Here is a 57,671-nt window from a genome sequence, read left to right on the forward strand (position 1 = left end):
CCTGCCGCTGATCGTGCCGCAGATCACCTTCGTTTTCGGCCTGCAGCTGCTTTTCATCGGTAGTGGTGGCGGCGATTACAGGCTGACAGCCCTCGTGCTCGTGCACCTGGTCTTTGTGCTGCCTTATGTCTTTCTCTCGCTCGCCGATCCCTGGCGCGCGCTCGATCGTCGCTACGAGATCATTGCGACAGCACTCGGCCGGTCACGGCTGTCGGTGCTCGTGTCGATCCGCCTGCCCATGCTGGTCCGTCCGATCCTGACAGCACTTGCCCTTGGCTTTGCCGTCTCGGTTGGGCAGTATCTGCCAACCCTCCTGATCGGGGAGGGGCGGCTCTCGACCATCACCACGGAGGCCGTCGCTCTAGCCTCCGGCAACAACCGCCGTGTCATCGGAGTCTATGCCCTGCTGCAGACCATCCTGCCTTTCCTCGCCTTCGTGCTCTTCGCGCTGATCCCCGCAGCGCTCCACCGCAACCGCCGGGATATGAGGGTCTGATGATCGTCCAGCGACAGCCGACCAATGGCCTCTCCCTCTCGAATGTGTTGATCCGTCTGGGTGATGTCAGCCTGATTGCGCTGACCGCGGACGTTCCTCCCGGTTCAGTCGTCACCGTCATGGGACCTTCGGGATCGGGCAAATCCACCTTGCTGTCCTTCATCGGCGGGTTTCTCGATCCTGTATTCGACGCCAAAGGGACCGTCTTTGTCGATGGTGTCGATCTCCTGTCGCTGGAGCCGCAAGCCCGTCGCGCCGGGATCCTGTTCCAGGACCCGCTGCTCTTCCCGCATATGTCTGTTGGCGCCAATGTCGCCTTCGCCATTCCGGCAGATGTGCGAGATCGCCGCCAACGCCGGCAGATCGCGGCAGACATTCTCGCCGACATGAACCTTGCAGATTTTGCGGATCGGGACCCGGCCACGCTCTCCGGCGGGCAAAAGGGCAGGGTGGCGCTTGCTCGCGTTCTCGTCTCCCGGCCGAGATTGCTGCTTCTCGACGAGCCCTTCTCCAAGCTCGATATGGAGTTGCGCGCCCAGATGCGAACCCTCGTGTTCGAGCGTGCAAGAACCGCCGGCCTGCCGGTCATTCTTGTCACCCATGACGAAGCGGATGCCGAGGCCGCTGGCGGTCCCGTTCATCGTATTGGCATGAAGGGAGCAGCTCATGACTGAGGCGAACGCGAAAATCCCGGTCGTGCTTCTCGGTGGTGGCCACGCCCATGTCGAGGTGGTGCGCCTGTTGGGGCAGATGGGTCTCGGCGCGCAGATCACGCTGGTTTCGCCATCGCGCTATGCGCCTTATTCCGGCATGCTTCCGGGCCATATCTCGGGGGAATACGGTTTCGACGATTTCCACATCGATCTGGCGACCTTGTGCGCGCGCGCTGGCGGCGCCTTTGCCGAAACCACGGCGACCGCTATCGACCCGGAACGCCGGGTGGTCTCAGTCGCGAGCGGCCAAAACCTCGGCTACGGGCTGCTCTCGATCGATATCGGCTCCACCCCTATACTGCCCGACGGCATATCGGCCGGCATCTCCGTAAAGCCGATCGCAAGCTTTGCCGATCGCCTTGCCCGGCTCGATGCGCTGGCCCCAGAAGGACGGCTCTCAACGATCGCGGTCGTAGGGCAGGGGGTGGCAGGCGTGGAGGTCGCCTTTGCGCTCAGACGCCGGTTTTCCGGACGAGACATCCGCATAATACTCGTCGGACGGGCAGCGGAGCCGGTTCCGGAGCGCAGTCGGCGGGCGCGGCATTTGTTGGAGCGGGAATTGCGAAGGGCGGCCATCGCCCATCACCCCGCGTTCGATGTCGTCGCTTTCCACGACGCTGAACTCATCGCCCGTGATGGGCGGCGGCTCGCAGCAGATCAGGTCATCTGGACGACGTCGAGCGGCGCACCAGGCTTCTTGCGCGAGACCGGCCTTCTCCTCGACCAAAACGGTTTCATTCGCGTGGATGATACGCTGCGATCCCTTTCGCATCCGGATGTCTTCGCTGCCGGCGACGTCGCATCTCTGCCGAGCCCCCGTCCAAAGGCCGGCGTGTTTGCCGTGCGCCAAGGACCGGTCCTGGCCGAGAACATCCGCCGCAGCCTCTGCGGAGAAGCCCCGCTTTCTTATCAACCGCAACGGCAGTGGCTGGCACTGATCTCTCTCGCCGACGGGCGGGCCATTGCCGACAAGTGGAACATAGCCGTGGCCGGCCGCTGGGTGGCCAAATGGAAGCATCGCATCGACTGCCGCTTCATGCGGAAATATCGGGAGTGAAGCGGCCGCCTTGTCGCTATTTCTCGAAGCGAGCCCATTCTGGTTGATCGTTCAGTGCGCCTCGAGCGAGCTGTAACCGTTGCAACGCCGCATGAGGCACGCCGAGCTAATTCGGAGCGGTCTTGGCAACAGTTGCAAATCCGTGCTCGGCGGCTTCGAGAGCGTCGGCGATGTCAGCTTCCGTATGGGCCGCGCAAAGGAACATGTTGTGCCGGGGATGGAAGTACACCCCCTTGGCAAGGGTTGCGTTACAGAACGCATATCCTTTTGCGAAGTCGGCGTCGTCGTCAAACAGAACGGTCGGCATCTGCGCGGGGCCTGACTGACGGATCGATAGACCGAACTGGCGTGAACGTGTTTCCAGACCATCGCGCAGCATTTGACCAAGCCGTGCAATCTTGTCCGGGACGTTGTCGCGGCGGACCACCTTCAGCGTTGCAAGAGCGGCAGCCATCGACACGGCACCAGCCCAGAATGAGCCCGTGACGAACACCTGCGAGGCCGCCTTGCGCAGCCAGTCACTGCCGGTCACCGCCGAAAGGGCGTAACCGTTGGCGATTGCCTTGCTCCAGGCGGAAAGATCGGGACTGACGCCAAGCGGCTCCCAGCTGCCGGCCGTATGAAGACGGAAACCGGTGCGAACCTCGTCGAGGATAACGGCCGCACCTTTGGCGTCGGCGAGCCGTCTTACGGCTCTGGCAAAATCCTGAGTGGGCAGTTCCTGATCAAAACTCATGTCGTGGCGATAGGCCGAGACGACGATCGCGGCAATGTCGTCACCAGCTTCATTGACCGCATCTTCGAGCGATTCAATATCATTGAACGTGTAGTAGGCGAGGTGAGCACGATCTTCTGCCGTTACGCCGATGAGCGACGGAGAGCACCACGGAACTGCGCCGTGATAGGCGCCCTTGGCGACAAGGATTTTCCGCTTACCGGTCGCCGCGCGAGCAACAGTGACGCAGGTTGTAGTCGCGTCGGTGCCGTTCTTCTGGAACATTGTCCAGTCGGCGTGGGAAATAGTATCCACTACGAGTTCGGCCAGTTCGACCATGACTTCAGCTGGTCCGTTGAGGCAATCACCCATGCGCCTCTGGCGTTCGGCCGCCTCCTCGACTTCGGGATGCTTGTGACCCAGGAGATTGGGACCCCAACTGCACATGAAGTCAACATAGCGGTTGCCATCGACATCCCAAAGCAGGCCACCTTCGCCGTGGCTGAAAAACTGCGGATATCTGTCCGGCAGCTTTGCGGCATTCAGGTGTCCCCACATTCCACCAGGAACGACTTTTTGTGCACGTGCGCGCAACGCGGCGTCGTGCATCCTGACCAGCTCTAACATCGAAAACTCCATCTGATAATTTGATATATCATATATGTCGGTAGCAAACAATATTTAATAGAGAAATTCGAACCAGTACCCCTGTCTCGTGCAGCCGACGTATCATAACAAATGGTGAGAGAATCGTGGGAGGCAGGGCATCATCTGCACCCAAATCAACGCTCCGGCCGCCGAAGCTTGAAACAACCTGCGCCCTCCACGTATATTATATATAGTCCGTGGCTTGGTTGGCATGGTTCGGCTGTGATGGGGAATAAGATGAGTGAATCGGATCGGGCGACAGACGCGATTGGTGTTGGACCAGTCGCACGTGATAGCCTCACCGGACTGGTTTACAACAACCTTCGGCAGGCTTTGATGGAAGGGCGTTTCTGGCCGGGCCATCGCTTTAAGATCCGCGATCTGGCTGCAACGATGAATGTGTCCGAAACACCGATTCGCGAAGCCCTAATGCAGCTCGTTCGCGCCAGAGCTTTAGAAATGCAGGCGGGTCGTTCAATCGCCGTGTCCCACATGACCGCCAAGCAGTATATCGAGCTGCGGACGGTCAGGCTGTTCTTGGAGGGCCTTGCGGCGGAACACGCGACGACGCGTGTATCGGAAGCAGACATCGATCGTATGGAGGCCATCCACGCCGAACTGATTGCCGCGGAGCAGCAGCAGCGGTGGTCGGATGCCGTGCGCGCCAACTGGCAGTTCCATCGCGGCCTGTACGAGGGGTCCGAACTGCCGGAGGTCCTGGCCATACTAGACGATATCTGGATGCGCAACGGTCCGCTCTTGAACTTTCACTACCCGAGCGCTCCCCCGACCTACCCGAACGAGCATCAGCACCTCTCCGTCCTCAAGTACTTGCGGCAGCGTCGTGCGGACAAGGTACGCGAGGCCATTCAGGCAGACATGATGGAGGGTGGCCAAAACCTAGTGCGCCTGCTGGAGAAATCCGGCGGTACCCGCTACCTGCCGCCACCCACTCCATGACTCTGCAAAGTTTGTAGCGCCTGTCATCGCTCCTGCTGCGCCAGCGTCTGCCGCACCGTCGCGGCTAGGGCATTTGCGGATAGTCCATATTTCTCGAAGAGAAATGGCGTGGTGCCGCCTTCCGCAAACGTGTCGCGGACGCCGATGCGGCGGAATTTCGACGACACGTCGCTCTCCATCAGCATCTCCGCCACCGCGCTGCCAAGCCCGCCGATGATCGAGTGATTCTCCGCCGTAACCACGAGCGGCATTCGTCGGGCGAGGTCGATCAAGTCGGGATCGAGCGGCTTGATCGTCGACATGTCAACGATCGTCATTTCGACGCCCTCGCGGCTCAGTTCGTCAGCGGCCGACAGTGCGATGTCGACCATCATGCCGCAGGCGACAATCAGACCCTCTCTGCCCTCGCGCAGCACCCGCATCTTCCCGATGGTGAATTCAGACGCGGTTTCACCGGCTCTTTCCGTCCCGTCGGTGCGCTTTAGCCGAAGGTAGACGGGACCGTCATACTTGGCGATCGCGGCGACCGATGCACGTACTTGGTCCGGGCTGCTCGGTTCGATTACCGTCATGTTCGGCAAAGCGCGCATCAGGGCAATATCGTCGATCGCCTGATGGGATACACCAAGCAGTGTCGTCAACCCGGGAATGACGCCGACGATCTTCACGTTGGCGCGTGGATAGGCGACTTGCATTGCCACCTGGTCGTAGCAGCGACGGGTGACAAAGACGCAAAAGCTGTGAACGAATGGGATTTCGCCGGACCGGGCCAAGCCCCCGGCGATGCCGATCATATTGGCTTCGGCGATGCCGACCTGGTGAAAGCGCTCCGGCAACTGATCCCGAAACAGGTCCGTCTCCGTTGGAAGTGTCAGATCCGCCGTCAGGCATACAATCCGTTCGTCGTCGCGCGCGGCCTGCAATAGCGCTTCGCCGTAGTGTTTCCGTGCAGTTGCCGCAGACCCACCACGCGCGTTGAAGTCCAGGACTTCCAGCGATCCGCGATCTTTGCTCTTCATGTGCGTTCCTTTGCGTCAGCAAGTGCGACCAGCGCTTCCTCGGCGACGTCGGCTGGCAGTTTCAGATTGTGTGCGAGGATCCCTTCGAGCGAAGGCACGCCCTTGCCGGCAATCGTTGTGGCCACGAGGCAGGTCGGCCTGTCCCGACCACGGGCTTGATCGAGCGCCGTTAGCAATGCCGGAATATCGTGTCCGTCGATGTTCTCGGATGCCCATCCGAATGCCTTGAACTTCTCGGCAACGGGCTCAACCGATACTACCTTGTCGATGTGACCTTCGACCTGCATGCTATTGTAATCGATGATCAGACAGAGATTGGAGAGACCGGCGCTGCCAGCGTAGAGGGCAGCCTCCCAGAGCTGGCCCTCCTGTAATTCGCCGTCGCCAAGCACCACATAGATGCGGCTGTCCGACTTCCTGCGCCGTGCTGCCAGCGCCATGCCGATGCCAACCGAAAGGCCTTGTCCGAGCGAGCCAAGCGTTGCTTCGATCGCCGTGCCGACCCGCTCCGACGCGTTGACCTCGAATACGGAGCCGTCCTTGCAGTAGTCGCGCACCAGATTTCGGTCGACGAGCCCGCACGCAGCAAGCGTCGCGTAAAAGATCGCAGTGTTATGCGCCGTCGAGAGAAGAAAGCGGTCGCGATCCGGCCACCTCGGGTCGGTCGGATCGATCCGCATTTCGGCGAAATACAGGACGGCAAAGAGATCGGCTGCACCAAGTCCCTGCTGGACATAGCCCTGGCCGGTAGGCGCCACGAGATTGATCACGTCACGCCGGAGTAACCGGGCGATGCGCGCGAGTTCAGCTGCATCACGGATGCGGGCGGCGGGCTGTCGTTCACGGCTGATGGCACTGTTCATCGATAAGGCGCTCCTAAGCCATCGTTCATTTCTGACATTGTTCCGGCTCCCTCAGTGCGGTTCAGCGGGCCGTGAACCGGTCGAGGATGTTGCGCGTGATGCGCTGGGTAAAGGGATCGCCGCGTTTCAGGCCCATGACCCATTCGCAGGTGGCGGCCGTTAGAACCTCGCCCTTGCCGCGGGTCATGTGCACCATCATGCCGGAACCGTACTTGTATTTGGCGAGCCCCTCCGGCGTCACTTCGCCGGTCACGCATTCGACAAGGCCCTCATGGTCGCTGCCGCGCACATAGTAGCGGAAGCCTTCGCCTTCTGGCTCGTCTTCGGCGAGAACCGCCGGCGACATGGCAAGGATCTCGATCGTGTCGGGTTGACCCTCGACCTCGACGGGGTAGGGGAGGCCGTGGCGGAACGTGTAGTCCAGCCCGTCCACCTCGTAGGCGAAGATATGCTGCTTGTCGCCGAAGATGTCGGCATAGTGCAGTCCGGTCCCCGCAAATGCCCAGTGGGTCGGTCGGTAAACGGTCATGCCTTTTTGGCCGTTCGGGGCGAAACCACCCCAAGATGCGTACATCCCGTGCGCACCGTTGACGCCGACGGTGGAGGCGCCTGGCCACTTCACGGTGTGGTCTTCCCAGGCGCTGGTGAGCAGGTGCGCCTTGTCCGTGCCGGCGACCGGGTCCTTCTGGCTTGCTTTGAATTTGTGGCAGATCTGGCGTTTGCCATCCTCCTCGAGCCGGATTTGCCAGAGGAAGTTGGCGCCGAAGCGAGCGAGGTGTCCACCGCCTTCGACATAGCGCTCAATCGTCTCGCGCATCTCCCAGGTCCAGTATTCGTCATGACCGATGATTGTGACGCAAGGATAGGCGTCGAGCAGTTTCGGTCGGTAGTGCAGGTCGGTCTGGGTAATCATGTCCAGCTCGAACCCCTCCTTTTCGGCCCAAAGCACGAAGTGACGGTCGTATTGCGCCCATCCGGCAGCCGCATAATACTGGCCGAAACCGTTGGCGTAGGCCCATTCCTTCATTGCGTATCGCGGTGCATCACCCATCTCCGGCGCCGGATCGGCGCAGATGCGCGGGGCGCCCGCTGGCAGCCAGACGATCCCGCGCGTCCAGGGCCGTTCCAGCGAGAGGACGGGCGAGGGCTGGTCCTGATTTTCGCCCTCGACGCCGAAATAGTGGTTGGCGCCGCCGAAGTCATTGTAGGATGTCCAGGTGCCAGTCGGCAGGACCATCAGGATCTTGGCGCGGCGGGTTTTGTCCGTGGGGCGCACCACGAAAAAGTGGTGCTGCACGAACTTGATGCCGTTTGGCCTCTCGCAGGTCGAGACGACCCGGTAGAAACCAGACTTCAGGTCTGCCGGAAGCGTCCACTGATGACTGACCGGCCAGTTGCAGCCGTTACGGTAGGCATCCTTGGGTGTTGACGAAAATACGCCGTTGATTGCCTCGACCTCATGCACCGTCTCCGGGTGCAAACCGTCACGATAGATCTGCATGCGCCATGTCCTGGCGGTCGAGGTCGAGTGGAAGGTGACCTCGTCGCCCGGATCGTAGGAGATCGCATCTGTGTAGGTATAGACCTCGGGAATATCGGGATCTTCGCGCGGCGCTTCGTACCATGGCTGGCTGTTCCAGTGATCGTCGGCATACATTGGCCGCACCTTGCGGGGCGCAACATTCATGGTGCCGAGTTCAGGCGATTGGAATTCCGGTCTGTCTGCCATTGGTAAAGGTCTCTTGCGATATTTGCGGTCGATGCCGCCGGGTTCGAAAGGCCGCACTGGCATGTGCGACCTGGCATTTCCGCCTATGCCAAACTCGGCAGGACGAACGGTTCCGGGTCGAGGAACCGCTTCACGACGTTGAGCGTGATGGCACTGATATTGTTGTCGTAGTTGTTGTAGCCCAGCGACATGCCGAACGTGATCGAGCCCGAAGCGAAGACCGCCCCGCCATTGGCTGTCTCGAAGAACACCATGTCGGCGCGGACAAGTGCGTTCTGGGTGCCGTCGAGCCCGTCGACCATGGTTCGGAACTCCTCCGGTGTCGGAAGTGCGCCGGCGCCGAGACCTTCGGAGGTTGCAAGCAGCAGCGCGTGGCGCGGCGTCCCGAGCTCGTAGTCGAGACGGTCGATCTCGCTGCCGACGGCGCCGCCATAGCGGAAGCCGAAATCGCCGAATTTTTCGTGTCTGCCGGTGCCTTCGAAGATGAAGGCCGCTCGCGGATCCTCACTGTCGGGCATGCGCACATAGTAGGTGCAGGTGTCGTTGATCATGGCCGAGAAGCCCGCGCCGACCAGTTTTTGTGGCGCAAAGCCGCTGTGCCGCCAGAGTGCACCCGGTTCGCCGGTACCTGCCAGATGCACTTCGCCCGGCTCGGACTCCCAGGTGCGCGTGCCGGCCATACCGCGGCGCACTTCGAGCGCCGCCGGAGCCGCGGGATGAAAGCCGCAGCGCCAGTAGAAGGCATTGCCGCCCATCGAGACGTGGCGACCGCCGGCATTCTGGTACTCCATGATGCCGTTCATCATGTTGAAAGAGTAGTATTCGGCATGCGTCGGCGTCATCATCGCCCGGTACGGTTTGAGCGCCCGGGCACCCTCGCGGTCCAGCTCGACATCGGTGATGATGTCGTAGGCCACGCCCTTTTCCTCGAGCCAGTCGAGAATATGGGTGTCGTTGATCAGGTTGAACCAGTAGCCGCGCGGCCGCATGCTGAGCACCGGACGGAGCCAGGACGAATAGGCGCGGCCGGATCCATCGACATGGCTGTCATAGGTAGACTGGCCGATCTGAGGATGCTCCTGCATGTAGACATCGTCCAGCGGCAGCCACAGCACGTGCTCCATCAGCGTCTCGAAATGCACCTGATAGAGACGCAGCGCGCTGTTGGCATAGGCCAGATAGGTGGCAACCGAGAGCACGACCACGAGATCGGCCCGCTTTGTCTTCTTGCCGGGCGTGACGAAGAACGTCACGTAGCTCTCGCAGTCCGGCTCCGGTTCGTCGCCGGCGGGCGTCAGCCGCAGCGCATAGACGCCGGTGCGCCACTCCTCGGGCACATCGAGGGAGAAGGTCGTCTGCCACTGGCAGTCGTAGATGTCATCGCTGTGAAAATGGATGGCGGCGTATTCGCGCGGCGCAAGCCGGAAGTCATGAACCGCACCCGACCAGAAGAAGCCCGTGACGCCGCGGCGGGGCAACTGGTGCAGCTGGCCGTGCAGGCAGTTGGCGGAAAGATCCTTGACGCAGAGCGTGGTGATACCGTCGCCGAAATCCCAGGAGGCGACGAGACCGGAAGCGGCAGTGCCGGTACGCGGCTGGCAGTCGTAGACCCGCAGCGCTTCCGCATCCAGCGCCAGCGACACAACCCGCGGCGCCTCGATTTTGCCGTCGAAGTGGGCAGTGTAACGCTTCGCGCCGTCCAGATGATGCGCTGCGATCAGAAAATCCAGGCCGCTGTCGAATGCCGACATTATAGAAAGGTCGAAAGTTTCGGCATGGGCAACAGCCGGACGCGTGCCGTCGGCAGGCACGATCAGCGACAGCGTTGCAGTCTTCTTTGCGAAGTCGATTGTTGCGGAGATGAAGGACCAGACACGCTCGCGCGCCTTGACGTCGAGGGTCAGGCTAAGGCTTCCGATGCGCAGAACGGGATGGCCCTCGACATCGAGTTCGAGCGCATATCCCTCGGCGGTGCTTTCGCACCAGCTGCCCATGATACCGCGGGCGTTGTCGGCGATGCGGGTCGGATAAATGTAGCAGCCGAAAGACCATGCGTCGCCGCTCGGAACAAGTGCGCCACCGTGATGTATCACCGCGCAAGAGCCGGGGCGAATTTCTTGGTCGAGGCAGGTATGGACGCCATCGATGGTGCTGTTCATCAGGTCGTACTTGAAACCCGGTCCGTTGACGTCGACGTCACCGCAGCGAAGGCGCATGACTTCGACCTTAACGGCGTCTCGCTTGCTCGACAGCTGGAACTTGACGGTTTCTCCAGCCGGAACGCTGATGCGGTCGGGGTAGCCGAGATACTCGTTGGTCTTATAGATCACCTTGATACTCCGGGGGTAATGTTGCACCCGTCATGGCCTGCCAGCGGATCTTGAAGACATGCCATTCCGCCTCGGCCAGCGAGGTGAAGATGCGCTCGTCGACGAAAGGCATCGGATCGCCGCGCCGCTCGGGAATGCGCGACAGGCGCCAGGCCTTCCCGGCCTCCAGCACGACCAGCACGAGACGACCCTGGGCTTTGCCCCAGCGCATCTTGGCCAGCATCTTGCGAAGTTCGGCCCCATGCACGCCAAGCGGGCTGTCGCGGAACTCCTCCACCAGATCGAGCCGTTGCGGGTCGATGACATAGCGCAGCGCCTTCGGGTCACTGGTGTGATCCATGGAAATCGTCCTGTCGTTGCAGTCGTATGTATTTGCTTATCGGCATTTGGGCCTTCCCCCCACAGAACGGGGAGAAGGCGATGAGGAGCAGTTGTGACTGACCGTTTTAAAGCGATTAGCGGGTCAGCCAGGCTGTCCAGCGCTGACGCAGTTCGTCGCGATGGGCGCCGATCCATTCGAAGTCGGGTTTCACCAGCTTCTCGTAGTTCTCCGGCGACGTCGCGAAGAGCTTGGCTTCCTCCGGCTTCAGCTGGTCGTAGACGGTCTTGCTGCCGGTCGCGTAGTTCACGTCACGCATGAAAGGCACATGCGCTTCGGAATTGGCATAGAAGTAGTCGAGATAGGCGAGCGCGGCATTCTTGTCGGGCGCACCCTTGAGGATCGCCATATAGCCGGTGTCGCGGATGGCTCCGTCCCAGGACATGGCAACCGGCGCGCCTTCCTTGACCACTGCCAGCGCGCGGCCGGAGTAGCTCATGGTCATCACGACTTCCTTGTTGCGCATGATCTGCTGCACCTGGTCGCCGGTCTTCCACCAGACCGCGACATGCGGCCTGATTTCATCGAGCTTTTTATACGCGCGTTCAAGATCGAGCGGGAAGAGTTCGGTCTGTTTCACTCCGTCTGCCAGAAGTGCGGCGACCGGAACCCACCAGTCGCGATCGCCCGTGTCAGGCAGGCCGCGCGGGCCGGGGAAGTCCTTGACGTTCCAGAAGTCCGCCCAGGTCTTCGGCGCCTTGTCCTTGAACACGTCGGTATTGTAGTTGATCAGCATGCCACCGGTGGTCCGGGCGACGCCGTAGGGCGTGCAAGCATCCGCAACGCCGAATTTCTGCACGCTGGGAAGCTGGCTACAGTCAATCTTCTCGAGCATGTTAGTGCGCGCGACGAGATCGGGGCCGGTGGCAGTGACGATATCGAATTCGACGTTTCCTGTGCGCGTCATCGCTTCCGCACGCGCCCACTGGTCGGGAACCTCGATGGCGACGGGCACCACTTCAACGTCCTTGGCCTCGGCGAACGGTTCGTAGAAATACTTGGCAAGCGAATTGCCCATCAGGCCGCCTGTCGTGGCGATGACCAGCTGCTCCTCCAGTTCCTGCGCGACGGCGGGCGTCGTGGCGGCTATTCCTGCGGCGATTGTGATCGCTGCGGTGGTCCATTTCCAGTTCTGTATCGGCATGATGGTTCTCCTCTTGTTTTTCAGTTTTACGCGTGGTTCCCAGTCAGGTTTTGGCTCGCGACCTCATGAGGAAGGCGACGGCGAGTATTATTATGGAGAGGACGATCAGCAGCGTGGCGATCGCCGGAATGATGGGGGTCAGGTTTTGCTCGATGTCTTCGAACATCCGTCGCGGAAGGGTTTTGTAGCGGACACCGGACAGGAAGAAGGAAACGACCGGTTCATCGAAGGAGATGATGAAGGCAAACAGCGCGCCGCTCACCACGTTCGGCAGAATGAGGGGAAGCGTAATCAAACGGAAAGCGTTGAAACGGCTCGCACCGCAGCTCATCGCCGCCGCTTCCAGGTTCGCATCCACCTTCCCAAGTGCAGAGGCGGTTGTGAACACGACGAAGGGAAGCGCCAGGATGGTGTGGGCAAGCACAAAGCCTGGAACCGTCCCGGACAGCCCGATCGACTGGAAGAACAGGTAGAGACCGACCGCCAGCGCGATGTGCGGGACAATGATCGGGCCGATCAGCAGGATCTGGAAGAGCGTCGCGAGACTGCTCCTTCCGCGGACCATGGCGTACGTCGCCGCGGTGCCGATGACCGACGCCGAGATCGCGGTGAGGAAGGCAACCTGCACGCTGAGCCACATGGCGTTGCGCCATTGGCGGCTGGCGAAAAATTCCTCGTACCATTTCAGCGTAAAGCCGCGTGGAGGGAACTCCAGGTAGTCGCTTGTGCCAAAGGACATCGGGATGACAATGACCAGCGGAATGATGATGAAGGCGAGAACGGCGTAGACATATGCGCCGAGAGCCAGCGAGCCTTTGTCGACGGGTGGTTTCATGATTGCGCCCCCATCAAACGATCGAACCGGAGCGTCTTGCTGAAGATGATTGCGAGCAGGGTAACGAACAGCGTCAGGACGCCGACGAGTGCCGAGGCGAACGGCCAGTCCAGGACCTCGCGAATTTGCTGCGAGACAAGTGTGGCGATCATCAGTTCCTGCGGCGATCCGAGCAGTGCCGGTGTGATGAAGAAGCCAAGTGCGGTCAGGAATACCAGCAGCGAGCCGCTGGCGATGCCCGGCAGGCTGAGTGGCAGGATCACTTCTCGGAAGGTGGCGAACCGCGACGCGCCCAGAACTGCTGCGGCGCGTAGATAGTCGTTGGGAATGGCGCGCAGGGATCCGAAGATCGGCAGGATCATGAACGGCAGGAGCACGTGAGTCATCGCCACAACGACCGCTCCTTGCGTGTAGAGAAGCTTCAGCGGCTCTGATGTGATGCCGACAGCGATCAGGCCGGAATTCACTAAGCCTTCACGCTGGAAGAGGAACGACCACGCAGCAGTACGCACCAGCACGCTCGACCACAGGGGTAGAATGACGCAGGCGCCGACCAGGGCAGCCGTGGTGCCGCGGGCGCGGCTCATAAAGTAGGCGACCGGGAAGCCGAGCAAGATGGCAAGGCCGGTTACCAGCACAGCAGTCCACACGGTCCGCATCAGTACCCGCGCATAGACCGGATTTGTGACGACCCGTGCGTAGTTATCGAGTGTTGGGGCCGGTTCCATGAAGCTGATGTAAAGAAGCTGGGCGATTGGGTAGAGGAAGACGAATGCGATGATGGCGAAGAACGGCGCCAGCAGCAGCAGCGTTGCCAGTCCGCTGAGGCGTCGACCGTCAGAATGCCAGAACTGGGATCGGGTGCGACTGGTCACTTTGTCCCCTCGGCATAGAGCAGGATCGCTTCTTTCGGAACGCTGAAGGTCGCTGTCGCGCCGCGTGTCAGTGCGGCGAGATCGGAAGCGCCGGGAAGGCGAGCGCGGATTTCCGTTCCGTCGGGCAATGTGCCAATCAGCAGCAGGGCGGCCCCCGCATAGACGACGTCAGACAGGGTGACTTGCAGCGAGTAATCGGAAACACCGGTGCCGAGAGCCAAGCGCTCGGGCCTGAAGCCGAGAACGGCTTTCTGGCCAGTCTGCATTGTGTCGACGGCCGCAGCGGCCGGAACGGTCCAGCGTTCGCCCGACGGCAGCAGGACCGTCATCGTGTCGACGATGCTTTCCACCGTGACGTTGATGAAGTTCATCTCGCCGATAAATCCGGCGGTGAAGAGATTGGCTGGACGCTCATAAAGCTCGCGCGACGGTCCGATCTGCTGGATCTTGCCGTCCTTCAGCACCGCGACCCGGTCCGCCATGGTGAGCGCTTCGCTCTGGTCGTGGGTGACAAAGATCACGGTAATGCCGAGCTCGGCATGCAGGCGCTTGATTTCAAGCTGCATATCCTCGCGAAGGTTCTTGTCGAGAGCGCTTAAAGGCTCGTCCATCAGCAGGACACGGGGGCGATAGACGATTGCCCGAGCCAGCGCGATCCGCTGCTGCTGGCCGCCGGACAACTGGTTTGGAAAGCGCTCCCCGTAACCGGCGAGGCGTACGGTGGCGAGCGCTTCTTCAGCCTTGGCGTGTCGCTCGGCTTTCGCCATGCCACGCATCTTTAGGGGAAAGGCAACGTTGTCCAAAATGGACATGTGCGGAAACAGCGTGTAGTTCTGGAATACCATTCCCAGGTTGCGCTTGTTCGCGGGGAGATAGGTGAGGTCTTCCTCATCGACGACAATGTTTCCGCTCGTGGGAAACTCGAAACCCGCCACACTCATCAGGATCGTCGTCTTGCCGGAGCCGCTTGGTCCGAGCAGCGCCAAAAACTCTCCTGCAGCGATTTCGATGTCGACGCCGTTGACGGCGAAGACGCTCCCGAAGCGCTTCTCAAGACGACTTATGCGGATAGACGCGCCAGCCGCCGGTGCTCTGTTTGTTGCCATAGTCAATGAAGCCTGTTCCCACTTTTTTTGTTTGGCTTGGCTCAGGGCGCGAGACCCTTCAGAATGCGATTAGCATTGTACCTATACGTGGCGAACTCCGTTCGATATTTGATATATCGGAATGCTACTGCTTAATGAATGTTGCGACAAGGGCCATTTGCGCGTCGAGCATGGCTTTTCCGCCGATGGTGACAGCACCGCGCGCGCAGGCCGCATCCATCAGCCTGGTCACTGGCGGATTGACGATGATGTCGTAAACCACAGTAGAACTGGCGATGCCGCCGATCTCTGCCGGGACCGCATCCCCAGGCTTCATTCCGAGTGGCGTTGTATTGACGATCAGATCAAAGTCTTCCGGCGGAGCGGGTCCGGCCGATACCCTTGTTGCCGGGAACAGGGCCTGTACCGCGTCGGCGAGAGCGTGGCCGCGCGCTTCGTCACGATTGGAGATCCGCAGTTCCGCAGCGCCGGCTTCTGCAATTGCCATTGCCGTGGCGCGGCCGGCACCGCCCGCGCCGAGTTGCAGAACCCGTTTGCCTTCGACCGAGCATCCGTGGGCGTCGAGGCCGGCAAGAAAGCCTGGTGCATCGAGATTGTCGCCAACCAGCCAGCCGTCACGGCTTCGCCGGACGAAGTTCACGGCGCCAATCATCCGGGCCCGGTTGGTGACCTCATTTAGCAGCGGCATGATCGCCACCTTGTGCGGGATAGTGACGCCGAAGCCGACGACGTTGCCCATGCAGCGGATCGCGTCGACGACGGTGCCGAGGTCCCGCGGGCGAACGGCAAGCGGCGATGTCGCGAGGTCCTCACCGATCTCGGCGAAATAGGCATTCAGCACGGCGCTGGCGCGGACGTGGTCCACGGGATCGGCAAGTACGAACATGATCTTAGAGGTGCCGGTGATCTCCATGGTGCATCCTCCCCTTACGATCAGCCGGGCAACCGGCTGCGGCCGTAGCCCTTGTAGCGTTCCAGAACCCGTACGATCTCGTCGTCGGGAATGATTGCAGGCTCGCCGGCCTGACGGGCGAGAATGTACTGGCGGGCAAGCGTCTCGAGCTTCACCGTCAGGTCGAAGGCCTGCTGCAAGGAAGCGGCGGCAACGATCATGCCATGATTGGCGAGAAGGCACGCCTTCCGGTCCTTCAGCGCCGCGACGGCGCCATCCGCCAGCGCTTTCGTGCCGAAGGTGGCGTAGGGTGCGCATGGCACGTCCGTGCCGCCGAAGCTGGCGATCATGTAGTGAAATGCAGGGATTGGCCTGGCGAGGCAGGAGAGCGCCACGCAGCAGTCCGCATGGGTATGAATTATCGCCTGGACATGCGGATAGGCTTGTAGAATTGCCTGATGCATATGCCATTCGCTGGACGGGATGCCATTGCCGACGTTGTCGCCATTCCGGTCCAGCCGCACCAGTTGCTCCACGGCCATGTTGCTGCTGTTGCCACCGGTCGGTGTGACCAGCATGTCGTCGCCGATGCGGCAGCTAACATTGCCGCTCGAACCGTGATTGAAGCCCTTGACTTCCAGCTTCGCGACGAGGTCGAGCATCGTCTTTCGCAGGTCCATCTCGTTCATACGATTTACTCCGGGTTCTTCATGGACGCCAGCGCCCGGGTGAAAAGGTCGACAGGGCCGAGTTTGCCGGACTTCAGGCAGAAAGCGACGGGATCGTCACCGTTCGTGGTTGCCGTGCCGACGCCCGGGCCGCCATAGGGACCGACATTCAGGCCGCGGATGCCGAGGCGCTCGACGACGGACCCGGACGTTTCTCCACCGGCGACGACGAACCGCCGCACGCCGGCGCCATGGAAGGCGACGGCAAGGTCGCCGACGATCTTTTCGCCAAGCGCCGCAGCGCCATCCCTGCCGTACCGCGCCTGCGCAGCGGCAACGGCCTCTGGCGCGGCGGATGTCGACAGTCCGACTGGGCCGGTCTCGAGTTTTGGCAGCGCCCAACGGAGGGCTGCATCGACCGCGGACTCGGCGCTGTCGATGTCAGTTAGATCGATCCGCAGGACGGGATGCGACCGCTCGAAGTCGGCGAGCTGTTCGAGTGTCCGTTCGGCGCAACTGCCAGACAGCACGACACCCTTGCCTGACACAGGCTGAAGGCTGCGCGTATGCGGTTCGCCGGTCAGGAGACCTCTTTGTCGCCACAGCGCCGGATAGTGCTGGACGATTGTGGCATTGCCGGTCATTAGAGGCCAGTCGCAGGTCAGTTCGGCGATGGCGTCGAGATCACGATCGTAGATCGTATCGGTAATGAAATAGCGGATGCCCTCTGCTGCGTGGTCGGCGACGGCCTGCCGGAGCTTCGTGCCGCCCTCGCTGACGGCGGGGTGGGCAAGTAGCCCGACTCGGGTCTTCGTCTGCCGCTGCAGCACGCGGACGAGGTCCGGATCGGTCATTGGTGTCAGTGGATCGTGCCGCTTGGGGGATTCAGAAATCAGTTGGCTGCCGAGAAACAGGTGCCCGTTGTAGACTGTACGCTTCAGTGCCGGCGAGGCAGGACAGAAGGCGGCATAGGGCGCGCCGGTGGTCGCCATCAGGATGTCAGCCACGGGGCCGATATTGCCGTCATCGGTCGAGTCGAACGTTGCGCAATACTTGAAGAAGATTTGGCGTGTGGCGCGCGCAAGCAATGCTCGGGCCGCTCTCTCGGTTCTTGCCACGGCTTGTGCCGCCGGAATGACGCGGGTTTTCTGCGCAACGACGATAGCGTCGACATCGCCGATGGTATCCACAGCCTCAGGATCGGTCACAAATGCGCAGTCGACGCCGTGCGCGACAAGCATTGCGGCAGTTTCCATTCCACCTGTGAGATCGTCGGCCACGACCCCGAACACCGGCTTGCCCATCATTTCTGCACGACCATCCCTGTTGCGCCTCAGATAGACGATACATGATATATCAAATATTTTATTTGGGAATGGGTGGTGGATAATTTTCCGCGGCATCGTTCCCGAGGTCGGCGTTGTCAACGGTTGCAGCCTGACCTATCGGACCGCTCGTGCCACGCATTTTCTCGCGCAAGACCGTCAAGAGGCCAGCGAAAATTATGATCGAGATACCGACAAGCGCAACGGCATCGGGAAATTCGTCGAAGATCAATGCGCCGAAGACCACAGCCCACGCCAGCTGCGAGTAGTGCATTGGCGCGATCTGGGTAGCGTTCCCGTGGCGCGTGGCCGACACGAAGGCCCATTGACCAAGGCCGTAAGACATGCCGGCAAGCGCCAGCAGGGCGCATTCCTTCAATGTCGGCACGCTGGCGCCGTGGATGAGCATAACCCCCGCGTTGACTAGGAGAAGGTAGGCGATGAGTGTTCCCAGAACACTCGTTGTCTTAACCTTGCCGTTAACGCGCCGAAGAATGATGACCGCCGTGCCAGTGCCGAGGCCGGTGAATATCGCGGCAAGATGGCCGCCCTCGAATGCCTCGTGGCCCGGCTTCACGACAAGGAGAACGCCGATGAAGCCGATGATAACGGCTGACCAGCGCCACATCCCCACATGCTCCTTCAGCACCAGTGCCGACATGATGGTCACGAACAGGGGCGCCATGAACACCAGCGCGTAGGCCTGCGCCAGCGGGATCGCGGTGAAAGCGTAGACACCTGTAAGACTGGCGACAACGCCGCAGATCGCGCGGCCGTGCACGGCAAGAGGATGGGCGGTGCGCCAGAAGTCGCGCCATCGTTCGCCGGGATGGCGGGTGAAGAGAACGGCCAGAGCTGCGAAGACGTTGACGATGAATGCCATCTGGAAGACCGACAAATGGCCGCCGCCGGCGGCCTTTACACTAGCGTCAGTGATGGAGAAGGCCGCATAGGCAAGGAGTGCATGGATGTAGACACGTCTCAAGACAATTCGATCCCATGGCATAGAACATGGAAAATATATCATATTTCCACGTCTAGGGTCGCTAGTTTCTGAGGATCCTTTATCTCGAGCTGTTCGAGCTTCCCCAATGGTCATTCTTGATATGGTAAAATGTCACCGCGCGACTAACCGATCATTACGCCACTCGCCCTTGCTGAGCCGTACTATGACCCGGCTCCTCCTTGGCGAGAAACCAGCGATTTGAACGCCTCTTTCTCGTTCAGATACGCGCGATAGGCGATCAGCCCGGACAGATAGTGTTCCACATCGTCGATCCGGACGCGAAACGCGTGGTGGCGGATGTAGAACGAACCCATGATCCGCCTTGGGTTGCGCATGAACATCGCCACCTCCGAATAGAAATGACCGTTCAGCAGGTAATGAGCGCGTTTCTCGAGCGCTACCTCGAACGCTGCAAGGTCGATCTCGCCGAGGAGCGGAACCAGATCCGGGTGGTCAGCAATCCGCGACAGCGCCTGCCGGGTTGCCATCATCAGTTCCAGCAGTGTCGGAAAGGTGGTGATGCGATTGGCGACAAAATCGAGATAGGTGCTGACATTTTCGACGCAGAAGCGGAAATAGCGTTCCTCCGGCCGAAACAGCGTCAGTTCGTTGGCGCAATAACCCAGCCAGTGGTCGTGATATTGCGTGTAGTTCCGGCGCAGGAAATGCTCGAAAGCCTTTTCAACCGCGCCGAGCCAGCGGATATCGCGGGTGAGCGCATAAAGGCGCATCAGCGCGAAGGCGGCCTCGCCGTCGTAATAGACAGTGCGGAACTCGGCCTTGGTGGAAAGGTCCGGGTAAAGCAGGACGTGGCGGAATTCACCGGTCTTTGCGTCCTGCATATGAACGATACCGGTGGCGAGCTTATCCATCAGCGGCAGATATCGATTATCGCTCATGACACTTGTATATTTCGCGAGCGCCAGGAGGAAGACGGCATTGCCGCCGAGCTTTATCTCCGAACCGACGTCGATCAGAAAGGCGGCCTCGGCCCCATCAGGCAGTCTTGCGATCCGGGTAAGATGACCGGTTAGCTGCCCGAGCGAGCGCTCTATTGCCGCTCTCGTCTTGCTATCCCTCGTTACCTGGTAAGCTTCGATCATTGCATAGGTCGTGCTTGCATGGCGCAGGACATTGTAGGTGCGGATCTCGCGGTCGAAGCACGGGTGATAGCCGTAGACGAACGCGCCGTCCGGCTTGACCTGAGACGCAAGATAGCTGGATGAGGAGTCGATCAGGCGATCGAGCATGGCACGATCAAGCGGATGACCTTCGCGCTGACCAATTCCCGCACCTTCGCCGCAAAGACGGTGGTGTCGGCCTTCCTCATCGAGAAAAAAACCGCTCGTTGTAAACGCCCAGAGCGCTCTCGCCTCGGCAAAATCCGTTTCGAACGCTTTTCCAAATCGTGTCTTCGCATAGAGCGCGAAGTTTCGTTCGTTTAGAACGCAGTGCTCGACCTTGTTGCCACCATAAAGCATGGCGTTGGCGTTCAGTTCGTTGTCCAGGAACGCGGTTTCGAATTGATTGTCCAGCGACAGTCCGAGCCGGAAGTAGTTTCTCTTGGTGCGACCAAGCTGTTTGTGGAGGGTCTCGACCGTGATCTTCTCGATCCGCACCGGCCAGTCGATCCGCAACAGACGGCCGTCGAGCCTCTGGCTGTCCAGGAGGTCGCCGGCGGCGCTTAAAGCTTTTTGCCAGACTGCGTCAAAACTGTCGGCGCCGACCGTTGCAACGGACGCTCGTCTGTCTCCGTCGCTGATCGAGACAAACAGCACATAAGCCGGATGCGGTGCGTCGAGTGGTTGGATGACCTGCCGAACAGGGTCTCGAAGGCGATCCAGCCGCGCAAGGCCGAAAGTTTCTGCGGGCATGGTCACCTATCGCTCGCGCAGCGCCTCGCGCGCCTTGTTGAAGGGTTTGATCAAGTAGTCCAACACACTCTTGCTGCCCGTGTTGACATCGACGGTTGCCACCATGCCCGGAACGATCGGCAGGCGCGTCCCTTGCGCGGTCACCAGCGCATCTGTGGTGGTCTGCACGAACACACGGTAATAGAACGTGTTGGGATCGACCTCGTCGCGCATGGTATCGGGGGAAATCGTAGTTACCCGTCCCTCCAGCCCGCCATAGACGGCGTAGTCATAGGCGCTGATCTTGACGCTGGCGCGCTGATCGGGGTGAATGAAGGCGATATCGCGTGGCGATATACGCGCTTCTATCAGCAACTCGTCGTCGAGCGGGATGATATCCATCAGCTTGCCGTTTGGCGGCACGACGCCACCGATCGTCGACACCTCGATATTCTTGACGATGCCCCGAACCGGTGAGCGATGCGTCAGGCGCTGCAGGCTGTCGGACCGTCCCTTGATGGTCGAGGACAGCGATGTGATGTCGGAATTTGCCTTGGCGAGTTCCTCGCGGGCGCTGAGGTTCTGCTTGGCGGCGATATCGACCTTCTTCATTTCAAGATCGACCAATTCCCGCTTCAGCCGGATGATCTCGACATTGCTGGCGGCGCCGATCTTGGCAAGCGACTCGCTCATTTCCAGCTCGCGTTTGGCCAGCACGATCGCTTGTTCCATCCATTCCAGAGACTGTTCAAGGCTTGTCGTCCGCGCCTCGAATTGCTGGGTTTCCGAACGGATGAGATCCGGATAGACATTCAGCTCGGTCGGAAAGGTCAAAGCTGTCCGGTTGATCTCGGCCGTCAGGCGTGCGGCGGCCGCAAGCGAGGCACGGTATTTGGCCGATGATTCACCGACATCCGATTCGGTGATCGTCGGATCCAGCTGCGCCAGAAGCTGGCCGGTTTCTACAATCTGGTTTTCGCGAACAAAGAGCTCCGAAACGATGCCCCCCTCAAGCGACTGGACGACCTGTTCGCGCCTGATCGGAACGACACGACCCGCGCCGGTGGAGACCTCTTCAAGCATGGCGAAATGAGCCCAAACCGTCGCGATTGTCAGGAGGATCATGGCCAAAAGAATGACGGTCTTTGCCTTTGACAGCTGGACATCGTCCTCGTCACCGAAAGCCCACCCGTAGTCCGAAGCCTTGTCGCTCGAGATCTCTGCCATGTCTTCAAATCCCGCCAGACGTGTTGTGAACAGGAACCAGTTTGGGTGGCACTGTTTTTTCTGGGGCGAGCGGCTTTATGCCCTTCAGCGTCGTCATCGCATCTGCCTTTGCCTCGTCGAGCACCAGCTGACCCTTGTCGAACACCATCACCCTGTCGACCAGTTCCAGAACCCGCATGCGATGGGTTGCGATGACAACCGTCTTGTCGCGCGACCAGGTCTGGAAGCGCGATATGAACAACCGCTCCGTCGCCTCGTCCATCGCGGCTGTCGGCTCATCGAGGAGGACGACATTGGGATCGCGCACCAGCAGGCGGGCGAGGAGGAGAGCCTGCAGCTGCCCGCCGGACAGCCCGTTGCCGCCCTCCTGCAACGGGTAGTCGAGTCCCTTCGGCAGAGCGCGGATAAATTCGTCGGCACCGACAATCGATAGCGCGTCGAGGATTGCGGACTGGGAGGCGTTGGAGGCACCGAGCGTAACGTTCTCCCTCAGGGTCCCGTGGAACAGGCGGGAATTCTGGGTCAGCAGCCCCACGTCACGGCGCAGATCCGACGGATCGATATGTCTCAGCGCAATATTGTCGAGCATGACTTCGCCGGAACTCGGCTCGATCATTCCCGAAAGCGCCTGCAGAAAAGTTGATTTCCCTGCACCGTTCTTGCCCAGTACGGCAATCTTGTCGCCGGCGGCGATCTTGAGGCTTCTCAGCACCAGAGCGGGTTTACCGGCAGGCTCCGCGTGGTGGAACGCGGTCGATCGAAATTCGTAGGTTCCGGCAATGGCGGAGATGGATATGCGTGTCTCGGCGACCGGATGGTCGACGGGCATCTGCATGATCGCGTCAAGGCTCTTCAGCCCGATTTTTGCCTGCTGGACACGGCTGAGAACCTGGGTGAGCTGCGCCATCGGCGCCATCATCCTGGAACCGAGAATGGAGCAGGCAACAAGCGCACCCGTTGTCATGTCCCCAGCCATGACGATCGGTGCGCCGAAGAATACGATGAACGCGTAAACGCTCGTCTGAACGCTGTGGCTCCAGCCGGTCAGAGACGACGTCAGAACGCGCATCTTCAGTTGGGCATCGGCATTGACCGCGTTGTAGTTATTCCACTTCTGCTGGAAGCGCTCCTCCGCCTGCAGCATCTTGATGTCTTCGATGCCCTGAATGCTCTCCACCAGGATCGCGTTGCGGAGCGATGCCTCGCGCATTGCGGCGCTGGCGCTCTGGTGCAGTCTTCGTTGTGACAGAATTCCAGGCAGGACAAGCAGCACGAGTGCGACCGCCGGGATGACGACCAGCATCCCGCCGACGAACCAGAAGATGACCAGAAACAGGAAGAAGAACGGCAGGTCCGCGACCGCGGCAACGGTGGTCGAGGTGAACACCTCGCGGACCTGCTCAAGATCCCGCAACTGAGCAATGAATGTTCCGGTCGATCTTGGGCGGACGCTGTTTTTCACACGCAGCGCGTGGCCGAAGATCAGGTCGGACAGTCGCAGATCACAGCGCTTGCCGAGGATATCGATGATCGAACCTCTAATCTTGCGAACGACAAAGTCGAACAGCACGGCGAGCATGACGCCTGCAAACAGCACATAAAGGGTGCTCATGGAGTTGGCGGGGACAACGCGGTCATAGACCTGCATCGAGAAGATGACGCCGGCGAGTGACAGCGCGTTGGCGATCAGGGATGCCACCAGAACATAGCCATAGGGGCGCAGGTCACCGAGCGCGAACCGTCTGAACCAGCTTTCGTCATGCGGGGCGATATAGGTGTCTACCCTCGAGTCAGGTGTGGAGCGTGCCGGCCTAGGAATGGCCGCAAGCGTTGCCTCGGCACACAGCACATCGATCGCCAGCGTCGTTTTCAGACCGTTGTCGCCGGCAAAGACGACGGCGCCATTGCGTTGCGCATCGATGGCGACAACCGTTGCAACCGACCCGTCCTTGAGCTGCACGATGACGGGAAGCCTCCAGCTGGTCATCATGTCCAGACTGGGTTGAGCCAGCTTCACACGAAGCCCGAATTTTTGCGCGAGCCGCTGGACGTATTTCGCCTGGTCTTCCAGCGAATAAGCCGCCGCAGCCTTGCGGGCCGCTTCGATCGAGAAGCCCAGTCCGTAAATCCGGGCAACCTGCTCAAACATTTCGATCCAGCCGTCCGCCTGGTTCTGCTGCACGACGTCGAACTGAGGTGTTGCTTGGGTCAATGCCGTGCCTTTCAAGCGTCTGCAAACGACGGGCGAGCGGGTGTCGTGCCGCTGCCGCAGAACCGGCAGCAGCACGACTGAGGGCTAGATCACTGAGGTACCGGCATGGTGCAGAGCGTCGTCGTCGAGCAGGCTGCCCACAGTTCCCCCCAGCAAGCCGCCATGCAGCACACTGTCTGCGGCCGAACCGTCCAGCAGGTCCACGGTCGTGTCCTCCAAGACCGTGGGGACGAGGTTGCCGGCAAACTCGGGCAGGTCGGCAACACCGTCGGCTCCGGCGAGCCCGCCGATATCAAGGTCACCGTCCACGACAAGGCCCTGGTCTCCGCTCAGAAGTTCGTGGAGGCCAACGTCGATCGGCAGTACGCTGACGCTCCCGAGATCGATGAACTCACCGAGTTCGGTGCTCACACCATCCAGCGAGATGACGTCTGTCAGATCGCCGAAACGGCCGTGACTTCCGGTATCGAGATCCAGGAGGTCGACGTCTGCGAACGCGGACGTCAGCATGCTCGGCTGCAAAGCTTCAGAGCCTGTATCGGCCGCCATCATCATCGACGTTCCGGCGACGGGCTCTGCCTGGTCGATGAGGATCGTCAACTCTGCTTCAACGACCTCTCCATTGGGATGAACGAGACGGTAGGTGAAGCTGTCGGTCATTCCATCAAGGCCGAGTGTGTCGTTCGGCTCATAGGAATAGCTGCCATCGGCAGAGACTCTGAGCGTGCCGTGATCACCCACGATGACGGTACCTGCGGCGGCCGGATCGACAAACACTGTCCCATTGGACACCTGGAAGTTGGTGAAGTTGGAGCCGAGCGTATCACCGTCCAGAACGTTGCCGACTGCCGCGACTACGCCATCGGAAATGACCGTTCCGAGGTCACTCGTCGACGTGGCGAGCTGAACGTCGATGTTGCCACCGATGTTCACGCCATCCTGCGATACCGTAACGCGGTAGTTGCCCGCGTCCAGGTCCTGCAGTTCCAGGCCTGTGGAGCCGCCAAGCAAACCGGCAAGCTCGGCCAGATTGGCACCTGTGCTGGTTTCGACGACCGTCCAACTGAGGTCAGCCTGCTGCATTTCGACGGCGATCGTCGTTGTCCCGAGGAGACCCAGAAGCTGGTCTGTGTCCGCGCCGATCTGAACCGTTGCCACGGATCCGGCGGCCACCGTGAACGTTCCCGTTTCACTTCCCCCAAACAGTCCCAACGAGACATCGAGGAAGTCGGCGTTCACGGCCTCCGTCACCGGGTGAGTGGTCACGACGGTCGCCGCCCCAGCGTCGTCCGTGGCGACAATTCCAAGGCTCGCATCCGCCGTTGGATCAATCGTCGAGAAGGTGAGGTTTTGTCCCTCGCTGTCGATCCGGACATGCAGTTCCGCAGTCGAAGTCACCTGGGTTTGCGGATCGAAGATCGTGTACTCGAAGGAGTCTACCCGTCCGATGCCGGCTGCCTCGGGGTTCGGGGTGTAGGTGTAGCTGCCATCCTGGCCGATGATCAGTGTACCGTGATCTCCCTGGATGGTCGCGCCTGCAGCGGTCACCGGTGTGGCATTGATGCTCTGAATGATGGTGCCGGGATTGACCGCGTCGATTTCGCCGCCGACACCTGCGTCGGTAATGACGTTGCCGCTGGCCGCAACTACGGCGATGGCGCCGATACTGGTTGTGTCGGTATCCGTCCCGGTGATCGTCAGCTCGCTTCCGAGGCCCGCACCCAGCAAGCCGTCATAGGCGATAAAGGCGCGGTACTGGCCCGGTCCAAGATCCTCCAGGCTCACTGTCGGTGCACCATCCAGCAACTGCAGGTCCAGCAGTGTGGCATTGCCGGTGCCGGTGCCTGTGACGTTGGTCCACTGGACACCGTCAAATCGTTGAATGACCACCTGATAATCGGACAGAGCGCCGAGACTTAGGCCCTCGTCGAGTTCGAAACGTGCATCGAGCGTATGGCCCTCCTCGACGTTGAAATCGATCGTTTCGACGTTCGGAAGCACCTGGAGGTCCAAGCCACCAAGGCTGACGGCAACGCCGTAAGTCTGGGTACCGATATCAACGTTGGTCACCACGGGGGAAAGGTTGATCGACGCGACGGCGGTATTGTCGTAGGCGGTTGTGTCTGCATCGGCATCGGCGTCTGCATCGGCGTCAGCGTCTGCGTCTGCGTCGGCATCCGCGTCTGCGTCTGCGTCAGCATCGGCATCGGCGTCTGCGTCAGCATCGGCATCGGCGTCGGCGTCTGCATCGGCATCGGCATCCGCATCCGCGTCGGCATCTGCGTCAGCATCAGCATCTGCATCCGCATCGGCATCTGCGTCAGCATCGGCATCTGCGTCGGCATCTGCGTCAGCATCGGCATCTGCGTCAGCATCGGCATCCGCGTCTGCGTCTGCATCCGCATCCGCGTCTGCATCAGCATCCGCATCGGCGTCGGCGTCGGCGTCAGCATCCGCGTCGGCATCCGCGTCTGCATCTGCGTCCGAGTCATCGTTGTCGTCGCCACCGCCGCCGCCTCCGGAAGCGAGAGCTATTCCTCCAGCTCCAAGCGCGCCGAGTGCAGCAAGGCCGAGAATGGATGCATCGCCGCCACCTTCAGCGCCACCCACCAACTGGTCGCCGCCGGCTGACTCGGTGAATGAGAAATCGGCTTCTCCGACGGTGTGGTTGCCATCCCAGACGACCCCGTTCTCATCCACCAGGACCAGCTTGCTCGATGCTTCACCAGGGCCGCTGGTGTAGAAATCGGCAACTCGGATCGCCTCACCGTTCTGCAGGCGGATGACGAGATCGTCGCCCTGACGGATGGTCGCAGCAATGTCTTTCGGGCCGACCTCAAGCTGAATAACGCTTGGTTCACGGACAGAGATGTTGCCCGATGCGACGGTAATGCTTTCACCACTTGCGATATTCGTTACAACGGCAACCATGGATACATCCTCTTAAGGCCGTGAGCGTCACAGCGAAACTGAACGGACCTGGCGGATGGGCAGCGAGATGCGATGACACGGACCGTCAAAGGTCTGCGCCGGGCAAAATGTTGAATACCGAACTGGCTGGTCCGGCAGTGTCTCGATTGCTGTCAATCCTACCAAGAAACTCTGGGATAAGACTTGCTCAATTTTAGAACGTTATCAATTAGCGATAACTAATTCTCGCATCGGACGGTTGATGCAGGGTTAATGCCGGTCAGCGTATTTGCGTTTATGAAAGGCGGACAAAAACGAATTTGACCCCTGCGGGCTAGAGAGCGCCGCGCAAAGCAAGCTCTTCGAACCGGTTTCGCTTGTCCTTAATGTCTGCGCCGATACTGGAGGCTTGAAGCGAAACGGCAAGCGCCTCGCTTAGCTCGGTCTCAACGTCTGCTCCGCGTTCGGCATTCTCTGCGGCAGCTGGTCCTGCCTCTATCGGCAGTGCTTGTCGCGCAGGCATCGTGACCGCCATTTCGATTGGCGTCTCCGACCTGGATGCGCCGCCGTTCAGGACGGTCGCGGCCGTGCCCGGCTTCTTTTCGAGCTTGAAGATGTCCCGCAAGCGCCCCGCTGCGGAGGCACACTCGATATTCAGCTTATGGACATCGAACTGGATGTTGATTGCGTCGAAACGTGCGGCATGTAGCTCCTGATCGGCATTCAAGACATCGAGAAGAGTCCGCGTTCCCAGGTCGAGGAACTGCCTCTGATAAAGATCTCGGGTTTCGCGCATCAGCGTCTGTCGCGAGGCGAGTGTCGTGAGCAAAGCGCGCATTCCAGACAGCTGCGTGCGCGATTCCATCCAGCTCCGCTGCGCGCCTGTCCTGGCATTGGCGATGCCGGCCTCAGCGGACTGAACCGCGAACTGGCCAGCTTCGCTCCGGGCCTTATAAGAGCCGCCGTTGTAAAGCTTGCCGGTCAGTTTCAGACCGATCGTATAGTCCGGGCTGCCTGGTGAATTTCCGAGCAGATCCATGCTGCTACCGCCTTCAAGCGCCAGGGTGGGCAGGACATCGGCCTTGCTGAACCGCAGGTTGGCCTCGGCGGCCGTCTTCTTCGATGCCGCCGCCCGGACGCTCGGCACCGTACCCCAATCGGGCTCTTTGGCAGAGCAGGCATTGGGGAGGTCTGAGGGAATACTCGCTCCGAGATTGATCTTCCCGGACATACCCAACAGCGACGCCATGCTGCCCTGCCAGCGCTCCGACTGAGACCTGATCTCCAGTGCCGTGGTCTGGGCCATCTGCACCCGCGCTTCGGCCTGAAGCTTGTCCGATCTCGTGCTGGCTCCCTGTTCCGTTCGCGCGTTGACGAGCTCGAGGATTTCCTTCGTGTCGCGCACCTGATCGGACGCGACAACCGCCAGACTGCGGTTTCTCAGGGTTTCGAGGGACGCAAGCGCGGTGTCCCTGATCACGTTGTCGACCACGGCAATGAACTCGGCGCGCCGGGTTTCTTCTGTTGCCGTGGCACTGGCGACCTGACTGGAGACTTTCCCGAAGTCGTAGATCATCTGCGACGCCGTCACTGTCGCGGCCGGCTGAAAACCGTTCCCGAATGCGCTGCGCCTGCCGACATCGATCCCGCCCCCGATCGACGGAAAATATCCCGAGCGTGCATCCCGGATCGCCGCGCCTTGCTGGTTGAGTTCGCCCGCCGCCTGCATGATCGATGGCTGATAGTCGACCGCCCGCCGGACGGCCGCCTGCATGGTCAAATTCGTGTTCCGGTCCTTCACTGCGGGCCGAGAGCTCGGGACTGATGCGGTCGCGATACTGTCGACCGATGTCGTCCGCGCCCGCGTCTGCGTCTGCGCGCAAGACGCAACGTTGAAGGCGAGCGGCACAAATATCGCCGTCCGGACAACACGGGAAAGCATGCTCATCGTATCCCCCAAGCCCGCAGGTCCAGACGGACCTGCAAAGACAAACCACCGTCGCTCGACTACTTTCCAAGCCGAAGCATTTCAAGTAATTCTAATATACGTCTGAAGATGGTTAATGACTGCTTAACTGAGATCTCGTCAGTCTCTGGAGCATGATGATTGTGTTGTCGGAGTGGGCGGGAGAAGGCCGCGCCGCGGGCCGGACGAGAGGGCGAAGCTAAACTGGCTTCTGGTAAATGCTATGCTCGACAATGCGGGAGTAAAGAACCCCTTATACTGCCTTCAATGGTTCATGGGATGGTGGTTCGAATGCCATCGAGGTTGCGGAAGTTACCCTCTCCGTCCCATCAGGACCGCGCTGCCACAGTCTGTCGGGACGACACCATGCGATGGACAAACATACCGGCAAGCATGGCCGCGACGAACAGTGCTGCTTCCCAGCGGCCTGTAACGAGAGAGGCGATTGCGGGACCCGGGCATAGACCGACGAGGCCCCAGCCGAGACCAAACAGTGCAGCGCCTGCGACAAGCGGACGGTCGATCATGCGGCTCGTCGGCACATGGAACTGGGTTTCGAAGACCGGTTTGCTGCAACGACGCCGGATCGCATAGGCAATTGATGACGGGATCAGTGCCCCGCCCATCACGAAAGCAAGTGACGGATCCCAGTTACCGGTCACATCGAGGAACGCCAGAACACGGGCAGGATTGACCATGTCGGACACGACAAGGCCAATGCCGAACAGAATTCCGCAGGCGATGGAGACGAGAATGCGCTGGGTCATCATGCCACTCCCATCAAATGTCGGGTGATGAAGACGGTTGCTGCCGCCACGATCATGAACGTTGCCGTCGCGACGATGGACCGGGGCGATAGGCGTGCCAGTCCGCAAACACCGTGGCCGCTGGTGCAGCCGGAACCAAGCCGCGTCCCGAAGCCGACCAGGAGCCCGCCTACCACAAGAAGCCGAGGCGAGGCGGTGATCGCGAACTCTGCGTGCCGTAACAAGGTAAAGGCGGCGGCAGCTCCACCGAGTATGCCAACCAAAAACCCGACCCCGAGCGGACTGATTCCACTGCCTGTCCATCCGACAGCAGATGCGGCCAGACCGGAAATTCCGGCTATCCGACCGTTCAGCAGCAGGTAGATCGCGGCGGAAAGGCCAATCAGAAGGCCGCCGGACAGCGGCCAGATGAAGCTGAGATCAGACATGGGTCGTTTCCTTGGCGCCGACAGCGCGTTGACCGATATCGTCAGATAATGGATGCCGTTGTCTTCGGCCAGGGGGAACTGGCGCGCAGTCCCTACACGCTCAAATGACAACGCAGCAGCAGCGCGGTACTGCTAAACGCGTGATGGCCGTAAGCGCGTCCGAAACGACGCCAAGCAAGTTCCGTTACGATGACGCAGCGGTGGACGCATGCGTTTAAGTCTGCGCGTGGGGTCTTCCTGCCGGGGCATGGCATCAGAATGCAAAGCCCCAGCGTAACCTGTCCCCTTCAGGTTCGAGCCATCCGGGAGACGTATGCTGCAACGTCCTGGCGAGGAAGAGGTCGCGACATCAGAAAGCCCTGAAGATCGTCGCATCCAAGCCGTTCAAGTTCGGCACGCTGCTCGATTGTCTCAACGCCTTCAGCCGTTATCTTCAGCCCTTTCGCTCTGGCCATGCCAATCATCGCAACAACAACGGCCCTGCTGCCGCTTTGGTGCATTTCGCCGATAAACGACCTATCGATTTTGATGCGATCCACCTCGATATTCTGCACGCGCGAGAATGAAGAATACCCGGTTCCAAAGTCGTCTATGGCAAACCGGACGCCTGCTTTTCGCAGCATGGCTATGGTTCGCTTCAGGTCGATTATGTTATCCGCAGTTGCAGTTTCGGTCATCTCGATCTCAAGCCTCTCGGGGCTTACGTTCATGTTTGCGAGGGTCGTCAAAACCCGCAGACTGTAGCCGGGAGAACCAAGCTCAAGCGGCGAAGCGTTGATCGCAATAGAAATGCCGGGAAGATCAGCGAGAGTTCTGCATGCATTGTCCAGCACAAGGGCGCCGATGTCGTTGATCAACCCGATGTCCTCCGCCAGAGGAATGAACTGGTCGGGACTTATGTAGCCCATCGTCGGGTGCTTCCACCGAGCAAGCGCTTCGAGAGAACAAATGCTTCCGTCGGTCGCATTGAAGACTGGTTGATAAAAAGTCTCGAGCTGGGTCCTGGTCTCGACTGCAAAACGGAGATCGCTTTCCAACGCCCTGCGCCTGCGTAGCAGTTCGTCCATATGTTCACCAAACACCGCATGGGTATTCCTGCCGGCTGCTTTGGCATGATAAAGCGCGATATCAGCCTGGCGCGTCAGTTCGATGGGGTCACATGGGCCGGTTGCTAGAGCTGCTCCGACGCTTGCGCCAATGACGACATGCGTCGTTCCGATTTCGAACGGTGCCCGCAGTGACTGCACAATTTTCGATGCGAGATCTTCAGCATTCCTGGCATCATTTTCTCCCAGCAGAATGGTGAATTCGTCGCCTCCCACCCGCGCCAGAAGAGATTGCGGCAGGAGATCGCGCATCCGGTTTGCTGCCAAGCAGATCAGCTTGTCGCCAACCGGGTGACCGAACGTATCGTTCACAGCCTTGAAGCGATCAAGATCAACGAACAACACACAGTGGAGGGCGTCGGCGTGTCCGTTCGATAGTTGACGATTGAGTTGCTCGTTGAAGTAAGCGCGGTTTGCAAGCCCGGTCAGGGCATCGTGGGAGGCTTGATGTTTCAGTTCTGCGCGGCTCGCAGCCAGCCGCTCGGAGCGGCGCCAGATTGCACCTCCAGAAAAACTGGTCCCAGCGAAAAGTGCAATAAACGCGATAAAAAGGGCCGGGGCAGTGGCTTCGAATACATATTGCCCGGGTTGGAATGGGTTCCAACGGAAGTATCCGAAGACTTGCCCGTCTCGTGCGACCAAGGGTACGTACGCAACATTCCGTTCCCGAGGTCGCTTGGAGGTGAACTCCAGTTTGGCGAACTCATATTCGGTACCGATGGCCAGAGGAAGATCGCCGTCGAGAAAGCGTATGCTCACATGCAGCATTTCCTCGCCAGGCGTCTGTTCCAGATCACCGGTGTCCGAAACGATTGGCTTTATGCTGACAATTGCAGGTCGAAATCCGACATAGCTCAGATCAGCTTCGCCAATCGAAAGCGTCCGTTCGCTGATACCCTCGGTATCTTCGGCAAGTAGACGCGCCTGAAGCTTTTTAGCGAGCGGCAAGTAGGCGTTGCGGAGATCATCTGGGGTAGGGGAATAGTCTGTCTCGGATGAAAACAGATATTGCACAGAGAGGTCCGGTCGAAGGACCAAAGCGCCATCATGCCCAAAATAGCTGTGCATCCATGAACCGAGGTTCGTCTCGATCCATTTCAGGTCGCCACTGATTGCATGCCTCACGGCGTCGTCCCAGACAGTTGCGCTTTCCTGGTCATGCGCAATGCCAGCCGTCAGTTTCGCGACCGTAAGTTTCATGAGATCGCGCTGCCTTGCCGCGGCCACCTCATCGCTTGTAGCAGCCGCCCAACTCAAACTCAGTAAAAGCAGACCACAGACGACCAAAGAAACGAGAGCCGGCAGGCACCATCGTAGAAACCACTGACTCTGAAACTGTATCTTCATCCCGCAACCGTCATCTCTTATTTTACGTGATGGTAAAACAGAGGCTATTAAAGCACGGGTAAGTAAGGTAGTTACGTCTGGGTTAAATGGCGAAACAGCGGCACGACTTCCTCAGGCATCCTCCTAGCACGAGTGCGAAGAGCGGCTGAGGGATAAGCCTTATCGCAGGCATTCTCCAGACAAATCCGCTGGGTTAACTGGCATGCGCGAACTGCCTACCACCCTTTGCCTGGACAACACCGATCAACCATTCACGCGCGGCCCGACGCCGTTTGGCGGGCTTCCAATCGGAATTTACCGCCACACAAACTGCGTCCAACACAGTGGTCGCGCGCTATTGGAACTTCTGGTCGTGTGAAATTGCGGGAGCTGGTATTCAGTCACCATTCAGGCCCGATGACTAGTTTGACCTCCAACTTAACAATGGGAGGCATGGACTCATGCTCGCTACGCGATGCAAAAGTGTCTTCGATGACTTCTCAGTCCGCGAAGAACAGGATGGAAACCTTGTAGTCGATAAGGAGCAACTTCTGTTGGCTTTCCATCAGGGAACCCTCGCCGCGAAGGCAAACCGCGATGTCGGCCACTGTCCTTTCAGCGCACTGACACAACCGTCCGAATTCCTCGCGTGGTTGGAAGGCTTTCAATGCTGTTCGGCGTCACGCTAGCGAATTCGTCGGAGCGGTCCTCCGGCATCGCATCTCTGCATGAGCTGGGCTGTCCAGATTCTCTGTTTACGGCGAGACAGGCTCTTCGCCGTCGAGGACGCACTAGCACCGAGATTGCAGAAGTAACCCCCGGGCGGTGACGCTGCTTCGGGATATCAGTCCAGGAGCAACCGCCTGCCTCGTCCACTTCCAAAAGCCGATACGACGACGGTGGGACACCTTCTTTCGTGAAAGATTTTCACTGGCATGATCGACGATTGACCCTCTGGCTGCTTTGCTGCTTGCTCACACAGCCAGCGTGGAGGCGCTGCCTTTGACTGCAGCTCACAAGGGGAGATCCAGGACATGAATGCGATCAGGAACGTTGCCATCGTCGGCGCAGGTCTGGTGGGGCAGGGCTGGGCGATTGTCTTCGCGCGAGCCGGCATGGACGTCACCGTTTATGATGCCCGCGAAAACGCCGAGGCTGTCATCGGCGCGCAGATCGACAAGGCCGTCGGCGATCTTGCGGCCGGGGGGCTTTGCGGCGACGTGTCTTTGGTCCTGTCGCGCATCCGTTTTGCGCGGAGCCTCAGCGAGGCTGTGTCGGGCTGCGACTACGTACAGGAGTCGGCGTTCGAGCGGATCGATGTGAAGCGCGAGGTCAGTCTTGCGATCGATGCGGTGCTTCCCGCCCATGCCATCGTCGGCAGTTCCACCTCAGGATTTCCCGGGTCGGCGTTCTATGAGGAGTGTGGCAACCGGGAGCGGTTGATGGTGGTGCATCCCGTCAATCCTCCGCATCTCGTGCCGCTGGTCGAAATCGTCCCGACGCCCTGGACTGCGCCACAGGCAGCGAGCCGTGTCCGGCGCCTGATGGAGGATGTGGGGCAGTCAGCCGTGTCGCTGTCGCGCGAAATTCCCGGCTTCGTGCTGAACAGGTTGCAGGGCGCCCTGCTGGACGAAGCGTTTGCACTGTTTGCGGAAGGCTATGCTACGGCCGAAGACATCGATCGCACGGTGCGCGACGGGCTTGGGTTGCGCTGGTCGTTCATGGGACCGTTCGAGACCATCGATCTCAACGCGCCGAAGGGGCTTGCAGATTATGCCGAACGGCTCGGGCCGATGTATGCCGGATTTGCCGATCAGCGCAGGGTAGACCGAGGCTGGGCGCCGGATGCGGTGACACGGGCGGATGCGGAGCGTCGCGAACTGCTCGCAGAGCAGGATCTCGATGCCAGACGCTCCTGGCGCGATGAAATGCTGATGCGGATCGTCCGGGCGAAGCAGGCGGTGGCGGACTAGTCCGCCGTCCAGCCGCCGTCGATCATCAACGCCGAGCCGGTCATCAGGGACGACGCGTCGGATGCAAGGAAAATGGCGGCGCCGACGACGTCAGCCGGCTGTCCCAGGCGACCTAGCTTGATCTTGGACAGCGTCTCGCGGCGAAACTCCTCATCCTCGAAATACGAGGCGGTCATCGGTGTCTCGATAAAGGTGGGGCAAAGGGTATTGATGCGGATGCCGGCAGGTCCAAGTTCGACCGCCAACGCCTTGGTAAAACCTTCAATCGCAAACTTCGAGCCGCAATAGAGCGTCCTGTTGGCCGCGCCGACATGGCCCATCTGCGAGGACATGTTGATGACGGTGCCCCGCCTACCGTGCTTCAGCATCACGGCCGTCACGGCCTGGGCTGCAAAAATTGCAGCCTTCGTGTTCAGGCCGAAGACGGCATCGTAGTCGTCTTCAGTGATCTCGGTCAGCGGCTTGGGGCGATTGGTGCCGGCATTGTTGACAAAGATATCGAACGGCGCTTGCGCTTCGACATGTCGGCGGAAGCCGGCAATGTCGGTGACATCGCACACAAGCGGCCGCGCCCTCCAGCCGCGCGTAGACATCAAAGAGCAGGCCTCCTCGATCTCCGTCCGCGAGCGCGCGCAAAGCGTTACCTCGGCACCCGCCTCGGCAAGGCCTTCGGCGACCGCGCGTCCAATGCCACGGCTGGCGCCGGTGACGAGCGCCCGCTTTCCGGCAAGATTGAAAAGGCCGCTCATTCGGCTGCTTCGCCATAGGCGACGTCGCGGTTGCCATAGCGTCTCACCCGCAAGTTCGCCTGTTCGGCATGGCCGACGAAACCCTCGAGCATGCTCAGCCTCGAGCAATAGGCGCCGATCTCAGCCGCCGCTTTGTCCGTTGTGACGCGCTGGTAGGAATGCGTCTTGAGAAACTTGCCGACCCAGAGACCGCCGGTATAACGCCCCGCCTTTTTCGTCGGCAAAGTATGGTTGGTGCCGATGACCTTGTCGCCATTGGCAACGTTGGTGCGTGGGCCGAGGAAGAGCGCACCGTAGGAATGCATGTTTTCGAGAAACCAGTCGTCCCGGTCTGTCATAACCTGCACGTGCTCGGAGGCGATCTCGTTGGCGACGTTGAGAATCTCCTCGTAGGTGTCGCAGACGATGATCTCGCCGTACTCGCGCCAGGATACGGAAGCGGTTTCGGCAGTTGGCAGGATTCCGAGAATTCGATCGATTTCAGCGATCGTCGCTTTCGCCAGCGTCTCCGAATTGGTCACGAGAACCGCCGGGGAATTGTAGCCATGTTCGGCTTGCCCCAGAAGGTCTGTGGCGCACATTTCCGCGTCCACAGTCTCGTCCGCAATGACCATTGTTTCGGTCGGGCCGGCAAAGAGATCTATTCCGACGCGCCCGTAGAGCTGGCGCTTAGCTTCCGCAACAAACGCGTTGCCGGGACCGACAAGCATGTCGACCGGGCGAATGGTCTCGGTCCCGAGCGCCATCGCGCCGATCGCCTGAATGCCGCCGAGGACATAAATTTCATGGGCCCCGCCGAGATGCATTGCAGCGACGATGGCGGGGTGGGGTTCGCCTTTTTGGGCCGGAGCCGCTGCTGCGATGCGGGGAACGCCCGCCACCGAGGCCGTGAGGACAGACATATGCGCCGACGCGACCATCGGGTACTTGCCGCCTGGAACATAGCAACCGACCGACTGGACAGGAATATTGCGGTGGCCGAGGAAGACCCCCGGCATTGTCTCGATTTCGATATCGGTCATCGACGCTCTTTGGGCTTCGGCGAATTTGCGGATCTGAGTCTGGGCAAACCTGATGTCGTCCATGTCGCGAGCCGACACCTTGTTGATTGCCGCCTCGATCTCGGACGTGGTCAGTCTAAACGAGGCCGGAGAGAAGTTGTCGAATTTCGCCGACAGGTCGCGTACTGCGGCGTCGCCTCGGGTTTCGATGTCCTTGAGCGTCGCTTCGACAAGCGTCCTGACTTTGGCGTCATCTTCGGCGCGTTCGGCGGCCGCCTTCCCCTGTTTCATATAGCGAATTGACATGTCTCACCTCCCTTTTGACATCGAGCGTAATGTGCTAGCGACGCTGAATGCAAGTTTTCATCATTGCGTGAAAAAATTTCATGGAGTCTGTTTTGAAGCCGACAGCCAAGCAGGTCGCTCATGAAGCGGGCGTTTCCATCGCCGCGGTATCACGCGCGTTTTCGCCGGGATCGTCCATCGATCCGTTGAAAAGACAGCGTATCCTTCAGGTCGCAGCGCAGTTGGGTTATAGCAGTCCGGCGCGCCGTACTGCCGAGGTGATCTCCGCCGGTACAGTGACGTTGGTGGCAGGCGATCTCGCCAACCCGTTCTATCCACTCGTTCTCGACACGCTCGCAAAAGCACTGCAGGCGGTCGGGAGACAATTGCTCGTCTATGCCATCCCGCCGCAGGCGGACATGGACCAGCTGACGCCGCAGATCCTTGCCGCTCGCCCCAGCGCACTTGTCGTGACCTCCGCAAGCCTGACGTCTGGAATGGCCAACGCCTGCCGGCAGCATGGCATCCGGGTGGTGCTGCTCAACCGGATCCAGCGCAATGTCCGCGTAAATGCGGTCGCGTGCGACAATCACGCAGGCGGTCGTGATGCGGCACTGTTTCTGCTCGGCAGGGGGCGCCGACGGATAGGCTTCATCGGCGGGATCTCCAACACGTCTACCCACCGTGACCGGGCGGAAGGCTTTTCCGAAGCATTACGCGAGAGCGGGCATTCCGTGCTTGCCGAGGGAAACGGGGAGTTCACCTACCGAGGCAGCTACGGCGCAGTGCTATCACTGCTGACAGCAAAAAACCGTCCAGATGCGCTGTTCTGCTGCAACGACATCATGGCCCTCGCCGCCATAGATGCTGCCCGCGAACTTGGACTGTCCGCGCCTGAGGATCTTTCGATCGTTGGATTTGACGACATTCCCATGGCCGGTTGGAGATCCTATCGTCTGACGACGATCCGGCAGCCGATTACCCGCATGATCTCCGAGGTCGTGGGCCTGATACAGGCCAGCAAGACCGTTCCACTCGACGAGACGACGACCAGCATCCTGCCTGGCAAATTGATCGTGCGCGGCAGTGCCTGAAGACGATCCTGCACGACCAGAGAAGAAGGATATTTCGGGCGTCGGCAGAAAAAAACTTGACGGGACGGGCAAATTTGCGAAAGTTAGTGCACACGTTTGCGCATCTGCAGCGGCGATAAGGAGGTCGCGGCTGAGTCACCGGATGCAAGCTTTGACCGGGAGGGATAAGATGAAGCTCAAGACACTTGCTGTCGTTCTGGCAGCTCTTGTGATGGGAACGGGACAGGGTTTCGCCGCCGAGCGGGCCCTTCGCGTCGCCACCAGCGTTCCGCACAATCACTACCTCACCAACGTCATCAAGGAGTTCGCAGACAACGTGTCGAAGCGGACAAACGGCGAAATTACCTTCGAATTCTATGACTCGGGTTCACTCGTCAGCGACCAGCACATGGACGAGGCGGTTGCAAACGGCACAATCGATATCGGCATCGCCTCTGCATCCATCCTTGCCGGCACCGTGCCCGCTCTCAACGTGTTCGCCGTGCCATTCTTTTTCGATACGCGCGAAAAGCTCGATCGCGCCGTGCTGCCCGGAACCCCGATCAGAACCATACTCGACAAGAGGATCAACCAGACCGGGTCGCGCGCGATGTTCTGGATCCCTTATGGCTTCATCACGATGATCACCCGCGACAAGGAAGTTCATGTCCCTGCGGATATGCGCAACCTGAAGATCAGAACGTTCGGCTCTACCGTCAGCGAATTCGTCGAGGCCGTGGGAGCCGCTCCGGTCGTCACCAGCGGTAGCGAACAGTTCCTGGCGCTTCAGCGCGGTATCGTCGATGGCGGGCTGACGGGATGGCCGTCGGTCGAGGAGCGCCGCCTCTTCGAGGTTTCGCGCTACATCATCGCGACGGACCACATGTATGAGACGCATTTCGCCCTGATGAGCGAAAAAGCGCTCGAAAAGATGCCGACCGAACTTCGTGCGATCTTCCAGGAGGAGGCCGCGAAACTCGAGACGGTGCTCATGGATCGCATCTTCGATGCCACCAAGCATACGCGCGAGGTTCTCGCCAAGAAGATGGAGATCATCGATCTCACGCCGGATGAAATCGTCCGGTGGAAAGAGGAAACGGCACCTGTCGCAAAGTCGTTCTACGACAACGGAAACGACCTTGCGAAATCTGTTTTCGACGAAGCGCAAAAGCTTCAGTAGCGGCAATTGGCTAGCCGCGCCGCCTCGCACAGAGTCGGCACAATGTAAAAGCACGACACCAAAAACAAGGGCGGGGCGCAGTGCCACCGTCGCGGCGAAACGCGCATTCGCGCAGCGTCTGAGAGGGTCAGACGCAAACGTCTGGGAGGAACGGCACCATGCCCCCGCAAGAAAAGAAATGGGTCGGCACAATCGAGTCGACCATCATGAGGATCGGTGAATACAGTTCATGGATCTACCTCTTCATCGGCATCATCGTCGCCTATGAAGTGGCGTCGCGATACTTCTTCAACAGTCCGACGGACTGGGTCGAGGAGACCTCACGTCTCGGCATGGTCTGGGCAACATTCCTGCTGTTTCCAGCCTGCATGGGGCGCCGGCAGTTGATCTCGATCACGCTTTTCTCCGATGCGGTCGGCGAACGCGCCAAGGTCGTTCTCGAAGGCATAAGCTTTGCGATCATCGCGCTCGCCTGTGCCGTCGTCTCCTTCGAGGCGCTTGTTGCCGCAATCGACGCGGCGACAGTCGGCCGCGCTACGGCGAGTGTCCTGCGCATCCCCTATTGGCTCTTCTACCTGCCGGTCGCGATCGGGTTCTTTCTTTTCTTCGTCCAGGCTGCGCTGGAACTGATCCTGCTTGTTGCGACGGGGCAGCGACGCAAGCTCGAACTCGCGCACGAGGAGATCTGATATGGAAAGCGTTATCGTACTAGTCGCGCTCTTCGTCTTTCTGTTTGCGGGCATACCGGTCGGTATCGCGCTTTCGACGACGGGTATCGTTCTTCTCCTGATGAAGGACGTGCCGCTCGCCAGCGTGTCGATGGAATTCCTCGGCTCGGTCAACAATTTCATCCTGCTGGCGGTGCCGGTGTTTCTTTTGACGTCGAATATCCTGCTGAAGGCGGGGGTCGCGAAAGACCTGTTCGATGCGGTTCAGCGATGGGTCGGCGGCGTGCGCGGCGGTGTCGCGATCGCAACGATCATCTCCTGCGGCATCTTTGCCGCGATCTCGGGCTCTTCCGTGGCCGTTGCGGCCATGATCGGCACCGTGGCAATTCCCGAGATGACCAAGCGCGGCTATGATCGTCGCTTTGTCATGGGAACGCTCGCCGCTGGCGCAACGCTTGGCATCCTCATCCCGCCGTCCATTCCGCTGATCATCTATTCGGCGGTCGCGGAGCAGTCCACCGCCTCGATGTTCCTTGCCGGCGTCGGGCCCGGGCTGTTCCTGATCGTGCTGTTCCTGATCTACTGCATCGTCAAGTCGTTCATGGGGGCGGCACCGAAGGCGGAAAAAGGTGAATCCGGACCGGGTGGTCGGATGGCTGCAAGCTTTCGCGCCCTGCCGACCATGGTCATTGCGCTGACGATGATCGTCGGGATCTATGCAGGCGTCTTCACGCCGACGGAGTCGGCAGCTGTGGGCCTCGTCATGACCCTGATCTACGTGTTCGGCATACGCCGCGGCGTGTCTTTTGCAGATTTTCGGGGGGCGGTGTTCGGCGCGGGTCTTACCACGGCGAACCTGCTGCTGATCATTGCCGGGGCAAACGTATTCGGCAAGGCAATTATGCTTTACCGCATTCCCTACGAAATCTCCCAGTGGATCGCCGTTAATATCGAGACGGCTGGCATGTTCATGCTGGCGGTCACCGCGGTGTTGCTCTTGCTCGGCCTGTTCCTGGAGGGGATCGCGATGATCCTGATCGTCCTTCCGGTTCTCCTCCCGTCGCTCGGCGTGCACGGAATCGATCCGATCTGGTTCGGCATCTACTTCGTGCTGATGATCGAGATCGCGCTCATTACGCCGCCGGTGGGTATGAACCTCTTCGTGATACAATCGGTGGCGAAATCGAGTTTGAAGGAGGTGATGTACGGGGCTCTGCCATACGTCGTCATCATGCTGTTCGCCGTGCTTGCCATCTACTTCTTCCCGGCAATCGTGATGTATATTCCGAAAGCGGGGGGATAGGCTGCACGGATTTTGGATCGAGGAAGGGCGCTTTTTGCGCCCTTTTTCATGCCCGGCCGGTGGAGCCGCGAACAATCAGCTTGCCGCGCATGGCGATCAGTTCGTCCGGCAGGCTCGGATCGACCGTGCGCGCCCGCAGCAGTTCAAAGGCCCGCTGGATCATCAGGGGCAGGGGCTGCTGGATTGTCGTGAGGTCGTAGATCGGCCGGGCGGACGCCGCAACGCCATCGAAGCCTGCAACCAGGATGTCGCCGGGCACATCGATCGACGCCAGGCGCAGTGCGTCGAGGACGCCCATGGCCATGATGTCGCTCAACGCGAAGATCGCATCCGGGCGCTCCGCCGAGGGGATCGCCGCGATCTCGCGACCGGCCTCGAAACCGCCGTCGTAATTGGAGTGGCCGTCGATTCGAAGCGAGAGTGCCAGACCGGCCTGTTCCAGTTCGGCGACAAATCCTTCCTCGCGTTCGCGAGACGTCGAACTGGTGGAGGAGGTGTAGATCAGTCCGAAACGACGGCATCCTCGCAACATCAGAAGTTTCGCCATCTCAGCACCGCCGGCACGATTGTCGCAGGTGACGAAGCATCCGTGCGAAAGTGCGACGCGGTTGACCATCACGAGCGGGACGTTGTTCTGGGCGCAGATGTCGGCGGCCTTCGAGGACAGGATCGCCGACGAGATGATGCAGCCATCGACCTGGTACTGAATCAGCGCCTGCGCAGTGGTATCCTCGATAGGCCCGCCGCCAGCGTGAATGATGAGGAGGCGAAAGCCGAGCTTCTCCGCTTGTCGCGTCGCTTCGTGCAACAGCTCCGTATAGAACGGGTTTTCAGCCGGTCCGAGGACAAGTCCGTACAGACCGCTCTTTCCCGAAGACAGGGTGCGCGCCAGAACGTTCGGCATGTAGCCGTGTTCTTTCGCAAGCCCGATGATCAGGTCCCGCATTTTTTGGGAAATCCGCGTGTCGCCTTTGAGCGCGCGGGTCACCGTCGATGGCGCGACTCCTGCCAGTGCTGACAGGGTGACGACCGTCGCTCGGCGCGGTGTGGAAGGCGGCAGTGTTGAGTTCATACCGATTCATAACAAAACAGCTGCGCCCTGTCGCGTCACTCCGCATCCGCACCGATGCGAAAAAGAGGGGCTGCATGACAAAATATTCGCTCCCAACTTGACATCTCCTCCAGAAAGCGATTGGATCGGAGTGCGCAAACGTTTGCGCACATATTTGCGATTGACGATGACACGGGAGGAACGATGTCTACTTCAAAACGCCAGATGAAAATGGTGGGCTTCCTGCAGGCGCAGAACTGCTCGATTGCGCCCGGCTCATGGCGGCATCCTGCCGGCGCCACCGATTTTCTGTCCGCCGAATATTTCCAGCGCATCGGACGCATCCTCGAGGACGGCAAGTTCCATCTCGCCTTTTTCGACGACCGTCTGGCCATGCCCGACATCTACGGTGACGATCACCAGGAAGCGGTCGAGAACGGTGTTCGCGTCGTCAAGATGGATCCGGTCTCGATCATCACGGCGATCGGCATGGCAACCAGCCATATCGGCCTCGGCATTACCTATTCGACCACCTATTACGAGCCCTTTCATGTGGCACGTCTGTTCGCAACGCTCGACCTGATGACCAAGGGTCGTGCTGCGTGGAACGTCGTGACCTCGCTCAACAATTCCGAGGCGGCCAACTTCGGCCGCGTCGAGCATCTTGCGCATGACCTGCGCTACGAGCGGGCCGACGAATTCCTGGACGTGGTGACAGGGCTCTGGAACAGCTGGGAGCCCGATGCGCTGATCGTCGACAAGGGGACCGGCCAGTTCGCCGATCCGAAGAAGGTCCATCGGCTCGATCACAAGGGCAAGTATTTCAGCTCGAAGGGTCCGCTGCCGGTGCCGCCGTCGGCGCAGGGGCGCCCGGTGTTGATCCAGGCAGGCCAGAGCGGCCGCGGTCGCGAGTTCGCGGGCAAGTGGGGCGATCTGATCTTCGTTGTCTACCCGACGCTTGAGGCAGGGCAGAAACAGTATGCCGCTGTCAAACAGGAGGTCGCTGCCGCCGGTCGCAATCCCGACGATGTGGCGATCTGCCCGGCCTGCTACGTCTGCGTCGGCGAGAGCCAGGAAATTGCCGAGGAGAAGCGCGAGTACATCCGTGCGCTCGCCAAGCCGATCGATGCCGTCGTGCTGTTGTCGGAAGCGCTCAACTTCGATTTCGCCAGCAAGCCGATGGACAGCGAATTCACCGACGAGGAGCTGAAGAAGCTGTCATGGTCGGGCTTCAAGGAGCGCGTCATCTCCCTGAGCGGCAAACCCAATCCGACCGTGCGTGACTTCGTGCACTATTCGGGCCGCGGCACGATCGGCGAGTTTCCGATCTTCTGCGGGACGCCGACCATGGTCGCCGACCAGATGGAAGAATGGTTCACATCAGGAGCCTGTGACGGTTTCGTGCTGGCGGCCACCCATACACCGGGCGCCTACGAGGACTTCGTCCGCTACGTGGTGCCGGAGCTCCAGCGTCGCGGCGTCTATCAGAAGGACTATGCCGGCACGACGCTGCGCGAAAACCTCGGCATTCCCATGCCGGTCCATCCCGCCCAGCGCCAGGCTGCGGAATAAGCGAGCAGTCGGAGAAGAGTGATGAAAGAATTCAGAATGCTCTCGACGAGCGGCATCCTCGGCTACGGTTATGCCGAGGAATCGCTCAAGATCGGAATGTCCTGGGAGCCGCATGTCATCGGTTGCGATGGCGGCAGTACCGATCCCGGGCCCTACTATCTCGGTGCCGGAACGTCCTTCTGCTCGCGCCTTTCGGTCAAGCGTGACCTGCGGCTGATGCTGCAGGCCAGCATTGCGGCCGGTATTCCCTGCATCATCGGCACGTCCGGTGGGGCAGGGGGCGAGCCGCATCTTCAGGATACGGCAGCACTGGTGCGGGAAATTGCGCGGGAGGAGGGGCTGTCGTTCAAGATGGCGCTGATCCATTCCGAGCAAAGCAAGGGCGACCTCGCCGGCTGGGCCGAGAAGGGCCTCACGAAACCGCTTGCAAAGATGAAGCCGCTCGACCGGCAGATGATCGACAACTCTACCCGCGTCGTCGGCATGATGGGGCCGGAGCCGTTTGCAAAGGCACTCGACGAAGGCGCGCAGGTCATTCTTGCCGGTCGAAGCAGCGATCCGGCGCAGTGGGCGGCACCCGCCATCCGGGCCGGCATGGCGCCTGCACCGTCGTGGTATGCGGGCAAGATGCTGGAATGCGGCGCCGAGCCGACCGTGCCCAAGGAGCCGGACTGCATCTTCCTTCGCGTTCGCGACGACCATGTCGTCTGCGAGCCGCCGAACCCGATCCGGCGCTCGACGCCGTTGGCCGTCGCGAATTTCGCGCTGCATGAAAATTCGAGCCCGATCCACCACGTCGAGCCCGGTGGTCTGCTGGATACGACCGATTGCCGGTTCGAGGCGATCAGCGATCGTGCCGTCAAGATCGACGGCATGACCTGGACGCCGGCCGATCGCTACACGATCAAGCTCGAAGGCGTCGAGATGGCCGGTTACCGGTCCATCGCGATCTGCGGCACGCGCGATCCGATCCTGATCTCTCAGATCGACGACTATCTCGCCACCCACCGCGAGAAGGTTGCTGTGAAGGCCGAATCCTTCGGCGTTCCACGCGACGATTACCGGATGATCATCCACTGCTACGGCAAGGACGGTGTGATGGGCGGCTGGGAGCCGGTCAAGCAGATCACCAGCCACGAACTCGGCTTCGTGATCGAGGTTGTCGCCAAGACCGCGGATATCGCCAATGCGGTCATCGCCATGGCGCGCACCTCGATGCTGCATGCGGATTTCCCCGGACGTCTGTGCAAGGAAGGCAACATGGCGTTCCCGTTCAGTCCATCGGATATCGACATGGGCCCGATGTATCGCTTCAGCATCTTCCATACGGTCGAAGTCAGCGATCCCTGCGCCCTGTTCCCCATCGAATACGAGAAGGTGTGACATGGCCCTCATCAGAGACATCGCCCAGATCTGCAAGAGCAAGAATGCCGGTCCTTTCAACGTCACGATCGACGTCCTGTTCGAGGATCACGACCTCTACCGCCGCGTGAAGGCGACGGGAACGCTCAATGCGGCCCTTTTCTCCAGGCTCTACGGCGTCAAGGAAGAAGACGTGCTGTTTACGCCCTACGATACCGCCGCTGCGTTCAAGGCGACGTTCCCGCGAGCGATCCCCGCCGGCGATATCGGCGATACCGACGTGTACGGTGCGCAGCAGCACGCCCCCCTGCTGGATGTCGATATCCCGCTCGAAAACTAACCACGACCTGCGCATGGGTCTTCCGCTGGAGGCTTGAGGGAGACCCATGCGATTGCCAATAACAGCTCGGGGAGGAGCTTCATGGCCACGCAAACATCCGACATCCGCAAGGTCGCACTGGCGAGCTTTATCGGATCGACCCTGGAATGGTACGATTTCTTCATCTTCGGTACCGCCACGGCACTCGTCTTCAACAAACTGTTCTTTCCGGAATTCGACCCGGTCACAGGTATGATCGCAGCCTTCGCGACCTTCGCCATCGGGTTCATTGCCCGGCCTCTCGGAGGCATCGTGTTCGGCCATTTCGGTGACCGGATCGGCCGCAAGGCGATGCTGATCCTCAGCCTCACCATGATGGGCGGAATCACATTTCTGATCGGTCTTATCCCGACCTATGCCGTCCTCGGCGTCGGGGCGCCGATCCTGCTGACCGTGCTTCGCTTCCTGCAGGGCTTTGCGGTTGGCGGCGAATGGGGTGGAGCGACCCTGATGGTCGTCGAACACGCGCCCAACGAGACGCGCGGCTTTTTCGGCAGCTGGCCGCAGATGGGCATTCCGGCGGCCCTTCTTCTTTCGTCCGGCGTGATGGCGCTTGTCGGCGGATTGACGACGCCCGAGCAGTTCATGGCCTGGGGATGGCGCTTGCCCTTCCTGTTCAGTGGCATCCTTCTCGTCTTCGGTATCTTCCTCCGCAGACGCCTTGCGGAATCGCCAAGCTTTCAGAAACTGAAATCCGGTGGCGAACGCCAGCGCCTGCCGATCGTGGACGTGCTGGGCAAGCATGGCAAGAAGACAGCGCTTCTGGTCGCCTGTCAGGCCGCGGAAAACACCAGTTTCTATATCGTAGCGGTGTATTCGCTGGTCTATCTGACGACGGTCGTCGGCATCGACCGGGCGACGGCGCTCAATTCGCTGATGATCGCAGCCGTCTTCTGCTTTATCGCCCAGCCCCTGTTTGCCGGACTTTCCGACCGGATCGGACGCAAGCGGGTGTTCATGGGGGGCATGATCTTCAACGGCCTCTTCATCGTGCCGTTCTTTCTTCTCATGGATACGGCGAGCGTATTCTGGATCACCGCTGCGATGACCCTGTCCATCATCTTCGGGCAGGCCACGACGCAATCCACCCAGCCCAGCCTTTTCGCCGAGCAGTATGGGGCGTCGGTCCGCTATAGCGGCGTGTCCGTCGCCTATCAGTTCGCAACCGTGCTCTGGAGCGGACCGACGCCGATGATCGCAGCCGCGCTCTGGGCCTGGTCAGGGAGCTGGATACCGCTTGCCTGCTACATCATCGCCGCCGCCTGCCTGTCGGTCGTCACGATCATTCCGTTGCGCGAGGCGGCCGGTGCCGATCTCGAAGACGAACAGAGCGGCTCGCTGCCCCAACCGGCATCACCTGCACGTACCATTCATAACTATCAATAAGACAGGGAGCAATCACCATGTCCAACGACCCACGCATTCTGCGTAACGCGCTTGGATCCTTCGCGACCGGCGTGACCGTCGTCACCACCCGATCCGCGGACGGGCAGGATATCGGACGCACCGCAAACAGCTTCAGTTCGGTGTCGCTCGATCCGCCGATGATCCTCTGGAGCCTTGCCAAGACATCCTCGAGCTTTGACGATTTCCGGCAGGCGGGCCATTTCGCAGTTCACATCCTGTCAGCCGAACAGAGCGACATCTCCGGTCTTTTCGCCAGCAAGAAGGAAGACAAGTTCGAGGGGCTGACCGTGGAGAGGGGAGACGGCGACATTCCGCTGCTCAAAGACTGCGCTGCCCGTTTCGAATGCCGGACCGCCCATCAGTATGAAGGCGGGGACCATATCATTTTCGTAGGCGAGATCACCGGGTTCGAGCATTCGAGCACACCGCCGCTGGTCTTCCATGGCGGGCAATACGGCCGGCTCATTCGCCACGCCGGCGAAAACACCTCGTTCGAGAAAACCGAAAGCAGTCTCTCGCCCGATGATTTCATCTACCAGATCTCACGGGTCTTCTACCAGATCCGCAACGACGCGGTGGTCGAACGCCGGCGGCGCGGATGGAGCGGCGCGGACTATGCCGTGCTGACGCTGCTCGGCCATGAGGATGGCAGGACACTCGACACCATCAGCGAGATCGGTCGCTCGCGCGGAGACGAGATTACCGACGAGACGATGGCAAAGCTCGAGGCCGAAGGGTTGATCGAGATCGACGGGACAGCCCCACGGCGTGCGCATCTGACGGGCGCGGGACGCAAGGCGATGATGGAGATCGTCGCCATGCTGAAGGCTGCCGAAGCCGACTGCCTTGCGCTTCTCGACGAAAACGAGGTCTGGGTGCTGAAACAGTTGCTGAACCGGCTTGCGACATCGACTGATTCCGGTTGGCCGCCGGTCCGGCAACAGGCAGCTGTCGCGAGCGCGTGAGCCGGCCCGAACTTCGGAGAATTTCATGACCCGTTTTGCCATTCGAGACATCACCGTTTCGGCCATCTGGGAGCTGGAAGATACATCGTTCCGGATGAAGACGTTCTTCCCTCTCGTTACGGACGAGATCCTCGAGCGCGAGCGTTCCTGGCTTGCACCGGCTTTCTACGATGCCGATAGCGATCGGATCAGGCTCAGCATCCATGCCTGGCTGGTCGACACCGGCCGGCACAAGATCCTGATCGATACCTGCGTCGGCAACGACAAGGAACGGCACGCTCGCACCCAGTGGTCCAACCTTTCGACCCCGTTTCTCGAGCGTCTTCGCGCAACAGGCGTTGAGCCCGAGGACATCGATTATGTCTGTTGCACCCATCTCCACGCCGATCATGTCGGCTGGAACACAAGGCTGATCGACGGACGCTGGGTTCCGACCTTCCCGAATGCCAAATACATCTTTGGCCGCACAGAGTACGATTACTGGGCCGAGAAATACGGCTCCGATCCCGGCGGCCATCATCTTGCAGCCTATAGCGACAGCGTTCTGCCCGTCGTGGAGACCGGTCAGGTCGTGCTGGTCGACGATGGGTATGAACTGGATGGCTGCCTCACGTTCAAACCGGCGCCGGGCCACACGCCTGGCCATGTCGCGATATGGCTGCATTCCAATGGCCGCGAATGCGTGTTTTCAGGCGATATCATCCATCACCCGATCCAGCTCAAATATCCGCAACTGAGTTGCATGGGCTGCGAAAATCAGGCCCAGTCCGCGCTTACGCGGGCAGCATTGCTGGGCGATATCGCCGACACCGAGACTATGCTGATGACGGGGCATTTCCTGGCGCCGCACGCCACGCAGATCGAAACCGACGGCGGAAGTTTTCGCATGCGGTGCAGACAATGCTAGTTTTCACGCGCCGCATTCCAGATTCCAGAGAGGTATGACATGAAGATCCGAGCCGCAACGCTTCGCCAGACAGGCGCGAGCATGCCTTATGCAGAGAGCAAGCCGCTTGAAATCGCCGAGCTGGATCTCGATCCGCCGGGGCAGGGAGAGGTGCTTGTGCGCATTCGTGCCGCAGGGCTCTGCCACTCGGATCTCTCGGTGATCAACGGAAGCCGGCCGCGACCGCTGCCGATGGCAATCGGTCACGAGGCCGCGGGCGAAGTGGTGGAGCTGGGTGAAGGTGTCGACGATCTTGAGGTCGGCGATCACGTCGTGCTTGCCTTCGTGCCAAGCTGCGGCCACTGCCTTCCCTGTGCGGAAGGAAGACCGGCGCTCTGCGAACCGGGTGCTGCAGCAAACGGCAAGGGCACACTACTGACAGGCAGCATTCGGCTGAAATCGCATGGCGAGCCGGTCCATCATCACATCGGTTGCTCGGCTTTTGCCGAACACGCGGTCGTGTCGCGCCGCTCGATCGTCAAGATCGACAAGGACCTGCCGTTCAACGAAGCAGCGCTGTTCGGCTGCGCGGTCCTGACCGGCGTCGGCGCGGTGGTGAATACGGCGAAGGTCCAGGCAGGCCAGACCACGGTCATCATCGGCCTCGGCGGGGTCGGGCTTGCCGCTCTGCTGGGAGCTATTTCGGCGGGTGCGGCGCAGGTCATCGCCGTCGACCTCTCGGATGACAAGCTCAGCATCGCCCGCGATCTGGGCGCCACGGCGACTGTCAATGCACGCGATGCGGACGCGGTCGACAAGGTTCGGCAGCTCACCAATGGCGGCGCCGATTTCGCTTTCGAGTTTGCCGGTTCCGAAAAGGCGCTGGAGAGCGCCTACAGGATGACACGGCGCGGCGGGACGACGGTGACGGCCGGACTGCCGGCACCCACCGCGACGCTTCCGCTCAACATCGTCAGTCTTGTCGCCGAGGAGCGAACGCTGAAGGGCAGCTATATCGGCACCTGCGTCCCCGTCCGCGACATTCCGCGCTACGTTGCTCTCTACAAGTCCGGGCGCCTGCCGGTGAACAAGCTTCTCAGCGGCGAGATCCCGCTCGACGAGATCAACGAAGGTTTCGACCGCTTGCATCGGGGCGAAGTGATCCGGCTGGTTGTGCAAATGTGACGGCGGGCTTGAGCGGTAGAGACGATCACCATCGGGCGTCGCTCGGTGTGAATTCTATGTCGTCGCCGTGCCCGGTGTGTACAGCTTGAACGACATTCGAGGAAATCCATCGCATGATGCCGTCGAGGAGCGGCATCCTTTAGGACGATAAAGCCGCTGATAACCGCCATCAATCGCTTTTTGCCTCTGCGCGCGCCGGTGTTCGGCAGCCCGCGAGGATTGAGATGGTCCGGCTTCACTGGAACGGATGGATGGTGCCGTCGCAGCGCAACTCGACAGGCCAATGCCGAGGCTGACCGCCAGAGCCGAAAGACGCAAAGTTGTGCCAATCCTGAACATCTGAATCTCCTCGGTCAGTGCTTTTTGCTTCGATGGATCCGGTTTATCGCGCAAAGTGATTGGATTGCCTTAATTAGACCTACGAAAAGTACCTTCACCGCCACTTTTAGTTAAAAATCTTTTAACTCTCCTACTGACATTTGGCATCAGGCGAATGACTCCGACATGAATGTCCCACTCAGGAGAAGTTCAGCTCACTCGCGTCATGCCGCTACCGAACGCCACGTTCGACAAAATTTGAGGAACCCCATGAAAACCGCAGGTCTCTTGCTCGCATCTCTCCTTATGGCCTCGGCCGCCCAAGCAGACGATATCTCGCTTGGCACACCAGGCTATGGCGGAAGTGGTTGCCCTTCTGACAGCGTATCGGCGACCATCAGCCCTGATGGAAAGGCTCTCAGCCTGCTGTTCGACAACTACATTGTTGAAGCCGGCGGTGATACCGGCAAATCCCTGGACCGCAAGACCTGCAACGTTGCCATACCGGTCCATGTCCCGCAGGGTCGCAGTGTTTCGGTCCTCGCGATCGATTACCGCGGGTTTAACCAGCTCCCACGCGGCGCGCGCTCGCAGTTCAATGTGGAGTACTTCTTCGCGGGCAGAAGTGGTCCGGCATTCACAAAAACGTTCAACGGCCCGGTCGAGAAGGATTATCTGATTTCAAACAAGCTCGTTGCGGAATCACTGATCTGGTCGGCGTGCGGCGAGGACGTAAACCTGCGCACCAATTCCAGCATCCGCGTCAATACCACGCGCAAGCAGGAGGCCATGGCGACAGTTGATACGCAGGACGTGAAGGCAGCGATCGTCTACCAACTTCAGTGGCGCGACTGCCGCTAAAAAGGAAAATCCGGGGCAGCACGGTCGCTGCCCCCCCGATGCCGGGAATATTTTGTCATGCGTATCCGCCGTTTCCTCCCGCTGCTTGCTGTGGTCAATTTCTCTGTTCCAGATCTGGTGCTCGCAGCAGACGGATGCGCTGAAGGGACATACTCGCGCGTCCGATCACCCGACGGCAACGCGACCAGTTATCTGTTCGACGATTTTTCGGCGACAGCGGGCGGTGCCTCCGGTATCCGCCGCGCCACGACACGCTGCTCGCTCAGCGTACCGGTGACACAGCCGGATGGTCACTCAGTTTATGCGATGGACTATCGCGGCTTTGTTTCGACGTCGGAAGGGCAGGCCGTGTCCATTCAAGCTCTCAAGGATCGGATGGAGATACTGAAATACGAGGCGTCCGGCCCAGTGGATGCCGACGTCGCGGTTGGTGGCAAGGTCGGGGTCTCGGGATCGAGCACACTCGACCTTACAGTGCTCCTCACATCAGCCGGGCCCTTGGACGATGAGGCCCAGGACGCAATCCTGTTCCTCGATACCATCGATTTCGCTCGCCTCGGCTTCACCACAACCCGCTCCGTGGTGGACTCGATGAACCAGATTGCACATCAGCGGCAGTCCATTGCACTCGATCTTTCTCAAACAGCACTAACGCTGTTAGGCCAATCCGAGCGCTTCGACAGCGGAAGCTATGTCTCTCTCTCGGGCAACAGTGACGCGGCGGCGGGCTTTAACGCTCGCTGGGAAGCTGGCAGCGGCTTCAGCCTGCTTGGGGGCGCAACACGCGTCAGCGCGAGCGCGTCGGACGCTCTCTCGGACGACCTTGCGCTCTTTGCCGGAGGTATCCGATACACGACTGCGCCGGCAACATGGCGTGCTTTCGGGGAGGCTGGCGCATGGGGATCGCCCGATGTTTCCGCGTCGCTCACCCGAAGCTACATGAACATCGATGAGATGATCCAGACCGGGGGTGCGACATCTGGATCGTTGTTTGCGTCCTACGCTCGGGTTGGTGTCATCTACGCGCCCGACGATACCAACGAACTGGCGCTGTCGACCCGTTTCGCTCGATCCTGGCTCGACCTCGATGGCTATGGGGAAGACAAGACCGACAATCTCTTCGCCGCCAGGATGGGATCCGGCTCAACGATCACTGACAGTCTCGGCGCCGAATTAGCTTGGAGCCGCAAGCTCGATGAGCGGTTCGACCTGACGCTTTTACTGGGTGTAGGACGCACGTCCGCAGACAAGAAGGGCGTAGAAGCCTCCGTCGACTGGGTCGGCGATGTCAAGGGCAGCACAGAGGACCAGAATTATGCGGCGCTTGGCGGACGCATCGGGTGGATGGTTACCGAAAAATGGCAGGTCAACACCTCTGCCGCAGCAACGTTTCGCGAAGACGCCGATCCTGTATGGAGCATCGGCGGCCAGCTGAAGGCGTCGTTCTAGGTCCCCGCAACGAAAGCGCTTACGTGGAGGTTCGGTTTCATGCGAACGACTTTACAAGGCTCTCTGCTTGCCGGCCACAGTTAGCTTGAAACTGGAACGCGACGTTTGAAGCGCTCTTCCATTCTCTGCATGACGACGAAGAGCGACGGTACGAAAACGACGGTCAGGCAGGTTGAGCCCATCATGCCGGTCAGAACCGCGAGCCCGATCGACTTTTGCGCGCTCGCTCCCGCCCCGGTCTGCAGCACGAGCGGCACGACGCCGAGGATGAAGGCGATCGACGTCATCAGGATCGGTCGAAGCCGCGTGATCGCAGCCCTTATGGCCGCATCCACGGTCTCTGCGCCGTCATGCAGCCGCAGATGCCGCGCGGTTTCAACGATCAGGATCGCGTTTTTGGCCGACAGTGCCACCAGCAACACCAGACCGATCTGCGTGTAGAGGTTGACGGCGGCATTGAGCGACAGCAGCGTCGTAGCCGTTCCGATCAGCGCGAGCGGGACGGTCGCGATGACGCTGATTGGTGCGTACCAGCTCTCATATTGGCCAGCCAGAACGAAATAGACCAGAAGCAGGCTCAGGCCGTAGACCAGATAAATCTGTCCGCCGAGTTCTCGTTCCTGGTAGGACACAGCCGTCCATTCCCGTTCGAAATTGTGAGGCAGCAGCGACTTTGCGATCCCGTCGAGTGCATCGAGCGCCTGGCCGGTCGAATAGCCTTGCGCCTGCGAGCCGATGATTTGAGCGGATGGATAGAGATTGTAGAGGCTGATCAGCGCAGGCCCGGTGGCCGGTTTTACGTCTGCGATCGAGCCCAGCGGCACCATCTGGCCGGAGGCGCCGCGCAGCCGAAGCCGCTCCAGGTCGGCGACTTCGGCGCGCCTTGAGGCGTCTGCCTGTACATAAACCTGGAAAATGCGGCCGAAGAGGTTGATCTGGCCGGAATAGGACGATCCGATGTACTGGCTGACAGCGTCGTAGGCGCCGCCGACATCGATCTCGGCGCGCTGAGCCTTGCTTCGATCAATCGAGACGGCAAATTGGGGGGCGTCGGCACGGAACGGACTGAAGGCTTCGCGGAATGTCGGATCAGACCCTGCTGCACGGGCGATGCTGGCCGCCACTTCTTCCAAAGCCGCATAGTCGAAGGCGCCGTCACGGGCCTCTACCTGCATGGTGAAGCCCGCCGCGTTGCCGATACCCTGGATCGGAGGCGGCGGAAGCACGAGCGCCTGTCCGTCCGGGAGATCGGCAGTCAGCCTCCGCAGGTAGGTGTAGAGCGACAACAGGTCATCTCCCTGTTGGCGAAGGCTCCAGTCCTTGAGGATCACGTAGAGGACACCCGCGTTGGAAAGGCTGGCATTGTTGTTGAGGGCGGAGACGCCGCTGATTGCGACCGCCGTTTCAACGGCATCCAGCTTCTCGACCCGCCCCCGCAGGTTTTCGATTGCGCGGCGGGTGCGCTCGAGCGACGCGCCCTCTGGCAACTGGACCGATACCAGAAAATACCCCTGGTCCTCGATCGGCAGGAAGGCCGTCGGCACCTGCGCCAGCAGGGAGAGCGAGAGCGCGACCAACAGCAGTGCCACCAGCGAGACCGTCACACTGAAACGGGTCATGACCCTCACCAGCCCTGCATAGACCCGTTCGACGGCATCGTAACTTGCGTTGAAACCGCGGTAGACGACGTTCTTGCGCGGCTTCAGGGCATGTGGTTTCAGCCATAGGGCGCATTGGGTCGGCTTCAGGGTCACGGCGTTGACCGCGCTGATCAGGGCCGTGGCGGCAATGACCAGCGAGAACTGGCGATACATTTCGCCACTGAGGCCAGGCAGAAAGGAGGCCGGGAGGAACACGGCAAGCAGCACAAGTGTGATGCCGATGATCGGGCCCATCAACTCGTCCATGGCAAGCGCCGCAGCCTCCGTTGGCGTTTTTCCGTCATCGAGATGGCGAGCAGCGGCCTCGACCACGATGATTGCATCGTCAACCACGATGCCGATGGCAAGGATGATGGCGAACAGGGTGGAAAGATTGATGGAGAAACCGAACAATGCCAATGCGCCGAAGGCGCCGATGATGGTGACAGGCACCGTAGTGGCAGGCACCAGCATCGCGCGCCAATCCTGCAGGAAGATGAGGATGACAACCAGCACGAGGAACGCGGCTTCCACCAGGGTGTGGTAGACATCATCGATGGCGGCCTTGACGAACAGCGTCGTGTCGAACGGCACGGAGTGGCGAAGCCCTTCGGGAAAGTCGGTCGACATGACCTCCAGTTTCGCCTTGACCGCCGCTACGACGTCAAGCGCATTGGCCTCGGGCAACAGAAACAGTGCGAGGCCTGCCGCCGGCTTTCCATCGAGACTGAAATCCTGGCTGTATTGCTGAGCACCCAGCTCTACCCGTGCCACGTCGCGCAGGCGCACAAGATCAGCATTGTCATTTGCGCGCAGGACGATGTCTTCGAAGGCCGCCACATCGGCGAGCTTGGAGTCGAGCTTCAGCGTGTATTGGAAATCGCGCCCCTCCGGCACCGGTGGAAGGCCAAGCTGGCCGGCGGACGATGTGCGGCTTTGCTGACGGATCGCGTTGTTCACATCTGACGGCATGAGACCGCGTGCCGCCATCAGGTCCGGATCCATCCAGATGCGCACCGCATAGTTGCCGGCGCCGAAAACCGAAACACTACCGACGCCGGGGATGCGAGCGATCTGATCGATTAGGTTGATGGTTGCATAATTGGTCATTAACAGGCTGTCATGATCCGGGTTGTCAGAGGTGAGTGCTACAATCGCCAGAATAGCCGTCGAGCGCTTGGCCGTCTGCACGCCTTGTGCCTGTACGGCATCCGGAAGGGAAGGCGTCGCACTCGCCACACGGTTCTGCACAAGGATCTGCGCCGCGTCGGGATCGGTGCCGATGGCAAAGGTCACGGTGAGTGCGTAGGTGCCGTCACTGGTGGAGGTCGATTGCATGTAGAGCATGCCCTCGACCCCATTGACCTTTTGCTCGATCGGCAATGCCACATCATGGACGATCGTCTCGGCGTTGGCACCGGGATAGCGTGCCGTCACCTGCACCGAGGGCGGTACGACATTCGGATATTGTGCGACAGGCAGGCCGACCAGCGCCACCAGACCGAGTATGACGGTCAGGAGCGCGATCACGTTCGCAAGCACCGGTCTATCGATAAAGAACCTGGCCATCCTGGGGCATTCCCTGTTTCTGTAAGCAGATCAATCGAGTGCCGTCACGACTTCGACGACTTCTCTGGCACGCAACCCAGCCCCGCCCTTGACGATCACGCGGTCGCCCTCTCTCACGCCATTGACAACCTCCCGTCGGCCGCCGGCGGCTTTTTCTCCGAGCGCGACTTTGACGGCTGCGACCTTGCCTTCGGCATCGACGATTTGAAGCGTTCGGCCCAACTGGGAATTGCCGATCGCGGCCTCCGGCACGGTCAGTGCCTTGCGCATGACGATCGGGACTCGGACGCGGGCAAACATGCCCGGCGATAGCAAGCGGTGCGTGTTGGCAATAACGCCGCGAAGGGTCATGGTCCCACTCGCGCTATCCAGCTCTGGCGCGATGTAGTCGAGATATCCACTGTAAGGGTAGGTCGCATCACCCTGAAGACCGGCTTCAACTCGGATCGCCCCGAGGCTCCTCAGGTCTATATGGCGCTCAGCCATCGCGCGGCGAATGGCGATTACCTGCCGCTCATCGGCCGAGAAGAGTACGTGGAGCGGGTCCGGTTCGACCAGCGAGGCGAGCTTCGGAGCCGATGCGGCATTGATAAAGGCGCCGAGATCGGCCGCGCGTGCGGATAGGATACCGTCGAACGGCGCCTTCACTTCCGTGTAGCTGAGGTTGATGTCAGCACTTCGCACCTTGGTCTTGGCGGCCTCGACCTGTGCCTCGGCTGCCAGTCGCTGTGCCACCGCCGATTCATTTGCGCTTAGCGATACGACCTGCTTGGCAGAAAGTCCTTCCTGCCGGGCCGCGTTTGAGACCGCCTGTTGCAGGTTGGCCTGTTGCTGACGCAGTTCTGCTTCGGCAGCTGCGAGGCTGATGCGATAGGGTTCGGGCTCTATCAGAAAGACGACGTCACCTTTTCGCACGGTGTCGCCTTCATTGAAGTTCACTTTCTCGAGCGTACCGGAGACTCGGGCGACGAGGTCAACCTGGTTGACCGCGCGGAACGTTCCCGTCGTCTCCAGGTACAGCGTCACCTCGACGAGGGTAGGTGCCTCGACCATGACTTTCCGCTTCTCGGCCTGGGCGCAGGCCTGCCCGACCCAGCCAATCAGCAGAGCTGCGGCCACCAGGGGCAACAGTGCATGTTTCATGGAAAGATCCTTCCCTTGCGCATGTCGTGGCAGGCCTGCTCAGGGAGCGGCAGCTATTTCAGCGACTGCAACTCGTTCGGCGTCAGGAGTCCGTTCTTGTCCTTGTCGATCCGGCCAAACGCCAGGTTGTAGCGACCGGCCTGCTTGACCTTGAGTGCTATCGGCTTTCCGGACGCGGCCATCGTGTCGATGAAAACCTTGAATTCGGGTTGGTCCAGCATCGTGTCGGCGTTCTTGTCTGCGGTCATGAAGGCCTCCTGTTGCGCATAGCCGCTCGAAGCGACGGCCAGCCCCCCGAAGACGATCAGAACAGGGGTGATCAGCTTAACGTTTGCCATTTCGATCTCCTTTGAGTGTTGCGATATCCGCCAGGTTGATCCCTGTGTCGGGAGCCTCCTGCCGGGCGGACGCGGTCAGCAGTCCATTCTTCAGTTGCGGAACTGCCAGCATCAGCTAATCCGGACCAATTCTTCGCGACGAGGCCGCAGGACCTGCTCCAAGGGACTGGTCAATGTCCCTACGATGCTGGACGGCACGATCAACCAAAGGCTGCAGTGAAGCCATCCCATGTTCATGGGGTCTGCACCTCGTCCAGCGTGCCAGCCATCGGGTCTGCCGTGGCGCGCCTTTCAGCAAGGGAGACATGGACGCCATCTGGCGCGAGATCGAAGCCGGAGGCTTCGAGCACTTCAAGCAGCAGAGAGCGGATCAGGGGAATGGCGGTCACCGCTGCGGCACGCGCCAAATTGAAGCTCAACACCAGCTCCCTGGTCTGCAGATGGGCTTCAGGCGGGCTGATGGCGATCTTGCCGACGATATCGGCCTGAAGCCTGGTTTCGCTTCGAAGGGTCGACGCCGCCAACCGCAGTAACCGCGCGTGCCCGACGGCGTCCGTTTCGTTCTCCAGTCTCAGGCTCACCCGAGCGAGGACGAGTCCGCGACTGCGGCTGACAACGGTCTCGATCTGGCCGTAGGGAATTGTATGCAGCCTGTCATCCAAGCCGCGCAGTCTGAGACTGCGGATCAGTATCTGCTCCACCCTGCCGGGAGTGGAGTCGATCTCAATCTCTTCGCCGAGCCGGAAAGCATCGTCCAGC

47 protein-coding genes (2 of these 47 only partly in view) are annotated in these 57,671 nt (G+C 60.4%); 18 read left to right on the forward strand and 29 right to left on the reverse strand.

Annotated elements, in window-relative coordinates:
* The 3 genes in view from IFT66_RS17380 to IFT66_RS17390 are tightly spaced (each overlapping or abutting the next) and all read left to right on the forward strand, a layout consistent with a single transcriptional unit that may run on beyond the window.
* Positions 1-496, forward strand: the 3' end of a protein-coding gene (locus tag IFT66_RS17380; RefSeq protein WP_192078355.1) for an ABC transporter permease. The gene continues 1,193 nt to the left of window position 1, outside the view; only the last 496 of its 1,689 coding nucleotides appear in the window; its start codon lies off the left edge, out of view; the stop codon is at positions 494-496.
* On the forward strand, positions 496-1,170 hold the full coding sequence (locus IFT66_RS17385; protein ID WP_062577766.1) for an ATP-binding cassette domain-containing protein: 675 nt from the start codon (positions 496-498) through the stop codon (positions 1,168-1,170). The genes IFT66_RS17380 and IFT66_RS17385 overlap by 1 nt, the downstream gene beginning before the upstream one ends.
* On the forward strand, positions 1,163-2,266 hold the full coding sequence (locus IFT66_RS17390) for an FAD-dependent oxidoreductase (protein WP_192078356.1): 1,104 nt from the start codon (positions 1,163-1,165) through the stop codon (positions 2,264-2,266). Before IFT66_RS17385 ends, IFT66_RS17390 begins: the two co-directional genes overlap by 8 nt.
* A 106-nt stretch (positions 2,267-2,372) precedes the next feature.
* On the opposite strand, the gene IFT66_RS17395 is transcribed toward IFT66_RS17390, so the two are convergent.
* Entirely contained in the window at positions 2,373-3,608 is a 1,236-nt protein-coding gene (locus tag IFT66_RS17395; protein ID WP_446737930.1) for an aminotransferase class III-fold pyridoxal phosphate-dependent enzyme, read from the reverse strand.
* 258 nt (positions 3,609-3,866) lie between these two features.
* On the opposite strand from IFT66_RS17395, the gene IFT66_RS17400 reads away from it, so the two are divergent.
* Positions 3,867-4,589, forward strand: a complete 723-nt coding sequence (locus IFT66_RS17400; protein ID WP_192078357.1) for a GntR family transcriptional regulator — start codon at positions 3,867-3,869, stop codon at positions 4,587-4,589.
* Positions 4,590-4,612: 23 nt separating this feature from the next.
* Here IFT66_RS17400 and IFT66_RS17405 read toward each other — a convergent pair whose 3' ends face one another.
* The 21 genes from IFT66_RS17405 to IFT66_RS17505 form a co-directional block, all read right to left on the reverse strand.
* Positions 4,613-5,608 carry a transketolase family protein gene (locus IFT66_RS17405; protein ID WP_192078358.1) on the reverse strand — a complete coding sequence of 332 codons (996 nt, stop codon included), beginning with the start codon at positions 5,606-5,608 and terminating at the stop codon, positions 4,613-4,615.
* Positions 5,605-6,471, reverse strand: a complete 867-nt coding sequence (locus tag IFT66_RS17410; protein ID WP_062577774.1) for a transketolase — start codon at positions 6,469-6,471, stop codon at positions 5,605-5,607. Before IFT66_RS17410 ends, IFT66_RS17405 begins: the two co-directional genes overlap by 4 nt.
* Positions 6,472-6,532: 61 nt before the next feature.
* Positions 6,533-8,200: a N,N-dimethylformamidase beta subunit family domain-containing protein gene (locus IFT66_RS17415; RefSeq protein WP_199864867.1), complete on the reverse strand. Its 1,668-nt coding sequence runs from the start codon at positions 8,198-8,200 to the stop codon at positions 6,533-6,535.
* Between the two features lie 83 nt (positions 8,201-8,283).
* On the reverse strand, positions 8,284-10,530 hold the full coding sequence (locus IFT66_RS17420) for a N,N-dimethylformamidase beta subunit family domain-containing protein (protein WP_192078359.1): 2,247 nt from the start codon (positions 10,528-10,530) through the stop codon (positions 8,284-8,286).
* Positions 10,520-10,870 carry a hypothetical protein gene (locus tag IFT66_RS17425; protein ID WP_192078360.1) on the reverse strand — a complete coding sequence of 117 codons (351 nt, stop codon included), beginning with the start codon at positions 10,868-10,870 and terminating at the stop codon, positions 10,520-10,522. The genes IFT66_RS17420 and IFT66_RS17425 overlap by 11 nt, the downstream gene beginning before the upstream one ends.
* Before the next feature lie 115 nt (positions 10,871-10,985).
* Complete coding sequence (locus IFT66_RS17430) at positions 10,986-12,053, reverse strand: extracellular solute-binding protein (protein WP_192078361.1); 1,068 nt, start codon at positions 12,051-12,053, stop codon at positions 10,986-10,988.
* Between the two features lie 43 nt (positions 12,054-12,096).
* Positions 12,097-12,888, reverse strand: a complete 792-nt coding sequence (locus tag IFT66_RS17435; protein WP_192078362.1) for an ABC transporter permease — start codon at positions 12,886-12,888, stop codon at positions 12,097-12,099.
* The gene (locus tag IFT66_RS17440) at positions 12,885-13,706 is read right to left on the reverse strand and encodes an ABC transporter permease (protein WP_062578383.1); all 822 of its coding nucleotides are present in this window, start codon (positions 13,704-13,706) and stop codon (positions 12,885-12,887) included. Before IFT66_RS17440 ends, IFT66_RS17435 begins: the two co-directional genes overlap by 4 nt.
* Before the next feature lie 53 nt (positions 13,707-13,759).
* Positions 13,760-14,869 (reverse strand): ABC transporter ATP-binding protein, encoded by a 1,110-nt coding sequence (locus IFT66_RS17445; protein WP_062577782.1) that lies wholly within the window; start codon positions 14,867-14,869, stop codon positions 13,760-13,762.
* A 124-nt stretch (positions 14,870-14,993) separates the two neighbouring features.
* Positions 14,994-15,782 carry a shikimate dehydrogenase family protein gene (locus IFT66_RS17450; RefSeq protein WP_192078363.1) on the reverse strand — a complete coding sequence of 263 codons (789 nt, stop codon included), beginning with the start codon at positions 15,780-15,782 and terminating at the stop codon, positions 14,994-14,996.
* A 20-nt stretch (positions 15,783-15,802) separates the two neighbouring features.
* Positions 15,803-16,450: a class II aldolase/adducin family protein gene (locus tag IFT66_RS17455; protein WP_192078364.1), complete on the reverse strand. Its 648-nt coding sequence runs from the start codon at positions 16,448-16,450 to the stop codon at positions 15,803-15,805.
* Between the two features lie 5 nt (positions 16,451-16,455).
* Positions 16,456-17,736, reverse strand: coding sequence for a 3-oxo-tetronate kinase (otnK, locus tag IFT66_RS17460; RefSeq protein ID WP_192078365.1), 1,281 nt, complete (start codon positions 17,734-17,736; stop codon positions 16,456-16,458).
* A gap of 58 nt (positions 17,737-17,794) precedes the next feature.
* A complete protein-coding gene (locus IFT66_RS17465) occupies positions 17,795-18,739 on the reverse strand; it encodes a DMT family transporter (protein WP_192078366.1) in 945 nt (314 codons plus the stop codon).
* A gap of 182 nt (positions 18,740-18,921) precedes the next feature.
* Positions 18,922-20,634, reverse strand: coding sequence for a hypothetical protein (locus tag IFT66_RS17470; protein WP_192078367.1), 1,713 nt, complete (start codon positions 20,632-20,634; stop codon positions 18,922-18,924).
* Positions 20,635-20,640: 6 nt separating this feature from the next.
* On the reverse strand, positions 20,641-21,840 hold the full coding sequence (locus IFT66_RS17475; protein WP_192078368.1) for an HlyD family efflux transporter periplasmic adaptor subunit: 1,200 nt from the start codon (positions 21,838-21,840) through the stop codon (positions 20,641-20,643).
* 4 nt (positions 21,841-21,844) lie between these two features.
* On the reverse strand, positions 21,845-24,052 hold the full coding sequence (locus IFT66_RS17480; protein ID WP_249406483.1) for a type I secretion system permease/ATPase: 2,208 nt from the start codon (positions 24,050-24,052) through the stop codon (positions 21,845-21,847).
* Positions 24,053-24,136: 84 nt separating this feature from the next.
* A complete protein-coding gene (locus IFT66_RS17485) occupies positions 24,137-26,983 on the reverse strand; it encodes a BapA/Bap/LapF family large adhesin (RefSeq protein WP_192078369.1) in 2,847 nt (948 codons plus the stop codon).
* A gap of 313 nt (positions 26,984-27,296) precedes the next feature.
* A complete protein-coding gene (locus IFT66_RS17490) occupies positions 27,297-28,910 on the reverse strand; it encodes a TolC family protein (protein WP_192078370.1) in 1,614 nt (537 codons plus the stop codon).
* A gap of 347 nt (positions 28,911-29,257) precedes the next feature.
* Positions 29,258-29,695, reverse strand: coding sequence for a YeeE/YedE family protein (locus tag IFT66_RS17495; protein ID WP_062459126.1), 438 nt, complete (start codon positions 29,693-29,695; stop codon positions 29,258-29,260).
* Positions 29,695-30,123 (reverse strand): YeeE/YedE family protein, encoded by a 429-nt coding sequence (locus IFT66_RS17500; protein ID WP_192078371.1) that lies wholly within the window; start codon positions 30,121-30,123, stop codon positions 29,695-29,697. The genes IFT66_RS17495 and IFT66_RS17500 overlap by 1 nt, the downstream gene beginning before the upstream one ends.
* Positions 30,124-30,410: 287 nt before the next feature.
* Complete coding sequence (locus IFT66_RS17505; protein ID WP_249406484.1) at positions 30,411-32,429, reverse strand: bifunctional diguanylate cyclase/phosphodiesterase; 2,019 nt, start codon at positions 32,427-32,429, stop codon at positions 30,411-30,413.
* A 1,160-nt stretch (positions 32,430-33,589) separates the two neighbouring features.
* Here IFT66_RS17505 and IFT66_RS17510 point away from each other — a divergent pair.
* Positions 33,590-34,528: a 3-hydroxyacyl-CoA dehydrogenase gene (locus IFT66_RS17510; protein WP_192078373.1), complete on the forward strand. Its 939-nt coding sequence runs from the start codon at positions 33,590-33,592 to the stop codon at positions 34,526-34,528.
* Here IFT66_RS17510 and IFT66_RS17515 read toward each other — a convergent pair.
* Both IFT66_RS17515 and hisD read right to left on the reverse strand, forming a co-directional pair.
* The gene (locus tag IFT66_RS17515) at positions 34,525-35,277 is read right to left on the reverse strand and encodes an SDR family NAD(P)-dependent oxidoreductase (protein WP_092662853.1); all 753 of its coding nucleotides are present in this window, start codon (positions 35,275-35,277) and stop codon (positions 34,525-34,527) included. The genes IFT66_RS17510 and IFT66_RS17515 overlap by 4 nt on opposite strands.
* On the reverse strand, positions 35,274-36,584 hold the full coding sequence (gene hisD / locus IFT66_RS17520; protein WP_192078374.1) for a histidinol dehydrogenase: 1,311 nt from the start codon (positions 36,582-36,584) through the stop codon (positions 35,274-35,276). The genes IFT66_RS17515 and hisD overlap by 4 nt, the downstream gene beginning before the upstream one ends.
* A gap of 80 nt (positions 36,585-36,664) precedes the next feature.
* On the opposite strand from hisD, the gene IFT66_RS17525 reads away from it, so the two are divergent.
* From IFT66_RS17525 to IFT66_RS17540, 4 genes are all read left to right on the forward strand, one after another.
* Entirely contained in the window at positions 36,665-37,657 is a 993-nt protein-coding gene (locus tag IFT66_RS17525; protein ID WP_113111597.1) for a LacI family DNA-binding transcriptional regulator, read from the forward strand.
* Positions 37,658-37,826: 169 nt separating this feature from the next.
* Positions 37,827-38,816, forward strand: coding sequence for a TRAP transporter substrate-binding protein (locus tag IFT66_RS17530; RefSeq protein ID WP_192078375.1), 990 nt, complete (start codon positions 37,827-37,829; stop codon positions 38,814-38,816).
* A 158-nt stretch (positions 38,817-38,974) separates the two neighbouring features.
* Complete coding sequence (locus tag IFT66_RS17535) at positions 38,975-39,505, forward strand: TRAP transporter small permease (protein WP_062459152.1); 531 nt, start codon at positions 38,975-38,977, stop codon at positions 39,503-39,505.
* Between the two features lies 1 nt (position 39,506).
* Complete coding sequence (locus tag IFT66_RS17540) at positions 39,507-40,787, forward strand: TRAP transporter large permease (protein WP_174197547.1); 1,281 nt, start codon at positions 39,507-39,509, stop codon at positions 40,785-40,787.
* Between the two features lie 46 nt (positions 40,788-40,833).
* On the opposite strand, the gene IFT66_RS17545 is transcribed toward IFT66_RS17540, so the two are convergent.
* Entirely contained in the window at positions 40,834-41,859 is a 1,026-nt protein-coding gene (locus IFT66_RS17545; RefSeq protein ID WP_082476356.1) for a LacI family DNA-binding transcriptional regulator, read from the reverse strand.
* A 183-nt stretch (positions 41,860-42,042) separates the two neighbouring features.
* On the opposite strand from IFT66_RS17545, the gene IFT66_RS17550 reads away from it, so the two are divergent.
* The 9 genes from IFT66_RS17550 to IFT66_RS17590 all read left to right on the forward strand — a co-directional run bounded on the left by IFT66_RS17550 (position 42,043) and on the right by IFT66_RS17590 (position 52,222).
* Entirely contained in the window at positions 42,043-43,410 is a 1,368-nt protein-coding gene (locus IFT66_RS17550; RefSeq protein WP_192078376.1) for an LLM class flavin-dependent oxidoreductase, read from the forward strand.
* A 21-nt stretch (positions 43,411-43,431) separates the two neighbouring features.
* Positions 43,432-44,793, forward strand: a complete 1,362-nt coding sequence (locus IFT66_RS17555) for an acyclic terpene utilization AtuA family protein (RefSeq protein WP_197978123.1) — start codon at positions 43,432-43,434, stop codon at positions 44,791-44,793.
* A gap of 1 nt (position 44,794) precedes the next feature.
* Positions 44,795-45,112 (forward strand): DUF4387 domain-containing protein, encoded by a 318-nt coding sequence (locus tag IFT66_RS17560; protein WP_062459166.1) that lies wholly within the window; start codon positions 44,795-44,797, stop codon positions 45,110-45,112.
* A gap of 81 nt (positions 45,113-45,193) precedes the next feature.
* Positions 45,194-46,537, forward strand: coding sequence for an MFS transporter (locus IFT66_RS17565; protein ID WP_192078377.1), 1,344 nt, complete (start codon positions 45,194-45,196; stop codon positions 46,535-46,537).
* A 17-nt stretch (positions 46,538-46,554) separates the two neighbouring features.
* The gene (locus tag IFT66_RS17570; protein WP_062459172.1) at positions 46,555-47,523 is read left to right on the forward strand and encodes a flavin reductase; all 969 of its coding nucleotides are present in this window, start codon (positions 46,555-46,557) and stop codon (positions 47,521-47,523) included.
* A gap of 25 nt (positions 47,524-47,548) precedes the next feature.
* Positions 47,549-48,430, forward strand: coding sequence for an MBL fold metallo-hydrolase (locus IFT66_RS17575; RefSeq protein ID WP_192078378.1), 882 nt, complete (start codon positions 47,549-47,551; stop codon positions 48,428-48,430).
* A 39-nt stretch (positions 48,431-48,469) separates the two neighbouring features.
* Positions 48,470-49,594 carry a zinc-dependent alcohol dehydrogenase family protein gene (locus tag IFT66_RS17580; protein ID WP_192078379.1) on the forward strand — a complete coding sequence of 375 codons (1,125 nt, stop codon included), beginning with the start codon at positions 48,470-48,472 and terminating at the stop codon, positions 49,592-49,594.
* A gap of 588 nt (positions 49,595-50,182) precedes the next feature.
* Positions 50,183-50,773 carry a DUF4360 domain-containing protein gene (locus tag IFT66_RS17585; RefSeq protein WP_062577828.1) on the forward strand — a complete coding sequence of 197 codons (591 nt, stop codon included), beginning with the start codon at positions 50,183-50,185 and terminating at the stop codon, positions 50,771-50,773.
* 57 nt (positions 50,774-50,830) lie between these two features.
* The gene (locus IFT66_RS17590; RefSeq protein ID WP_113469222.1) at positions 50,831-52,222 is read left to right on the forward strand and encodes a DUF4360 domain-containing protein; all 1,392 of its coding nucleotides are present in this window, start codon (positions 50,831-50,833) and stop codon (positions 52,220-52,222) included.
* Between the two features lie 80 nt (positions 52,223-52,302).
* Here IFT66_RS17590 and IFT66_RS17595 read toward each other — a convergent pair whose 3' ends face one another.
* From IFT66_RS17595 to IFT66_RS17610, 4 genes are all read right to left on the reverse strand, one after another.
* Positions 52,303-55,431: an efflux RND transporter permease subunit gene (locus IFT66_RS17595; RefSeq protein ID WP_192078380.1), complete on the reverse strand. Its 3,129-nt coding sequence runs from the start codon at positions 55,429-55,431 to the stop codon at positions 52,303-52,305.
* A gap of 30 nt (positions 55,432-55,461) precedes the next feature.
* Positions 55,462-56,574, reverse strand: coding sequence for an efflux RND transporter periplasmic adaptor subunit (locus tag IFT66_RS17600; protein ID WP_192078381.1), 1,113 nt, complete (start codon positions 56,572-56,574; stop codon positions 55,462-55,464).
* A gap of 53 nt (positions 56,575-56,627) precedes the next feature.
* Positions 56,628-56,912, reverse strand: coding sequence for an EF-hand domain-containing protein (locus IFT66_RS17605; RefSeq protein ID WP_113111390.1), 285 nt, complete (start codon positions 56,910-56,912; stop codon positions 56,628-56,630).
* A 233-nt stretch (positions 56,913-57,145) separates the two neighbouring features.
* Positions 57,146-57,671 carry the final stretch of a mechanosensitive ion channel family protein gene (locus IFT66_RS17610; protein ID WP_192078382.1) on the reverse strand. It continues 1,373 nt past the right edge of the window, so the window shows 526 of its 1,899 coding nt (coding positions 1,374-1,899); its start codon lies off the right edge, out of view; it ends in the stop codon at positions 57,146-57,148.

This window comes from Rhizobium sp. CFBP 13726 (genome assembly GCF_014841925.1).
In the GTDB taxonomy this organism is placed as follows: domain Bacteria; phylum Pseudomonadota; class Alphaproteobacteria; order Rhizobiales; family Rhizobiaceae; genus Neorhizobium; species Neorhizobium soli.

Excerpts from the sequence above, each read along its gene's own strand:
- IFT66_RS17385 (WP_062577766.1), top strand. The coding sequence starts at position 496 with ATGATCGTCCAGCGACAGCCGACCAATGGCCTCTCCCTCTCGAATGTG.
- IFT66_RS17390 (WP_192078356.1), top strand. The coding sequence starts at position 1,163 with ATGACTGAGGCGAACGCGAAAATCCCGGTCGTGCTTCTCGGTGGTGGC.
- IFT66_RS17395 (WP_446737930.1), bottom strand. The coding sequence starts at position 3,608 with ATGTTAGAGCTGGTCAGGATGCACGACGCCGCGTTGCGCGCACGTGCA.
- IFT66_RS17400 (WP_192078357.1), top strand. The coding sequence starts at position 3,867 with ATGAGTGAATCGGATCGGGCGACAGACGCGATTGGTGTTGGACCAGTC.
- IFT66_RS17405 (WP_192078358.1), bottom strand. The coding sequence starts at position 5,608 with ATGAAGAGCAAAGATCGCGGATCGCTGGAAGTCCTGGACTTCAACGCG.
- IFT66_RS17410 (WP_062577774.1), bottom strand. The coding sequence starts at position 6,471 with ATGAACAGTGCCATCAGCCGTGAACGACAGCCCGCCGCCCGCATCCGT.
- IFT66_RS17415 (WP_199864867.1), bottom strand. The coding sequence starts at position 8,200 with ATGGCAGACAGACCGGAATTCCAATCGCCTGAACTCGGCACCATGAAT.
- IFT66_RS17425 (WP_192078360.1), bottom strand. The coding sequence starts at position 10,870 with ATGGATCACACCAGTGACCCGAAGGCGCTGCGCTATGTCATCGACCCG.
- IFT66_RS17430 (WP_192078361.1), bottom strand. The coding sequence starts at position 12,053 with ATGCCGATACAGAACTGGAAATGGACCACCGCAGCGATCACAATCGCC.
- IFT66_RS17435 (WP_192078362.1), bottom strand. The coding sequence starts at position 12,888 with ATGAAACCACCCGTCGACAAAGGCTCGCTGGCTCTCGGCGCATATGTC.
- IFT66_RS17445 (WP_062577782.1), bottom strand. The coding sequence starts at position 14,869 with ATGGCAACAAACAGAGCACCGGCGGCTGGCGCGTCTATCCGCATAAGT.
- IFT66_RS17450 (WP_192078363.1), bottom strand. The coding sequence starts at position 15,782 with ATGGAGATCACCGGCACCTCTAAGATCATGTTCGTACTTGCCGATCCC.
- IFT66_RS17455 (WP_192078364.1), bottom strand. The coding sequence starts at position 16,450 with ATGAACGAGATGGACCTGCGAAAGACGATGCTCGACCTCGTCGCGAAG.
- otnK (WP_192078365.1), bottom strand. The coding sequence starts at position 17,736 with ATGATGGGCAAGCCGGTGTTCGGGGTCGTGGCCGACGATCTCACAGGT.
- IFT66_RS17470 (WP_192078367.1), bottom strand. The coding sequence starts at position 20,634 with ATGCCCGCAGAAACTTTCGGCCTTGCGCGGCTGGATCGCCTTCGAGAC.
- IFT66_RS17475 (WP_192078368.1), bottom strand. The coding sequence starts at position 21,840 with ATGGCAGAGATCTCGAGCGACAAGGCTTCGGACTACGGGTGGGCTTTC.
- IFT66_RS17485 (WP_192078369.1), bottom strand. The coding sequence starts at position 26,983 with ATGGTTGCCGTTGTAACGAATATCGCAAGTGGTGAAAGCATTACCGTC.
- IFT66_RS17490 (WP_192078370.1), bottom strand. The coding sequence starts at position 28,910 with ATGAGCATGCTTTCCCGTGTTGTCCGGACGGCGATATTTGTGCCGCTC.
- IFT66_RS17495 (WP_062459126.1), bottom strand. The coding sequence starts at position 29,695 with ATGACCCAGCGCATTCTCGTCTCCATCGCCTGCGGAATTCTGTTCGGC.
- IFT66_RS17500 (WP_192078371.1), bottom strand. The coding sequence starts at position 30,123 with ATGTCTGATCTCAGCTTCATCTGGCCGCTGTCCGGCGGCCTTCTGATT.
- IFT66_RS17505 (WP_249406484.1), bottom strand. The coding sequence starts at position 32,429 with ATGAAACTTACGGTCGCGAAACTGACGGCTGGCATTGCGCATGACCAG.
- IFT66_RS17510 (WP_192078373.1), top strand. The coding sequence starts at position 33,590 with ATGAATGCGATCAGGAACGTTGCCATCGTCGGCGCAGGTCTGGTGGGG.
- IFT66_RS17515 (WP_092662853.1), bottom strand. The coding sequence starts at position 35,277 with ATGAGCGGCCTTTTCAATCTTGCCGGAAAGCGGGCGCTCGTCACCGGC.
- hisD (WP_192078374.1), bottom strand. The coding sequence starts at position 36,584 with ATGTCAATTCGCTATATGAAACAGGGGAAGGCGGCCGCCGAACGCGCC.
- IFT66_RS17525 (WP_113111597.1), top strand. The coding sequence starts at position 36,665 with ATGGAGTCTGTTTTGAAGCCGACAGCCAAGCAGGTCGCTCATGAAGCG.
- IFT66_RS17530 (WP_192078375.1), top strand. The coding sequence starts at position 37,827 with ATGAAGCTCAAGACACTTGCTGTCGTTCTGGCAGCTCTTGTGATGGGA.
- IFT66_RS17535 (WP_062459152.1), top strand. The coding sequence starts at position 38,975 with ATGCCCCCGCAAGAAAAGAAATGGGTCGGCACAATCGAGTCGACCATC.
- IFT66_RS17540 (WP_174197547.1), top strand. The coding sequence starts at position 39,507 with ATGGAAAGCGTTATCGTACTAGTCGCGCTCTTCGTCTTTCTGTTTGCG.
- IFT66_RS17545 (WP_082476356.1), bottom strand. The coding sequence starts at position 41,859 with ATGAACTCAACACTGCCGCCTTCCACACCGCGCCGAGCGACGGTCGTC.
- IFT66_RS17550 (WP_192078376.1), top strand. The coding sequence starts at position 42,043 with ATGTCTACTTCAAAACGCCAGATGAAAATGGTGGGCTTCCTGCAGGCG.
- IFT66_RS17555 (WP_197978123.1), top strand. The coding sequence starts at position 43,432 with ATGAAAGAATTCAGAATGCTCTCGACGAGCGGCATCCTCGGCTACGGT.
- IFT66_RS17560 (WP_062459166.1), top strand. The coding sequence starts at position 44,795 with ATGGCCCTCATCAGAGACATCGCCCAGATCTGCAAGAGCAAGAATGCC.
- IFT66_RS17565 (WP_192078377.1), top strand. The coding sequence starts at position 45,194 with ATGGCCACGCAAACATCCGACATCCGCAAGGTCGCACTGGCGAGCTTT.
- IFT66_RS17570 (WP_062459172.1), top strand. The coding sequence starts at position 46,555 with ATGTCCAACGACCCACGCATTCTGCGTAACGCGCTTGGATCCTTCGCG.
- IFT66_RS17575 (WP_192078378.1), top strand. The coding sequence starts at position 47,549 with ATGACCCGTTTTGCCATTCGAGACATCACCGTTTCGGCCATCTGGGAG.
- IFT66_RS17580 (WP_192078379.1), top strand. The coding sequence starts at position 48,470 with ATGAAGATCCGAGCCGCAACGCTTCGCCAGACAGGCGCGAGCATGCCT.
- IFT66_RS17585 (WP_062577828.1), top strand. The coding sequence starts at position 50,183 with ATGAAAACCGCAGGTCTCTTGCTCGCATCTCTCCTTATGGCCTCGGCC.
- IFT66_RS17590 (WP_113469222.1), top strand. The coding sequence starts at position 50,831 with ATGCGTATCCGCCGTTTCCTCCCGCTGCTTGCTGTGGTCAATTTCTCT.
- IFT66_RS17595 (WP_192078380.1), bottom strand. The coding sequence starts at position 55,431 with ATGGCCAGGTTCTTTATCGATAGACCGGTGCTTGCGAACGTGATCGCG.
- IFT66_RS17600 (WP_192078381.1), bottom strand. The coding sequence starts at position 56,574 with ATGAAACATGCACTGTTGCCCCTGGTGGCCGCAGCTCTGCTGATTGGC.
- IFT66_RS17605 (WP_113111390.1), bottom strand. The coding sequence starts at position 56,912 with ATGGCAAACGTTAAGCTGATCACCCCTGTTCTGATCGTCTTCGGGGGG.